Consider the following 55764-nt stretch of genomic DNA (forward strand, 5'->3'; position numbering starts at 1 on the left):
GATCGGCGAGAGTTTTGTACGGTGAATCTGCTGGAACCAGTAGCGCTTCCGGTTCTTCGACCAGTCTCGCAATCGGTGTCACGTCGGCAAGTGTGTGCTCGGACGGCAGTATCTCGAGCGAACCGAGAACTCCGAGCCCCATGACCATGAGTAGGTCGGGATTCCCGCTTTCGAGAGCCAACCGGTTGAGTCCGACGATGCCGCCCGATCCGGGCAGCACAACGACGTCGGCGTCGACGGTCCCTTCGTCGGCCAGTGCTTGCACCATGGTCCGGGCGGTCAGGTCGTAACCACCACCGGCCACCGAGGGCACCAGTACGCGCAGTTCTTCGGAACTCTCACCCGCTCGGCCACCGGCGAAGAAGGACTCGACCGGAGTGCATCCGGTCGAGAGCACGAGAGTCATCGCGCAGGCACCGAGCAGGGCGATATGCCTGCTCAGCCGCTTCGATGTGCTCATGGCTTCGTCCTTGTCTGCCGGTACCGATGTGTGAACAGGTTTCATACTGACGCACTTTGTGACTGGGGTCACCATTGGGAAAGCAAATTGATTTGTGCTCATTGTGCTCACGAACGGCCGCTTTCCCGGCATCGAACTGAAGGCTAGGGTCTGGCTGGTGTCCTCAGGAAACGAGCAGGCGGAGCGAGAGAGCAAGTCGTCTCTGTTTGCCCGGCTGTTTCGCCGCCGGCACACTCTGGCGACACAACTTCTCGAACTGCAACTTCTGATCGTCGTTGCAGTTCTCGTGTGCGTCACCGCCCTCTCCCTCGCGCAGTCGTCCGCGAGTTTCCAACGCGAGGAGGGACGTCGCGCACTCTCGGCAGCGGAATCGCTCGCAGCCAATCCGGCAGTACGCGAGCTACTCCCCCAGGCGCAGACCCGTCTCCGCTCCGGACTACAAGGTTCGGTCGACTCGGTACGCGCCATCTCGGGCGTCACCTACGTCTCGCTTGCCGACGCTGACGGCAGTGTCGTCATTTCGACGCGTCCCGGTGATGTCGGCATCGACGCACGTCAGACGGAGGATCGGTCGTGGACGGGTTTGGTCGACACGCCCTCCGGCAAGGCCGTGGAGGCGCACGTTCCGATTCTCGGCAGCGAAGGAGCGATTACCGGAACCGCGATCGTCGGCATCGAGTACCCCTCGATCTGGACACGCCTGCTGCAGTCTGCACCGAATCTCCTGGTATACCTCGCGGTGGCATCCCTTCTCGGCGGCGTCGGGTCGATCCTGTTGGCCCGCAGGGTAAAACGGCAAACCCTCGGCATGGAAGCCGGCGAGATCCTGGACCTGGTTCGCCAACGTGAAGCAATGCTGCGCGGTCTCAAGGAAGGCGTCATCGCATTCGACGCGCAGGGAAAGGTGGTGCTGATGAGCGACAGTGCCCACCAACTCCTCGACATCCCACGCGGCAGTGCCGGCAGATCGGTGCGGGACCTCGGTCTCGACGACCGCCTCCAGAGTGTACTGACCTCCGGCACAACCGAATCCGATCAGTTGGTTCTTGTCGGCGATCGCCTGCTCGTCCTCAACACCGTCTTGATCGAATCGAAAGGCCGCACCATCGGGTCGGTCACCACTTTCCGCGACCGCACCGAATTGCGCTCCGTGGAAGAAGAACTCGACGTGACCAAAACCAGCACCGACGCACTACGCGCCCACATCCACGAGTTCGACAATCAACTGCACACCATCTCCGGCCTCATCCAGCTCGGCGAATACGACGAGGTGGTCGGCTACGTCGAAGGTCTGACCATGGAGCGCGCGCAGGTCAGCGCGACCGTGACCGAGAAGATCGCCGACGTCGGCACCGCCGCACTCGTGATCGCCAAGATAGGTGCCGCTGCACAGGGGTTGGTCACGATCGAGCTGGCGGCGGACACGCATCTGGAGACGGTGGACCGCAGACTCGGACGAGATCTCGTGACAGTGGTCGGAAACCTCGTCGACAATGCCGTCGACGCCGTCGGCGAGATGCCGGAAGCCTCGCGCCGCAAGGTTCGGTTGTCGATTCGGGGCCGTGGCACCGCGGTCGAAGTTCGGGTCGAGGACGCCGGCCCCGGTATCGCGCCGGAGAATCGCGACAGGGTGTTCGGCCAGGGTTGGAGCACCAAGGGACAATCGAGCGACGGACACGGTTTCGGTTTGGCGCTGGTGCGCCTGACGTGTCGTCGGCGGGGCGGCGACGTCACCGTGAGCACTCGTTCGGCAGAGGACATCGAGTGGACTGTCTTCACCGCAGTCCTACACGACGGAGAGGGCGCATGATCCGGGTACTGGTGGTCGACGACGACTTCATGGTGGCGAAGGTGCACAGCGGATTCGTCTCACGGATAGACGGTTTCGAAGTGTGTGGCGTTGCCCATTCGGCCGAGACCGCACTGGACGCAGTCGGTGAGTTGCAACCCGACCTGGTGCTTCTCGACGTCCACCTGCCGGGCACCACCGGACTCGATCTGATCGCCCCGTTTCGCGAGCTGGCACCGGAGCTGGATGTTCTTGTCATCACTAGTGAGCGCGAGGCCGGCTCGGTCAAGAAAGCGCTGCGCAGCGGCGTCGTGCATTACCTGATGAAGCCATTCACGTTCGAGGTTCTCCGTGAGCGTCTCGAGCGTTACCGATCGACATACGCGAACCTCGACAGCTCCTACGAAGCAGAACAGACAGCAGTGGACGAGGCCTTCGGTGTGGCAGGTGGCGCGCCCGGGGCGTCGTCCCACAAAGGTTTGCCCAAAGGACTCAGTCCCGAGACTCTTCGGTTGGTCGAGACAGCTCTGCGAGACGACACCGAACCCGCCTCGGCCACAGACATTTCCGAGAGGGTCGGTATCTCACGCGCGAGCGCGAGGCGTTACCTCGAATACCTCTACGAGTCCGGGCGGTCCACCACTTCGCTGAAATACGGAGTGGTGGGCCGCCCGGAGCGTCGTTACGTCTGGAAACGCTGACCCTTCGCTACACGACGCTGGCGCCTAGACCGCGCGGGCGCTGGTCTCCCAGTACCGCGCGCGCAGCGCCTTCTTGTCCAGCTTGCCCAGCGGTGTCAGCGGGAGTGATTCCACGAAGTCGATGCTCTTGGGAGCGTGAACCGAACCCTTGGCTGCCTTCACCTTGTCGACCAGTTCCTCGGTGTCGACGGTCAGTCCGGCACGAAGTACGACACAGGCCTTGACGGCTTCGCCCCACTTGTCGTCGGGCACACCGACCACCGCCACCGACGCGACAGACGGATGCGCCGAGATCACGTCTTCGATTTCGCGGGGGAACACGTTGAAACCACCGGTCACGATCATGTCCTTCTTGCGATCGACGATGGACATGAACCCGTCCTTGTCCTTGCGCGCGATGTCGCCGGTGTGCAGCCAACCACCCCGGAACGCCTCGGCGGTTTCGGCCGGCTTCTTCCAGTAGCCCTTCATGATCAGCGGGCCACGGACGCAGATCTCACCGAGTTCTCCCTGCGGCACCTCGTTGAGGTCGTCGTCGAGCAACCGGACGTCGAGCCACGGCACCGGACGCCCACACGTGGCGAGGCGGGCCGGATCGTCGGCGAGGTGTTCTTCCTTGCGCAGCACCGAGATAGTCATGCCGCACTCGGTCTGACCGTAGAACTGGAAGAAGATCTGACCGAACTTCTTGATGCCCTCCTGCAGTCTGGCGGGAGACATCGCGGACGCTCCGTAAAACAGCGTCTGCAAACTCGAGACGTCCCGCTTGGGCAGATCGGGGTGGTCCATGAGCATGTAGATCATGGTGGGCACCAACATGGTTGCCGTGATCTTGTGCTTCTCGATCGCTTCGAGCACAGCACCTGGCTCGAAGGCAGGCAGGACGATCAACGCACCGCCGCGCAGCAAGGTCGGGATGAAGAACGCTGCACCTGCGTGTGAGAGTGGCGTGCAGATGAGGAAGCGGTTGTCCTCGGGCCACTGCCACTCCGACATCTGGATCTGATTGAGCGCAGCACCCGAACGGAAGGATCCGACAACACCTTTGGGCTTGCCGGTCGTTCCACCGGTGTAAACCATGCTGCTGGCGTCTTCGGCGTCGACGTGCGCTGCCTTCAGCGGCGCGGGCTCGAACGTGGCAGCCAGCGCGAGGATGTCGATTCCCACCTCGGACGGCCCCATCGAGAGCACGTTGGTCAACGAGGGTGACGACGCCTTCAACTCGGCGGCACGCTCTTCGAAGGCATTGGGATCGAAGATCAGCGTCTCGATCTCGGCGTCGTCGACGATGTACTTGTGGTCGTCGAGCGATCCCATCGGGTTCAAGGCGCTCGCCCGGCAGCCGGTGATCATGGTCGCGCCCATACTGATCAGAACCTCGGGGCGATTCTTCGACAGCATCGCGGTGCTGGTGCCCTGAGTGATTCCCAAAGACGCGAGCGCCTGGGCGAAGCAGCTGATCTGATCGCGCATCTGACCGCCGGTGAGGATCACGTCGCCGAGGTACAGCGCGGGCTTGTCGTGATTGCGTTCCAGAGCGGTGATGAGCAGGTCCGGACCGTATACCGGTCGGTGCAGGTCAGCGAACTCGTCTGTCATCTGGTCTTCCTTCTGCTCGGCGCGTGCAGTCATCGAGATGTGCTCCCGGTCACGGATACGATATCCAGAATTGCACAAAACTGGAACAGGTTCCACCTCTTCGATCGAATCCGAGAATGCTCCCGATCAGCGGGAAGCCCGTCGTCACCCGCGAGAGCGGTGGTTAGCGTCGATGTACCCACCGAGACGACAGCGTCTCGGTCGCGTCCAACGGAGAGTGTCATGACTACCAACCTCGGTACCGCCCACTTCACGGCAACTGCTCCGCGTACTGCCACCACGCTCCTCTCCGATTTCGACTCGTTGTACGGCACCGTGCGCTCGGCACCCGACGGGGCCGTCGTCGAGCAGGACGTCGTGTTCTTCGGACGCCCCGATCCCGGCGCACTGCTCACCGGATCCGTGAGGGCGCTGAGTTCGACACTCGAGCGGATCACCGAATACCACGACCAGACCGGGCATCTGGTGGCCGAGGTCTTCGTCCGGGAAGCCCCGACAGCGGGTACCGGAACCGATTCCGTTGCCGCCCTTGCTGATTTCGCTGCTCGTCGTTACGGCTCGGCGTCACTACGACGCTTCCGCGGACGTTGCACCGCGACTTCCACGGGAACAGATCTGCACTGCTCCGTGACAGTGCTCGCGACGTACGAGAAGGACCACGAGAGCGTGGCCGACGTAGCTCTGGTCGCCACCGATCCCGCTGGGGTCGTCACCGCCCGCGCTTGGGCGACTTACGCGATCGACGATGTGGCGACACTCGCGAGCTGAATCTCTGCAGGTCACCGAGTAGGCGTTCCATCCAGCGGGAACTGCCGTATCTCCAGCGGACGCTTCGTCGTTGTATGAGACGGATCACATCACTGGAGCGTCGCAAGACGCGGCTCGGAGGAAGACATGGCACTCGGAACCGGCCCACTCACCACTACGGACACCCCGACGCAGACGGGCGCCGGCGAGGAAATTCGAGAAATCGAAGCGGCAGCGCCTCCCGCACGGTTCGCACGTGGATGGCACTGCCTCGGACTGAGCAATACCTATCGCGACGGTCAGCCCCACCAGATCGAGGCATTCGGCACCAGCCTTGTCGTCTTCGCCGACAGCAAGGGCGACATCAAGATTCTCGACGCATACTGCCGCCACATGGGTGGCAACCTTGCTCACGGAACCGTCAAGGGCGATTCGATCGCCTGCCCGTTCCACGACTGGCGTTGGGGCGGTAATGGAAAATGTACGGCGATCCCCTACGCACGACGCGTTCCGCCGCTGGCCAAGACGCGGGCATGGATCACTCTCGAGAAGAACGGTCAGCTGTTCGTCTGGCACGATCCCCAGGGAAATCCCCCGCCCGCCGAGGTCACGATCCCCGACATCGAGGGCTTCGGAAGCGATGAGTGGAGTGACTGGAGCTGGAACACGCTCACCATCGAAGGCTCTCATTGCCGCGAGATCGTCGACAACGTCGTGGACATGGCCCACTTCTTCTACGTTCACTACTCGTTCCCCAAGTACTTCAAGAACATCTTCGAAGGTCATGTCGCGAGCCAGTACATGGAATCGGTGGGACGTGAGGACGTCATCAGCGGCACCAACTACGGCGATCCCAACGCTGTGCTCCGTTCGGATGCTTCGTATTTCGGACCGTCGTACATGATCGACTGGATCAAGAGCGAAGCCAACGGGCAGATCATCGAGACCGTCCTGATCAACTGCCACTACCCGATCTCGAACAATGCGTTCGTCCTGCAGTACGGCGCGATGGTCAAGAAGCTTCCCGGTATGGACGACGAGGCCACTGCCGCGATGGCCGCGCAGTTCACCGAGGGCGTCGAGATGGGATTCCTTCAGGACGTGGAGATCTGGAAGAACAAGGCCCCGATCGACAACCCGCTGCTCTCGGAGGAGGACGGCCCGGTTTACCAGTTGCGGCGCTGGTACAACCAGTTCTACACCGATGTCGAGAACGTCACGGAAGACATGACGAAGCGCTTCGAATTCGAGATCGACACTACCCGCGCAGTGGAGAGCTGGAAGCGGGAAGTCGCCGAAAACGTTGCCGCACGTGACGCCCAGGCGCTCGAGACAACCTCCTGATCCGCAGTCGAAAACACTGCTGAGACAACCAGACTGAACGCAAGGAACAACATGACGTACGAAGTGCTCGAACAGATCAACGCGATGGCCGACGACATCTTCGCCGAAGGCATCGAGGCCGAGCGGATCGGCCGGGTGGCCGACGATACCGCCAAGAAGATGAAGGCGATCGGTTCCATCCGCATGCTGCAGCCCAAGGAGCATGGCGGCATGGAGGCGCATCCGCGCGAATTCGCCGAAACCGTCATGCGCATGGCTTCACTGAACCCGTCGGCCGGCTGGGTCCACGGGATCGTCGGAGTTCACCCGTGGCAACTCGCGTTCGCGGATCCCAAGGTGCAGCAGGAGATCTGGGGATCCGATCCCGACACCTGGATGGCATCGCCGTACATGCCCGGCGGAATGTGCATCCCCACCGACGGCGGCTACAAGTTCTCCGGTCGCTGGCAGTTCTCCTCCGGTACCGACCATTGCGACTGGGCATTCCTCGGCGCGATGGCGTGCGACAAGGACGGCAACATGGAGATGCCGCCGCGCATGCTCCATGTGATCATTCCGCGCACCGACTACGAGATCATCGAAGACTCGTGGGATGTCATGGGACTTCGCGGCACCGGCTCCAAGGATCTCGTAGTCAAGGATGCGTATGTCCCCGATTACCGCGTCATGGACTGCGACGAGGTCATCGACGGCACGGCAGTGCGCAAGTACGGGCGCACCGAGACGCTGTACCTCATGCCGTGGTCGAACATTTTCCCCCTCGGAATCACCGCCGCCACGATCGGCATCTGCGAGGGAATGCTCTTCCACGCCAACGAGTACCAAGCCGATCGCATCAACGCGCAGGGCACGGCGATCAAGGACGACCCGTACACCTTGTTCGCCATCGGTCAGGCAACCGCCGACATCCGGGCTGCGCGCGACACCCTGCTTGCCAACGTCGACCGCATGTGGGATCGAGTGGACGCTGGCAAGGAAGTGACCTTCGAGCAGCGCGCGGAGGGACGTCAGACTCAGGTACAGGCCGCCTGGCGCGCCGTCAACGCAATCGATCAGGTCTACCCACGCTGCGGTGGCAACGCATTGCGGATGGACAAGCCGCTTCAGCGATTCTGGCGCGATGCTCATGCTGGACAGCATCACGCAATTCACGTGCCGAGCACCGTTTTCCACGCCGCATCACTGAGCCGTCTCGGCGCAGACCCGCAGGGTCCGCTGCGGGCGATGATCTGATCAGACTTCGACACAAGAAATCGACAGGAAAAAGACACGATGACACGCACTGACATCAAGGGACTTGGCTACGTCAAGATCTCGACCAACGACATGGCACGTTGGCGCACTTTCGCTTTCGACGTTCTCGGCTTCGCCAAGGGCAGTGGGCCGGACGAGAACGCGCTCTACCTACGACTCGACGAGCGTGCTGCTCGCATCGTCGTCGTCGAGGGTGAGCGCGACGAGATCGTCAACATCGGTTGGGAGGTCGCCGACCACGCCGCACTGCGCCGCGTTCAAGAAGCACTCGAGAAGAACGGCACCGAGGTCGAGCAGCTTTCGCTCGCCGAAGCAGATGCTCGACGGGTCGAAGAGGTCATCGCCTTCACCGATCCCGGCGGAGCAGCCATCGAGGTCTTCCACGGAGCGATCCTCGACCACAGCCCCGTGGTGACGCCCTTCGGCGCTCGATTCGTCACCGGCTCACAGGGTCTCGGCCACGTCGTACTCCCCGTCATGGACAGTGCTGCGAGCTTCGACTTCTACACCGAGGTGCTCGGCTTCTACCCGCGCGGCGCCTTCCGCCTGCCGGCTCCGCCCGAATTCGGGCCGCTGCGAATCCGTTTCATGGGCGTCAACGAGCGCCACCACAGCTTGGCCCTGTGCCCGGCACCGCATGGCGGTGCACCCGGCCTGATTCACATCATGGTCGAGGTGGACACCCTCGACGCCGTCGGCCAGGCACTCGACCGCGTGATGAAGGACGGATTCTCCGTGTCGTCGACCCTGGGTCGTCACACCAACGACAAGATGATCTCCTTCTACGTCCGCGCACCCGGCGGCTGGGACATCGAGTTCGGCACCGAGGGCGCGAGGGTGGATCAGGACTCGTACTCCTCCGAGGAGATCACCGCTGACAGCTACTGGGGCCACGACTGGTCCGGAAGCGAACCACTGGCAGCTATGTAGTACCTGTCGGCGACGATGTAGTACCTGCCGGTGGCGATGTAATACCTGCCAGTAGTTAAACGACGAGGGGGTTTGCGCGAGCATTCGCGCAAACCCCCTCGTCGTTTCCACCGCGACGCGCCCGAAAACAGACCGGTGATCCACTTCACAAATCCGTAACTCTATGACACTATTTCTAATTGAAATAGCCAGTTCACTGGTTGTGGAGCTCTAAGAGAAGTGAGGTACACGATGACACTGCAGGCTGTGGATGCTTTAGGCGCCGATTCGGCCCCGACAGCAATTCTCGATCGCGTCTCGCTGGTTCTCGACGCCTTCGACGGTCCCGGCAGGTTGACGCTCGCTCAAGTCGTTCGGAGCACAGGCCTTCCCCGCTCGTCTGCCCACCGCATGCTCGAACGTCTCGTCTCGATGCGTTGGCTGCGTCGCGACGGCCGTGACTACGAACTCGGTATGCGCCTCGTCGAACTGGGATCGCTCGCGGTTCATCAGGACCGCCTCCACGCTGCAGCCATGCCCCTTCTCCACGAGCTCTACCGAGTCACCGGATTCGTGGTTCACCTCGGCATCCTCGACGGGCCCGATGTGGTCTACATGGAGAAGATCGGCGGACGCCTCGCCGCCGCAGTGCCGACGCGTGTCGGTGGTCGACGCCGCGCCGAGACCACTGCGATCGGTCAGGCACTGCTCGCGTTCGGTTCGCCGAAGTCCTCGGGCTACGCACTGCCCCACCTCGCCAGAATCCGCGAGTCCGGGGTGGCCTTCGAATCCGGAAACGGCCTACCGGGATTCAGCTGTCTTGCGGCACCGATCGGCCCCATCGGCCGCGCCGTCGCCGCGGTATCCATCTGCGCGCCGTCGAAGGCCCTCCGCCTCGACCACGTCAGCGCAGCGCCGGTCCGTATGGCGGCCGCTGCAATTTGGCGAGGCATCGACGGCGGATCGCTGAGCGTCACTCCGACTTTGCAACGTCGTCATCTGCTGCGCAACATGCCGACCGCAGCCGGGGCCTGACTCAGATACTCGAACCGTTGCCGGTGAGCCCGGCTTGCTCGAGCGCCAACACGTACTCCTCGACGTTCTTCCATTTGCCAGGCGTCGAGGGCAACGGTGATCCCAGTCGGTCGTGCTCGGCCACGTTCGCGAACTCGGCGGTCGCACGGTCGATGTCGTCGAGTAGTTCGCGAGCAAGTTCGATCTCGGCTCGGAAGTATCGTTCCGACCATCGCAACGTCATGACCGGGAACGACCAGGCCGGCTCGTTCTCGGCATGATCTGCGTGGAGTTTCGCGCGTCGAATCTGCTCTTCGACATTGGCGATGTGGGCTTCCACCAGCGCCTTCAGTCGCTCGGGCTCGTTGAGGTGTCCCATCCACAGACGCAACATCACACCGTGCTTGAGCACCGGAACTTCCACCGGTGCCTCCCGTGACCACGTCCGGACGGCGTCGGTTCCTGACTGAGTAATGGAGTAAAGGCGCTTGCCTCGCACCCCCGGTTCGGAGACGACCCGGGACTCCACGAACCCGATGCTTTCGAGCTTCTTCAGTTCTGCGTACACCTGGCTGATGGACGGGCTCCAATAGAAGAAGCCGACACTCCAGTCAGCCCACTTCTTCAAATCGTTTCCGGTCAGCTCCTCCCCGAACGTCAGCATCCCGAGCACTGCCCAGCTGGTAGCGGGAAGTCCTCGGGACACGTCATCAGGTTCGGACATGCCCGAAGTCTAACAATCACTGGTCATTTGCTGGTTTCGTAGAATCCGAACGGACCGCTGAGCGGGATCAAATTTGCTCGAAACCCCTCCACCTGCCACTCGGTCGGTCCTGACCCGTGCCGAGAAGCCATTGCTGCCATTGAGTGGGACTGCCGCTGGATTACGGCCGCGGCGCCACACATCGTTGCTTCTGAAGCTGTTTGCAGAGTTTTGAACAAAAGATTTGAACAAGGAGACGACATGACCGTGGAAAACGCCGAGCCGCCAGTTCTGGACGGACGCACACTTCGCAACGTGATGAGCAATTTCTGCACCGGCGTCACCGTCATCACCGCTCACGACGGAAATTCACCCCTCGGTTTCACCTGCCAGTCCCTGGTCTCGGTATCGCTTGATCCCCCGTTGCTCTCGTTCTGCCCGGCGAAGACGTCGACAAGTTGGCCGAAGCTTCGCGAAACGGGAACTCTCTGCATCAATGTTCTCGCCCACGATCAGCAGGACATGTGTTCGGCGTTCGCTCGCGGCGGGACGGACAAGTTCCTCGGCGTCGAGTGGGATGCCGCCGGCAACGGTGCTCCGGCGCTGAGCGGCGCGCTCGCCCGCATCGAAGCAACGGTCGAGCAGGAGCACGACGCCGGTGATCACACCATCGTCGTCGCGCGCATCACCGATCTGAACGTGCTGCGCCACGACGGTCCGCTTCTGTTCTACCGCGGCGGGTTCGGACGCTTCGACGCCTGAGTGCTCAGGCTGTCCCGCTGCGTGGGAGATGCCGGCGCCGAATCGAGCCCGCACCGATAGCGTCCGAAGTAGTTGTCAGACCCTGAACTTCTCGACTGATCGGACTAACTCGATGACCACTCTCGAACCAGACACCACGGCCGCGATCACGGCGACGGTTACCACCTACCTCGACGCCGTGGCTCGCGGATCGTCAGCGGACATCGCCGCCCTCTACGCCGAGAACGCGACGCTCGAAGACCCGGTCGGCAGCGAACCCCGCGTCGGCAAGGCCGCGATCACCGAGTTCTACGGCGCTCTCGAGGGCGGTTCGCAAGAGACGGAACTGCTTACCTTGCGGGTGAGCGGATCCAGCGCGGCCTTCCACTTCCGCGTCGTCACACCGGTGGGCGATCAGGTCTACGAGGTCGAACCGATCGACGTCATGACTTTCGACGAGGACGCCAAGATCACGAGCATGCGCGCCTTCTGGTCACCGGCCGATCTGATTGCACGCTGATGCGTCAGGTCAGTTGCCGCAACTGCGGAAACCGTGTCCTCGTCGAGAAGTACAGCGAAGCGCACACCAGCGTCCAATGGCTCGAAGAGTCGCAGGAAGTGTGCCCGGAGTTGGGTCGCGCGAACAGCCGTGCCAACGCTCAGCGGACGTGTGGCGCTCTGCGCCAGACGATCAACGACCTTGCCGACGCCGGTGAGCTGGAGATGAGCCTGCGCAGCTACCCGGTGCCGGGCAAGCTGTCCTGAACGCTTCCGCGTAGCATTTCGGCGAACATGCGCGCCGATTCCAAGTCGTCGGCGTTCGGCCGCCCCTTCCGGATACCGCCGAAAGGCTTGAACGGGAGATAGGTATCCCACGCACGGGACGAGAAGGCTGCGACCACATCGAAGCCCTTCTGTTCGAGCAACTGAACCAGTGGACGCGAGAAGCGATGAATCCCCTTGTCAGGAAATCCACTGGTGGCGAAGACAAAAGCCTTGGATCGCCGTTCTTCGGGGAGTGCCTCGACGAACGAGCGTAAATCTGCGTGGTACGAGCGTAGGTAGATGCCGGAGCCGAACCCCACCAGGTCGTAGTCGGCGAGCTGCGCGGCGTCGATGTCACCGGGCTCGACCACGCGAGCATCGAGAACTTCTCCGATGACGTCGGCGATCAGCTTCGTATTGCCATGGGAGACAGAGGTACACACGATGATTGCTTTCATCGGCTGAGTTCTCTCATTTTGGACATACGCATCCCTCCGCCTGGTTTGTCACTGACAGTTCCAGGATAGAGGTCCGGGCGAAGCTACGGACAATGGTGGTGATGGGGAATGATGCCGGTATGTCAGCACGATTGAAGGGGCGAAGACGTGCGGTGAACGCGCTGCTCGTCGACGTCGAACGATGGGCCGCTGAGCACGATGACGTCAAAGCTGTAGCGCTGGTCGGATCCTACGCGCGCGGCGCGGAGCGTATGGCGAGTGATCTTGATCTGATGATCCTGGCCGACGACGCGAACGCGCTCGCAAATGAAGACTGGTTCGACCGGCTCCGCCCCGACGCGCGATTCATCAGAGCCGCCAACTGGGGGCCAGTCCGAGAACGACGCTTCCGCCTACGGTCCGGTCTTCTCGTCGAACTGAATTTCGCGAGCGAGAGCTGGGCCGACCTTCCGCTCGACGCGGGCACTCGACGCGTCCTCGAAGACGGCCACCGAATCCTGTACGACACCGGGCCTCTTCGCGTCGCTACGAGCGCGGGAAGAACTGCTCGATGAGCACCAAGACGGTCTTCGAGACCTTGGCCGCCGAAATAAACGCGCTGCGCGGCTCTCCCGTCGTCGCGATCGACGGCGTCGACGGGAGCGGCAAGACGACATTCACGAAAAGTCTTGCAGCACAGCTGAATGAACGCCCCGCCATTGTGATTCACGTCGACGACTTCCTCAATCCGCCGGAGATTCGCCATCGCAGAGGTCGGCTGTCACCGGAAGGCTTCTGGCTCGACAGCTACGACTACGACGCCCTCGAGCGTCATGTTCTCGCCCCTCTGAGACCGGGAGGTAACCGCGAGTACCGACCACGACGGGACAGCGACGCGTACTTGCATGCAGCCGACGGAGCCGTAGTCCTCGTCGAGGGACTCTTTCTGCATCGGGACGAATTTGCTTCCCGATGGGACTATTCGATCTTTCTCGACGTGCCCTTCGAGATCACCGCCGAGCGAATGAACCTTCGCGACGGAACGAACGCGGATCCGGAACACCCGTCGATGAACCGTTATGTCGGCGGCCAACGTCTGTACTTCGCGGCTGCAGAGCCCTGGACCCGCGCGGACAGTGTCATCGACAATTCAGACCCGAAACTGCCTCGAATCACGACACATGCCGCTCACTAGAGTTGGCAGTCCGCATCGCCGGCCCCGCGTTTCATCGGTGCGCTGTGGATGTGAATTGGAAGGTTGCGGCATCCACGATCTCAGCGGGCGTGATGTCGATTTCGCCGTTGAGCCAGGCCGTCACCAATTCGGCCAGGCCGCCCACGAACAGTAATCCGTTGATCTCACCCTGATGGGGAGGCCAAGCTCGATCGCCGTACAAGAGCGCAGCCTCGTCGGCCACCATCTGCGCGAACCCACGCAGCGCTCCCCGCCTGTGAGTGCGCAGCGGCTCGTAAGCCACCGACTCGACCATCGCGACACGCCCTTTTCGAGGATCGTCCGTCAGGATGTTGACGAACGAAGCAATGGCGCTCCGCACGCGCTCCTCCCGTGTCCCCTCGGTCGTTCGGAGTGCAGCCATTCCGGCCACGCGCACCTCGTCGACGATTCCGTCGAAAACCTGCTGGAGGAGTTCGTCCCTGCTGGTGAAACTCTCGTAGAAATATCGCTCTGTCAGCTTGGCATGCGCACAGATGGCGGTCATGGTGGCACCCTGCCTGCCCGCGGCCGCAAACACGTCCAGTCCTGCTGCAAGCAAGCTTTCACGCCGAAGCGCGGCCCGCTGCTCACCACTCAGACCGGCATATCGACGGGGTGTGGGAGAAGCCATGAGTCGATCTTGACAGACGACGCGACTGTGACGCAGACTACCCCCATCTGACAGGCGCCACTGTCAGATGCAAACGGAAGGCAGGTACGTGATGTCGAAAATCCTGGCCGCTCCACCCATCCGGTCGCAGTTGCGTCCCATCTCAGGCAATTCGGGATTACCCGGAATAGGGCAAACTTTCGAATACATCCGCGACCCTCTCGCTCTGATGCAAAAACGCTGGGATCGTTACGGCGAGGTCTCGTGGTTCTCGATGGCCGGTAGACGGTGGGTCGCAGCCCTCGGACCCGACGCATGCCAAGAAGTTCTCCAGAACAAGGACCGCGCTTTTGTCAACAGCGACGGGTGGTCAGTGCTCATCGGTCCCTTCTTTCACGGGGGTCTGATGCTTCTCGACTCCGAAGAGCACCTACGACAACGACGCATCATGCAACAAGCCTTCACGAGATCGCGTCTCGAAAAGACCGTGGACGTGCTGAATCCCGCGATCGCCTCCGCGCTCGACGCCTGGACTCCGTCCGATGGCTTCCGCGCCTACACCGCTCTCAAAGCTCTCACACTCAACCTCGCGACCGACATCTTCATGGGCGGCGCGGAAGGGACCACTGACAACGAAATCGACTCTGTGAAAAAAGCTTTCGTCGATTGCGTGCAAGCTGCAACCTCGGTGATCCGTTATCGAGTTCCCGGCACCAGATGGAAGCGCGGCCTCGACGGGCGCCGAACCCTCGAAAACTTCTTCCGCCGCTACCTACCTGCGCGCCGTTCACGCGAAACCGACGACCTGTTTTCCGTTCTCTGTCACATCGAATCAGACACCGGACAGCGCTTCAGCGACGGCGAGGTGATCGATCACATGATCTTCCTGCTGATGGCCGCACATGACACCTCCACCATCACCATCTCGACAATGATGCAATATCTCGGCCAGAATCCTCAGTGGCAGAACAGATGTCGGGCGGAATCACTCGCACTGAGTACGTCGACGCCGAGCTATGCCGAACTCGACCAACTCGCCGGCTTGGACCTGGTGATGAAAGAATGCCTCCGACTCGTCGCTCCCGTGCCGGTCATGGCTCGCCGAGCGGTGTGTGACACCCAGATACAGGACCACTTCGTACCCGCTGGGACCTACGTGTCAGTGGTGCCACATTTCACTCACCACATGCCGCAGTACTGGCCCGACCCCGAACATTTCGATCCCGAACGTTTCGCGGACCACCGACGTGAAGACAAGGTGCACCGGTATGCCTGGGAACCGTTCGGTGGAGGCGTGCACAAATGCCTCGGCATGCACTTCGCCGGCGTCGAAATCAAAACGATCATGCACCACCTGCTCACACGCTTCGATTGGCAGGTCGCGCCCGGCTACACCGCCCCTCTCAACTACATGTCCTTGCCGTTCCCCTCCGACGGACAGCCGATCGATCTGAAACCACTCACGACTTCTCATGACCGGTAGCGACCGAACCGACGTCAGGATCGACTCGCACATGACTACCGGCACAGACGCTTTCGAAATCCAGAGGAAAACATGAGCACTCGGCCTGCCCGAAACCGGCATGCACGCGCTGCTCCGAAACCAGAGGTCGTCGCAGCGGCGGAGTTCCTACTCGCAGAATCCGACGCCCATGTCTTCCGTCGCCGCTATCTCGAACTGCTCACCCACACCACAGCACCGGATGGCGCAACCGTCACGGACTACACGGTCGCCGAAAGGTATCTACTCAACTCTGCAGCAAAGAGACGTGCTGCGCGGCGCCCGGCCACTCCTTAGCCACGATCGCCGGTCGGGCAGCGCTCGCGGCGAACGTCGAGAACCTCGGCACCGGTTTCACGAATTCGTCGTGGGGTAACGACGAAGAATAGAGTGCGCTGCCTGGGTGACGGCGGTGCGATCGTAGGTTTGCACGAAGTCGAAGGTCCGCTCGAGATCTGGACCGTTGTCATGAAGATCTCGCGCCGACAGCATCGCCGCATGGTGCGGTCCCAGAGTGACGACCGTCCACTCGTTGACGAGATCATCACCCGGGTCAAGCGGCGCGTGTTGAACCTTACCGTCGAGCATCACGGACAGTCCGACACCGTAGACACCGGCAAACCCTACGGTATCGGCGAGGTGACGCCACCGTGCTGTTGTGGATGCGGTGAAATGCTCGGCTTGTTGAAAGGTGCCCAGAACAAGCATCGAGGAACCCGATGTGGCGGCTTGCGCTTCGAGGGACTTGCTCAGTTGGATCAACAGACGCTTGGTACCGCGCCGGATCCGGCTGTGAGCAGACACGATCGAGTAGGGAGTGCCCACCTCGGGGATGGGATCACTCCACACCGGACTGTCGGGCATCGCGACGACCGGTTCGGACAACAGTGAACTCGGATCGTCGACTGCGGGATACAACTCACCCGTTCCGTATGTGGCTCCGATGGTGATTGCGGCAAGACGGGAGGATTCCGAGTCGACACCCTCGGCAAGGATAATCGCGTTCGATCGCTCGACGTAGGCACCGAGCGCGTGCACCGTCGTTCCGACTTCGAAATATGCTGCCTTGGAAAGCAATTCATCGGAAGTGATAATGATGTCGGGTTCGACCAAAGACAGTAGTGTCGCCGAGTGCCTGTCGATGCCGACGCCGTCGAGTGCAATCAGACGCCCGCCCGCGCGGGCTTCTCTGATCACTGCCAGAGAGTTGTGGGGATCGGTAAGCACCGATGCGCTGTCAACCGTGATGACGATCCGTTGCAGATTTCTCGTCACTCCTTCGATACCAGGAGCGTTCAGAACTGCTCGGGAAGCCGAGTCGACGGCCACCAGTAACGGCAGGCGATCCGCGACGGTGCATGCGAGTGCAGTACGGGACATGGCCAGTTTGTGACTGTCGAATTCCGAGCGTTGCTGCATCAATTGCGAGGCGCGGCGAAGGGCATGCGCCGAACACAGAGAGGAATTGTCAGGCCCACGCAATTGCAACTCGGCGCCTGCAAGTGCGTGGTCGTCGAGGCGGCGTATCGGTGCGAACTGCATGCTTACTTCCAGACCAATCACATCGGAGAACTGGGTGATCGGAGAATTCGACGATGTCGAACCGTTGCTGGTGTCATACGCCATGGTGTGGCTCTTCACTACGAGTCTGGACCACTAAGCGTTCATGCGGCCGGACGCTTCGATGGCGGCGCCGACTGCTCGACACCGAACGAGACTACCGCAAATCTCGGCGCAACCCGGTGACGACAACCTGATCCCGCGCCGCAAAGTGCACGTCGACACGCAGATCAGACCAGAAACCAAGTCAACGCGTATCGAGCACTGCTCACTTCACATCGTTCGTGGGAGTTGTTTCCGGCTCAAGCACCGAGAGCATCAGCGGTCGACGTGGCATCGCCCGCAATGAGTTCGGAGGCGCCGAGAGCCTGAAAGATCATGGAGACCGCTCGCGTCGGGGCAAACAAGCGAATGCGGTTGTTGCCACGCCCCGCAGCATCGACAACGGCATTCGCCACTCCGGACGACATGAAGGTCACGCCGGAGAGATCGACGTGAATATCGGTGCCGACCAGGAGAAGTCGGTCGAGCGCATGCACCAATTCCACCCGCTGACCCATGTCCAATTCTCCGGCAAGTCTCAGTACCGCATACGAAGGGGTGTAGCTTTCCACGTCGATACTGTACCGATGCCCTTCTCGGCCGGCGCTGTCAAAGAGATCGAGAACATTTGCAGCTGAAGAACGTTCGTTGATCGTAGTCATGAAAGCCTCTTGTCTGGACTCGGCGTGCCCCACCGCCCGAATCAGCGATGAATCACTGTGCGTCGGATAACCAACCGTGTCGGTCACTGCGTTCCAGACGAACTCTGCCACCGGCAGGTTTCGCCGACACATCCACATCTATAACGCTAGGGTCTCGAAAAAGTCACAGCGCGATATCGCACTTTTGGCGCCACCCCTGACGCACTGAACGCATACCTCGCCTGGCCCCCGGCGCGCCTGCAGGGGGCGTTCTGCGGCGTCGACCACTGGCTTTCTCGCTCATCGGGAAGGTTCGTTCGCCGCACCACCATTCCGCAATACCTTCTGTGACATGGATAACATTGTCGACGTACTCGTCATCGGATCGGGCGCTGCCGGATCGGCCGCAGCGCTCCAAGCGCACGCCGACGGCGCATCGGTCGTGATTCTGGAAAAGAGCGGACCTGATTCCGCGGGCGGCAACACTCGACTGTCCGGCAGTGGATGGTTCGTCAACGAGGACCCCGCTGCCGCCCGAACCTTCCTGCGTTCGTTGAACGGGGAGTTCCCCGTTGCCGAGGACGTCATCGATGCCTGGGCCGAGAACACTCACGGACTGTCCGACTGGATCCGCAGTCTGGGTGCAACTGTAGCGATGACCGGCGATTTCCATTCCACGGCAGAGTTCGCCGAACTTGACGGAAGTTCCTGTTACGCAGGGATGGACACCGTCGAAGGGAAGATGGGCAATGAACTTCTCTACCGGTTCCTCGTCTCCGCTCTCGCTGAACGCGGCGTCACAACACTATTCGACACCGAAGCCACCGGACTGCTGACGGATGAATCCGGAGCGGTGACCGGAGTCGAGATCCGTTCGGGTGAAAAGACTTCGCAGATCCAGGCACGCCGGGGTGTCATCCTTGCCACCGGAGGATTCGAAGCAAATCCGACGATGGTGCGCGACTACTTGCGTCTGGAGAATCCGAAGATCTGGGGCTCACCATCGGCAACCGGCGACGGTCACCGCATGGCACAGGCCGTGGGCGCCGATCTGTGGCACATGAACAACATGATGACCATTACGGGAATTCCCGGCGACCTCGAAAATCCGACTGGATTCTTTCTCGCACTGTGGAACGCGCACAACTACGTGTTCCTCAGCCGGGAAGGTAGACGCTTCACCGACGAGTCAGCCGAAATGCGGCATGGTCATGTGTTCAGAGAGGGTTCCTACCAACACTTTCCGGTGCAACCGATGAACGTCGTCTTCGACGAGACGATGAGGTTGGCCGGACAGCTGAGCCCCGGCCGCGACGCACTGCCCGTCGGCCACAGGGTTCTCGACGAAGGGTACGAGTGGAGCTCGGACAATCACGCCGAGATCGACAAGGGATGGATCCTCGAGGCGGACACGCTTGCCGAACTCGCCGAGAAGCTCGGACTGGACCCAACAGTCGTGGAAACGAGCGTGCGACGCTACAACGAGGCGTGCGCGGACGGCATCGACCATTCGTTCGGCCGCAATCCCGAAACTTTGGCCCCGGTGGCCACCGCTCCGTTCTACGCCGTCTCCGGGTCGCCACTGCTGGGATGGAGTAGCGGGGGGCCGCGCCGCGACGGTCATTCCCGCGTACTCGATACTGCCGGCAATCCGATTCCTGGCCTCTACGCCGCGGGCGCGGTCAGTTCCACCTACAGCGCGGCGAAGGACGGAGGATTCCATATCGCCGACGCCTTAGCGTTCGGCCGGGTTGCCGGCGCTCATGCTGCTACGCGCCAAGCTTGATATCGCCGGACTTTCGACTGACTAGCTACGCACAATCACGTGGCTGGTCAGTTGTGGTCGGTCGTCGCGCAAATGAATTCTGCTGCCATAGCCCGATGATGATACAAAAGTCGGACATCAAGAGATTTCGAGACAACCACCTGCAGTTTTACCAATTTGAGACAAATGCAGGCTGCGCCCACTATCAGCTTTCTGAAGGTTGGAGCTGAGTGCCAGAACACTGTTTCCTGCCCTTACTGACGTCTCGGGGCCCGTGATCGCTACTCGTCTGAAAACATCCAATCCGAGCGCCTTGGCGAGGTAGGTGCATTCCCGGTGTCTTCGTGTGGGTCGGACTCCGAACATCGCTGCAACCTCGCCATCGCGCTTGGTTTGAATGCGACCGACTATTCGTCGACCTTGCGGTCGCTCCACATTTCGTGATTTGTCGTGGAGATCGCGTGCACCTGTTTCAGGGCGACGTCTTACTATTTTGCGTCAGGCGCGGCTAATGCTCGTCACTGCTCGATGACAATCGAATATTAAACTTCATTGAATTTCGCTGCTCGGTGTACCCAAATTTCTCAATGACAAACTGAATATTGCATTTTCTTTGCGTTGACTTGTCTAATCCTTTGGGTTTGAAATATTTCAACGGAAACAAATATTTCTGCTTGGCCAATCCGCAACCGTATCGGCGCCGAATGCCTTCCGACACTCATTGTAGATATGGAAGGTTGAATACTATGATCAACTACCGCAAATCACTCGTCGCGGTGGCTGCCGCAGCGTTGGTGCTCACTCCCTTGGCGGCGTGTTCATCGAACGACGACTCCGGGACATCGATGTCGTCGAGTTCTTCAGCTGCAACGACGACGCAACCGGCGCCGGCCGCCGAGGTCGACAACCTGACCGGTGTGAGCACGGCCGTCAAACTCGATGCAGGTTTCACCGGAGCTCTCACGACCCTCGGTTTGACTCCAGGTGTCGTGGGATCGGCCACCCTGGCAGATGGCTCGATCAGCTTCCCCATCACCGGCGGAAACGTGAAGTACTGGACGCCTGGCACCGTGGACCCCTACGTGCAGGGAAAGATTTTGCACGACGGTAGCGGTCTTTCGTTGACCGCTGGCGCCACCACAGTCGAATTGACCAACTTCGACATCGATCCGGGTACTTCGATCCTCAAGGGCGATGTGTTGGTCAACGGCGCTCCGGCCGCGAGTGGCGCTGTTCTGTTCGACCTCAACGGTCGGACATTGAAGCCGCTGCAAACAGGTCCGAACGATACCGCGATCCTGCAGGGTACCGAGGTGAAGATTTCCTCTGACGCTGCGGCATTGTTGAACAAGACCTTCAATACCGATGCGGTGACACCGGGGTTGCTGGTCGGTATCGCCACCATCACGATCGCAACGAAGTAATCCGATGAGTTTCGTAACTGCGAAGGTCAAGGGATTCTTCAATTCCTTCGCGCCTTTGCGGTTGCGGCCTCGGAGTTCCGTCCGAGGTCCGTGGCTGACCTCGGTATTCGGTGCCGTCTTGCTGATCGGTCTGCCGATCGTGATCATCACCGGGTTGTTGTCTTTCATCGCGTATGGTCCCCAATTCGGGCAGGCAATGCCCAGTGATGTCGGTTGGCTGCGCCTGCCGTATTTTCAGTGGCCGACGCGGCCGTCCTGGCTTTACCGACTCACGCAGGGCCTGCATGTGGGCCTCGGGTTGATTCTCGTACCTATTGTTTTGGCAAAGCTGTGGTCGGTGATACCGAAGCTGTTCGTATTCCCGCCAGTTCGTACGCCGGCTCAGGCGCTCGAACGGTTGTCGCTTATCGCGTTGGTCGGTGGAATTCTCTTCGAAATCATCACCGGTGTGTTGAACATCCAGTACGACTACATTTTCGGGTTCAGCTTCTACACCGCACATTATTGGGGTGCGTGGGTGTTCATCGCCGGCTTCCTCACCCACGTCGTCATCAAGATCCCGACGATGGTTCGGTCCCTGCGTCGGCGCTCGTTCCGCACGGAAATGCGTACCTCTCTGGCCGACACTCGGCCGGAAGACGACGACGAAACTGGTTTGGTGGCAGAGGAACCCGCTCCGGCGACCATCAGCCGCCGGGGAGTGCTCGCGTTGGTCGGCGGTGGCGCTCTGTTGGTGGGGGTGCTGTCGGTGGGACAAACGGTGGGCGGATTTCTGCGACCGGCAGCTCTGCTGCTACCGCGTGGACGCTCGTACGGGACGGGGCCGAACGATTTTCAGATCAACAGGACGGCATCCGCCGCGCAGATCACTGACGATCAGACCGGTGATCGTTGGAGATTGACGGTGAGCGGGAGCGGTCCGCCCGTGGAGTTCAGCCGCACCGCGTTGTTGGCGATGTCCCAGCACAGTGCTCAGCTTCCCATCGCGTGTGTGGAGGGATGGTCGACGACCGAGGACTGGAGTGGGGTGCGCCTGCGCGATCTCGCCGTGATTGCTGGTGTGCCGCAGCCCGACTCGGCTCTCGTGTCCTCGCTCGAACGCAATGGCCCGTTCAGCACGGCAACGCTGCAAGGGAATCAGGCCACCGATCCGGACGCGCTGCTCGCTCTTCGAGTCAACGGGGTCGATCTCTCGCTCGATCACGGCTATCCCGCCAGGATCATCGTTCCGGCTCTGCCCGGGGTGCACAACACCAAATGGGTGCAGTCCATCGCGTTCAGGGGGGCGTGAGATGAAAAGATTCATCCGATTCTACGGCGCGAACCCGCTTCATCTACTGGCAGTGCTGTTGTGCTTCGCACTCGTCGGGTACGCGGTCATGGTCACCGGTCCGGACGCGTTCTGGAACACCGAAGTGTGGTGGCAGTCGATCGCAGTGTGGTTCGTCGGCGCACTCATCGCTCATGACTTCATCTTGTTTCCACTCTATGCACTCGCAGACAGATCACTCTCGGCTGGGATCAACGCACTGCGAGGCCGCCGCGTTACGCGGCCGACGTCGGTGCCTGCGATCAACTACATCCGGGTCCCGTGCCTGGGGACGGCTTTGACGTTCGTCCTGTTCTTTCCCGGAATCATCAAGCAAGGCAGCGCAACTTACGTAGCCGCCACAGGATTGACGCAGGAGCCGTTTCTTGCGCGTTGGTTGCTTCTCTCAGCAGCGATGTTCGCAGCAAGTGCACTTGCGTATTCCGCCCGACTTGCCATTGAGAGCCTTCGAAGCACGAAAGCAGGTGCACCATGACACGGACAATCACATCAGCCGTAGACCCGGTGTCGACAGATGTCGTGTTTCAACGCGCAGGCAAAGGACTCCCGTGCTGGATGACAAGCGACTCCGGCATCCGCCGAGAGGCACCGCTCGAACGCTGGATGGGCGACACACGCACAACACCGGCTGACCGACACGCAGATGACATCATGCTGGCACACTGCACCGGCCCCACTCTCGATCTCGGCTGCGGCCCAGGAAGACTCACCGCAACTTTGACAGCGAGAGGGGTCAACGCTCTGGGCGTGGACACTTCCGAAACCGCAGTGGCGATGACCATCAGCCGCGGAGCACATGCGGTCAACCGAAACATCTTCGATCCGTTACCGCTCGTGGGGCATTGGGCGCACGTGCTGTTGGCTGACGGAAACATCGGCATCGACGGAGATCCACTACGGGTACTGCGCCGCGCGGCGACACTCCTCGCACAGGGCGGCGTCGTCATTGCCGAAGTGGAACCGCCGGCCGCCGCACATGGCATTCGGGTCGGAAAGATGAGGTGGGAAACCGACGTTCTACAAGGACATTGGTTCAGTTGGGCCACCGTCGGATTGGAAGCCGTCCCCGCGATCGCTGCCGACGCGGGACTGCGAGTTGCTCGCACGGTGGAGGTAGGCCATCGATGTTTTGTCTGGCTCACAGCATCGAGTCCGCAGTGATTCAGACGGGCGGCACACGCAACTTTCTCCTGCGCGATTTCATCGCTGCAGCACTGGCGCTGATGCTCGTCGTGGCAGCGTTTGTCGTGCCCCATCTCGGGTTGGGCTCGGTGACCCCGATCCTCGACAATACGACCGAGTCCTACAAGGATTTTTCCGACGCGAATCCGCTCTTCGGATTCGTCGACGCTCACCTCGGTTGGGGCACCCCGATCGCTCTCGTAGTGGCGGTAGCGGTCGTGATGTGGGGTCCGCGCGTCGCCGCAGCGCTCCCGTGGCGCCGTCTCGTCCTGAGCACCTGGGCAACCTCCGCGATCTGGGCGATGTCATTGGCGATGATCGACGGGTGGCAGCGCGGATTCGCCGGCCGGCTGACCTCACGCGATGAGTATCTGCACGAGGTGCCCGGGATCACGGATATTCCTTCCACCCTCGCCGGATTCAGCGATCGGATACTTGATTTCCAGCCCGACTCGTGGACGACACACGTCTCCGGCCACCCCCCGGCCGCGGTGCTGACTTTCGTGTGGCTCGACCGGATGGGGCTCGGAGGAGGGGTGTGGGCATCCGCGCTGTGTGTGGCGGTGGGCTCGAGTGCGGCGGCGGCGGTGATCGTCGCCGTGCGCGCGCTCGGGGACGAGACCATGGCACGCCGCGCGGCTCCTTTTCTGGCTTTGTCGCCCGCGGCGATCTGGTTGGCGGTCTCGGCAGATGCACTGTTCGCCGGAGTGGCCGCGTGGGGTATCGCTTTGTTGGCCGTCGCCGCACGCGGAAGCGGCCGGCGCTGGTTCCTGTCGTCGGTTGCGGCAGGCGTCCTGCTCGGGTGGGGTGTCTACCTGAACTACGGGCTCGCCCTGATGGCGGTTCCTGCCGTCGCCGTACTTGTGGTCAGTCGCACGGCCAGGCCTCTGATCGGCGCCTCGATGGGAGCCCTCGCTGTGGCGGGTGTGTTCACCGCTTACGGGTTCTGGTGGTTCGACGGCTACTTCCTCGTCCAAGAGCGCTACTACCAAGGCATCGCATCTTCGCGGCCGTTCGCCTACTGGGGATGGGCGAATTTCGCCTCACTGATCTGCGCGGTGGGCCTTGCCTCCGCCGCGGCGCTGCCACGGGTTCTGACGTGGTCGAAACTTCGTGCCCTCTCCCCGGTCAACGTGATGGCACTCGCCGGCCTACTTGCGGTGATCGTCGCCGACCTCAGCGCACTGAGCAAAGCCGAAACAGAACGCATTTGGCTGCCTTTCCAAATGTGGATCCTGACAGCGCCCGCGCTTTTGCCACGCCAGACACACCGATTCTGGTTGGCCGTACAAGCAAGCACCGCGTTGGCGATCAACCACCTCGTCCTCACCAACTGGTGACGCGAATAACCCCGCGAGACCCTGGACAACAACACACTTAAGGACACACGATGACGAAGATCAGCGATCACGACCTCCCCTTTGCAGACATCGCAGTGATCGGAGGCAGCGGCTTCTATTCCTTCTTCGACACAGACTCGATCGACGTCAAACCAGCCACGCCGTACGGAACCCCTAGCGCCCCAATCACGGTCGGAGACGTCGAAGGACGCAGAGTCGCCTTCCTACCGCGACACGGACGCAACCACGAATTCTCTCCGCACACCGTTCCGTACCGCGCGAACATGTGGGCGCTGCGAATGCTCGGAGTCAGAAAGATTTTCGCGCCGTGCGCCGTCGGCAGCTTGACCGCAGACCTCGGGCCCGGCGCAGTGGTGGTGCCCGACCAACTCGTGGATCGGACCAGCGGCCGCGCACAGACGTTCTTCGACAACGGTGGCGTGCACGTCCAATTCGCCGACCCTTACTGCCCTCAACTGCGTAGCGCAGCACTGCAACCCGACACAATCGACGGTGGCGTGATGGTGGTCGTCGAAGGCCCACGCTTTTCCACCCGCGCAGAAAGCCAATGGTATGCCCGCCAAGGATGGACGTTGGTGAACATGACCGGACACCCCGAAGCGGTACTGGCGCGTGAGCTCGAGCAGTGCTACGTCGCCATCGGACTCGTCACCGATCTCGACGCCGGCATCGACGCCGGTGACGGGGTGCGTGCCATCGATGTATTCGCCGAGTTCGAGCGCAACCTCGGGCCATTCAAAAAGCTGGTCAGAGCCTCGATCAGTGCCGCCCCCGACGGGGCGTGCGAGAGCTGCCGAGTTCACGACGGAGTCACACTCCCCATCGAACTGCCGACGCGATGAGGGTGCTGTTGACCGGCGCAGCCGGCTTCATCGGAGGACATATCCGCACCGCCCTCGCAGCGCGGGGGCACGAGGTGGTTGCCGTCGACGCGCTGCTGCCCTCCGCTCACGGCTCCGCACCCCGAACACCTCAGGGGATCAACGTCGTCGACGTACGATCCGCCGATGCCATGATTGACGTGCTCCGGGGGATTGATGTGGTCTGTCATCAGGCTGCGGTCGTGGGAGCCGGCATCGATGCCGACGACGCCCCGGCCTACGCCAGTCACAACGATTTCGGAACCGCCGTCCTCCTGGCCGCGATGCACCGAACAGACTGCACGCGATTGGTTCTCGGTTCCTCGATGGTTGTTTACGGTGACGGCCGCTACCGCAACGCCGCCGGTGTGACGGTGATTCCGCCAGCACGCACACGGCAGGATCTGGACGCGGGCATGTTCGACAATCGCGACCCGGTCACCGGACAACCATTGACCTGGGAAGCGGTCGACGAAGACGCTCCTCTCCGGCCCCGAAGCACCTATGCAGCAAGCAAACTCGCCCAGGAGAACTACGCTCTCGCCTGGGCATTGTCGACAGGCGGCTCGGTCACCGCCTTGCGCTATCACAATGTCTACGGAGAATTCATGCCGCGCAACACCCCGTACTCCGGAGTCGCCGCCATGTTTCGCTCGTCCCTCGAGTCCGGTCAGACACCGCAAGTATTCGAGGACGGCAAGCAAACGAGGGACTTCGTCGAGGTTCGTGACGTGGCGGGCGCCAATGTCGCTGCCATCGAGGCACAGCTGCCCGGCTTCGGTGCCTTCAACATCTGCTCCGGACAGCCGATCACCATCGGTGACGTCGCTAACGTGCTCTCCGAAGCCTGCGGAGGGCCGCCCCCTGCGATCACAGGTAACTACAGGGCCGGAGATGTCCGGCATGTTGTGGCCAGCCCTGTGCGCGCCGAGAGTGAGCTGGGTTTTCGGGCGAGCATCATGCCGGCCAACGGACTTCGCGATTTCGCGACGATGGCGTTACGAGACTGCGAGATTGCGGGGCCTCCACATGTCTGAGGCTGCCGCAATCGACCCGGCCGACGTCACCGTCGTCATTCCATGCCTGGACGAGGCCGGGTCGCTTCCCGGCGTGCTCGCCCTTATACCTCACGGCTACACGGTGATAGTGGTGGACAACAACTCCACCGACGGAAGCGCCGAGGTCGCACGTGCCCACGGTGCCAGTGTGATGCGCCAGCCGGAGCCCGGCTACGGCTCAGCTGTCCACACCGGAATCATGGCCACTACCACTCCCGTGGTGTGCGTACTCGACGGCGACGGTTCGATGGATCCACGGGAACTGCCTGCAATGATCGCAGACCTGACCGGATCCGACCTCGTCGTAGGACGACGTATCCCACAACGCGGGTGCCGGTGGCCGCTCCACGCGCGATGGGGAAACGCGCTCGTCGCCGCGCGACTGCGCACGAAATATCAATTACCCGTGCACGACATCGGAGCTGTCCGAGTGACTCGAACACGATCGCTGATCGATCTCGAAGTGACCGATCGCCGATCCGGCTACCCGCTCGAGCTTCTCGTCCTGGCGGCGAAGGCGGGCTGGACCGTCACCGAGCGCAACGTCGCCTACCGGAGCCGCACCGCCGGCCACTCGAAAGTGTCCGGATCACCGTTGGGCACGATCCGAGCGATTCGCGACTTCTGGAAGGTGATCGGATGATTACTACACCGAACCACGACGACTTCGCCGTTCTGGTGGTGGCGAAGGCACCGGTACCAGGGCTGGCGAAGACGCGCCTGGCGGCAGACGTCGGTGATCGCGCCGCTGCCGAAATCGCTGCCGCCGCTCTGCTCGACACATTGCGTGTCGTCGCGGCAGTCCCAGCACGAAACCGGATCGTCGCGATCACCGGCGACCTCGCCGACGCGGTGCGAGGCGACGACGTTCGAGATGCACTGAAGGACTTCATCGTCATCGAGCAACGCGGACACGATCTCGGTCACCGTCTCGCTCACGCGCACTCTGATACCGCTGCCATCGTCAGCGGACCGATAGTCCAGATCGGCATGGACACACCGCAATTGACACCGCAGCTGCTGCTGCACGCGGGAAGAGCGCTGCAATGCAGTTCTCCCACAGCAGTACTCGGAATGGCCGAGGATGGCGGCTGGTGGGTGCTCGGCGTACAGAACGCAGTCGTTGCCGCTGCCATTGCAACCGTCCCCACTTCGCGGCCGGACACCGGCGAGCGAACCAGAGCAGCGCTGAGAGACATCGGAGTACGGGTATTGCCTGTGGCGACGCTGCGCGATGTCGATTACCTGGCCGATCTTCGCGCTGTTGCGGCCCGCTGCTCACCGACAAGCCAATTCCGCAGGGCCGTACACTCGCTCAACCACGGAAGCTCTGCCTAACCCTCGACGACAAAGGTGAACGACATGGCACGTGAATACACGGTATCCGACAACATCGTGATCGAAGAAGCGCCCTCGACCCTGTACGACCTCATCAGTGATCCGACGCGCATGGGCACGTGGAGTCCGGAAAATCTGGGAGCATCCATGCATATACGCCGGGCCAAAGCGTACCCAGGAATGGGATTCGACGGCCACAACAAACGTGGGCGCGCGCGGTGGACCACGCAGTGCACAGTGACCGCGGCGGAAAGCGGACGACTGTTCGAATTTCGAGTACACAAGATCGGCATGTCCAGGCCCCGAATTCCCGCAGCCATCGCAACGTGGCGATACCGGTTCGAGCCGGTCGCCGGCGGGACGCGGGTCACGGAGACATGGATCGACGACCGGCGAGCATGGCCCGATTTCGCGGCAAACATGTTCGACAAGATCGCCACAGGAGGCAAGACTTTCGCCGACTTTCAACGTGCGAACATCAAGAAAACCCTCGAAAACATCAAACGCGACATCGAACGAGGACCACACACCCGCTGACCACTACTCGCGAGGGACATGCGCACCCGAAAATACTCGTCGTAGCCCGAGGAACCGCACGATCGTGGCAATCACGTTCGCGGCAATCAAAACTGACACCTCCAGCGTCCGAGAAGGTTCTGCTGTTCGGGAATGCAGCACCAACAGTGCGCCGCTGGTCACCACCAATCCCAGAGCGAAGACGACCAGTCCTTGCAGATACTGCCTGATGATTCCTGCGGTACCACGAATCCCGAATGTGAATCGCCGATTCACCGCTGTATTCGCTATCGCAGAGATCAAAAGCGCCAATACATTCGCGAGTTGCGATGCGCAGTAAACACGGAGGATCAGGAAGAGCAGCAGATACACGCCAGCACTTGCGCCACCAACCAGGTAGAAACTAAACAGCTGGCTACGGAAGAGGTTCCGTGCTCGCGTACGCCAGGTCTCGTGCATCCCGACAGAACTTGTCCCACGCTTTCGGCTATCGACCATCACGCCAACCATATGACGGCAACCGGCCGCTGTGTCGGCTGTTTCGACCCACCGGCAGGTTCTATGGTCACCATCAGAGCATCGACGCCCTCGATCCCCGTGATCACTCGTCGGTCGTCCAATCGGCCTGCATCAACGGTCGAGGGTTCCGCTGTCGAGACCAGCCACAACTGAAATTCCGACCCTCCACGCACCACATCTTCGAGTCCGTGTACCTCCACCGTCACTGATCGAAGTAGATCCGACACAGTCGCTGCGATGGTTCCGCCGCCGACGACGTCAGTGCTCATCAACCGTGCGTCCGGAGCTGCCACAATTTGTGCCGAACTCGGAATCTCGCCCTCGAGATCGAATGCGAACGCCCCGCCAACTCCGCCGAGGATGACGATCGCCACCGCCACCATCGCAGCCGCCTTTGTCGGGAAGTCCCTGCGTATCGGTTGTGCACATTCACCGCTGTACCGACTTGAATGCCGATGCCGCAACACCCGCGCAAGCAACCGTCGACGCAAACGTGGTGGAGGATCGACGGCAGTCGTTGCTGCGAGGAATTCCATCGTCGACCTCACCGCAGCGACCTCACGTAAGAAATCGTCTCTCCGAACGGAATCAGCCAGATCGAGCCACCGCTCGATCTGTAGTCTCTCGTCGTGCGAGACTGCGTCGAGCGCATAGAGACTGGCTAGAAGGTCTGTGGCGAAGAGGAATTCGGCGTCCTCATCCATTGCACGAATCCGAGTGCAGCGCAGTACACGACAGCGCGGGGAGTGACCAACTCGCCCCGTGTCGCCGATCAGGACGAGTTTTGAGCGAATCGCTGCATCGCCCGCACGGTCCTCGATCAAGTACCACCAGAGCACCTCCTAGTAACTCGAGATGGATGCAGATAATGCTGCTGAATGGCATTCGTTGCCGACGACGCTGTGGATGGCCAAGCACATAAGGCTTTTCGCAAAGAAACCGTCTCGAAGCGATCAATTCGTGGGCCCTCCCGACCAGGTTCACGCGGACCGACGCACCGTACGCCGACGCCGAGGACACCGGATGTGGTTCTACTTCCAGTATCGAAGTCGGCAGCTGTGAAGGCTCTGAGAATGGATCGCACGACCAAGGGCTCGGCTCCTCTCAGGGCGTTTTCAGCATCGTGTCTCTACGGTCGGATCTGTGAGTGAGACGACGAGATCTGAAGCCGCCCCGACCGGGCGAGCGATGCTGAGTAAGGTCCCCGAGATCACGGTCTGGTTCTGGATCATCAAGATCCTGTGCACGACTGTCGGCGAGAGTTTCGCCGACTGGATCAACATGACCTTGGGTCTAGGTCTGAACGCGACCGCCCTCATTTTCACGGTAGTACTTGCCGTTGTCCTGGTGTGGCAGTTGCGTCTGAACCGCTACGTACCGTTCGTCTACTGGCTGGCGGTTGTGGTGCTCAGCGTCGCCGGCACCCTCTACACCGACATCCTGACCGACGATCTGGGTGTGCCGCTCGCGGTGAGTACGAGCGTCTTCGCCGCGGCCCTGGCTGTGGTCTTCGGTGTCTGGTTCGCCCGTGAGGGAACCTTGTCGATTCACAGCATCGTCTCGCCGGCGCGCGAGTTGTTCTACTGGCTCGCCGTTCTGGTCACATTCGCCCTCGGCACCGCCGCGGGCGATTGGACACTCGAGATCACCGGATGGGGGCCAGGCATCTCGGTCCTGCTGCCTGCCGGGTTGATCGTCTTGATCGTGATCGGCTGGCGGCTGGGCGCGAACGCGGTGCTCTCCTTCTGGCTCGCGTACGTGCTGACTCGCCCGCTCGGCGCCAACCTCGGCGACTGGGTTGCGTCCTCGTCCACCGATCGTGGTCTCGGTGCAGGTACGGCTCTCACCAGCGCAATCTTCCTCCTCGCGATTGTGGCGACGGTCGTCTACCTCACGATGACCCGCCGCGACGTCGTCACCGAGCCCGAACTCCCACGCCCTCCGGCCGGCACACCGCATCAAGGTCGCGAGCGGATCATGCTCGGCTATTACGCCGCAGTCGCCGTCGCTGCCGCCGCACTGCTCGTCTGGGCCTCCGCACAGCCGCACGAGGCCCTGGCGGGCGAAGAGGAAACCGGCACGGCGGCGGCGAGCGCGACCCTCACGCCAGGGCAGGCCAGCGCCGTGTTCCCGTCCACAGACATCGCCAACTTTCGCACCATCACGCAGGACACGCTGACAAAGGTACAAGCCGGTGACCACACCGGCGCGGTTGCACGGATCAAAGATCTCGAAACCGCTTGGGACGACGACGAAACATCCCTGCGCCCCCTCGACGCAACCGTTTGGTTCGCACTCGACGGCCGGATCGACAGCGTCCTCAAAGCGGTCCGGGCCAGCACACCCGATCCGGCTAACGAAACCCGAACTCTCACCGCACTATCGACCGAACTCCAGTAGACAACCACGCGCGTAACCCACCGTGTCAGGATTGTTGTTTCGTAGGGCTTTCGCAGTCGAGAACTCGTCCCCACGGATCATGATGAAGTCATGGCCCGACTTCGAGATACCGGCAGCCAACTCGTCCGCGATCGTCGATTTTCCGGAAGCCTCGATTCCCGAGATCCCGACAAAAGTGCGTCCGGCCCGATCTTCGTGGCGGCGTACGACGTGCTCGACGAGAGAACCCGAATCACCCGCGCCGAAGGCCTTCTGGCGATTCACACCCGAGCAGCCTTGACCTCGTCGAAGAACGCGATGACGGCTGCCTCGTTCTCCGGCGGAACGGTCAGCGATGCCCGTGGACCCGCTACCGCGATGGAGTCGTCGGCGAGCCTGTTCCCGATGGTGAGTTTCAGTCCCGACTTCGACGGTTTCGCCTTCACCGCAATGTGTTCGACATGCCAACGAGCCACTTCGCTCGTGCTCGCGGCGGTGCGGTCGAAGACCTCCACCGTGCGGTGGTCGAGGACCATGACGATGTTGGTCCCGACGGGGACTTCCAGATAGCGCCGTTCCGCCACGGTGTACGCCTTTCGGTTAGGTGAAACCGACGCTACACACCGTGGCGGAACTCAGCGTGTCAAAACCTCAGCTGTTCAAAACTTCAGCGGGACGAACTTCCTGCATCCACTGGCAGGGCGACCGACGTGATGTAGCGAGCCTCGTCGGAAGACAGGAACAGAGCAGCGTTCGCTACGTCCACCGGTTCGATCCACGGAATGGCGAGCATGTTCATCGTCATCGCTGCGGCAGCAAATTCCTCGCGCGTCGGGTTCTCGAGATCGGGGCGGAACTTGCCGCGCACCAACGGGTTTTGAATCATGAGGGTGTCGACGTTGGTGGGATGAACCGTATTGACGCGTACGTTGTGCGGAGCCAGTTCCTTTGCCAACGAACGCATCAGACCAACGACTCCATGCTTGGCTGCGGTGTAGTGCGCAACTCCGACCAGCCCCCGAAGTCCGGCGATGGAGCTTGTGAGTGTCATCGATCCCCCGCCCCGCTCGATCAAGTGCGGAGCCGCGACGGTCGTGGTGTGCCACACGCCGGTCAGGTTCACGTCCAGCATGGTCTGCCAAATCGTTTCCGACATGGTCAGGGCCCCGTCAGAGGACGTGATACCAGCTGTAGCGCAGACGATGTCGAGACCACCGAGCGTTTCGACGGCCGAGTCCACCGCACTGCGTAGTGCCTCGAGATCCCGAACGTCCACTACCGCAGATTCGACCTTTCGCCCCAGCGCCCGGATCTGCGCCACGGTCTCATCGAGATCGGCCTCCGTCGCGGGCGGCGTGACTGTGGTTTCCACCGAGGTGCACACGTCGACCGCGATGATGTCCGCGCCCTCTTCGGCAAAACGCACGGCCTGAGCCCGCCCGATTCCTCGTGCCGCACCCGTGATCAGCGCGATCTTGCCTTCCAATCGAGAAGTCATCAATTCACACTTTCTGGGTCAGGCCGGCGTCGACAACCAACTGACAGCCGGTCATGTAGCGGGACTCCGCGGATGCGAGAAACAGGACCGCATTGCTGACGTCCACCGGATCCACCCAGGGAACGGGAAGCAAGTTGCGAGCGCTGAGCACTGCAGCAGCGTCTGCTTCGGTGGGATTCTCGATGTCCGGGCACAGGTTCGCGAACACTCGCTCGTTGATGATCATCGGGGTACGTACCGAACCCGGATGCACGGAGTTGACGCGGATACTCTGCGCCCCCAACTCGTTGGCCAGCGTTCTGGCCAGGCCCACCACGGCGTGCTTGGCTGCGCTGTAATGACCTGCTCCGGCAATGCCTTTGATTCCCGCTGTCGAGCTCACCAGAACGACGGATCCACCGTCGCCGAAGTGCGGAACACAGGCCTTGACGGTGTGCCACGCCCCGGTCAGATTGACGTCCAGCGAGCGGTTCCACACTGCAGGATCGATGGTCCACGACGGCCCCGGCGTGTCGTACACACCTGCATTCGCGACCACGACGTCCAACCCGCCGAGTTCGGTAACGCACTCGGCCACGACGTCGGCCAGGCCGTCGAAGTCCCGAATATCCGCCACACCGGTGACCGCGATACCGCCTCGATCACGCACTGCCTGAGCGGTTTCCGCCAACCCCGATTGTGCCTGTTCGACATCCAACGCGATCACGGACGCGCCTTCTTCGGCGAGCCGCTCACAGTGTGAGCGTCCCATTCCTCCGGCAGCACCCGTTACGAGCACCCGCTTGCCCTCCAGCCGGCTCATGCGTGCACCGCGCTGTTCAGCTCGAAGCCTCGGTATCCCGCTGCTGCCACGTCTGCACAGATGTCCGAGTAGACACCGAAGCCTCCGATGAAGGGCATGAATATCCTCGGCTTTCCCGGGATGTTGGCTCCCATGTACCAGGAGTTGGCGGATGGGAACAATGTTGCCGACGCCCAGCGTGAGCACTCCTCGAGCCAGTTGTCCACGGCTTCGGCACTCGGCTCGATGGTGTCGATGCCCGCCGAATCGAGGTGGTTGATCGCGTCGGCGATCCAGTCGACGTGCTGTTCGGCAGCGAGAATCATGTTGGACAGCACACTCGGGCTACCCGGCCCGGTGACGATGAACAGATTCGGGAAGCCGTGCACTCCCAAACCAAGATAGGTTCTCGGACCCGCATGCCAGTTCTCTCGCAAGGTCTCGCCGTTGCGGCCGCGGATCTCGATGCGATCGAGTGCCCCGGTCATCGCATCGAAACCGGTGGCGAACACCAATGCGTCGAGTTCGTAGTGCGAGTTGGTCGTCTTGATCCCGGCCTCGTCGATTGCCTCGATCGGTGCGCTCTTGAGATCGACCAGGCTCACGTTGTCACGGTTGTAGCTCTGGTAGTAGTCGGTGTCCGTGACGATCCGCTTGGTCCCGATGGGGTGGTCGTTCGGGATCAGTAGGTCGGCGATGGCCTGATCTTCGACCACCGATCTGATCTTGGCCTCGGCAAATGCGGCCGCCGTCGCGTTGGCGGCGATGTTGCTGGTCTGGTCTGCGAAGGTCTTGGCGAACAGAACACCGCCGAGCTTCCACCGCTCCTCGTAGGCCGCGTTCCTCTCGGCCTCGGACACCTCGAGCGCGCTGCGAGGATCCGAAACGAACGGAGATCCACCGCCACTGCGCTTGGACAGCGCTCGACGCTCGGCGTAGTCGGCCTTGATCTCTGCGCGTCGCTTGTCATCGAGAGGCGTGTTTCCCGCCGGCACACTGTAATTCGCGGACCGCTGGAACACGAAGAGGTGATCGGCCTGCTCGGCGATCAACGGAACGGACTGGATGCCCGACGATCCGGTACCGATCACTCCCACTCGCTTGCCGGTGAAATCGACGCCGTCGTGCGGCCAGAAGCCGGTGTGGAAGACCTCACCGCCGAAAGTCTCGCGACCTGCAATGTTCGGAACGTTCGCGGTCGAGAGGCTGCCAGTGGCGCACACCACGAACCGCGAGGTGACGTCATGACCACCGTCGGTGTGGACTCGCCACGTCGACGAGTCCTCGTCGAACTGTGCGCTCAGGACACGGGTATCGAAAGTAAACCCACTGCGTAGGTCGAAGCGATCGGCAACGTGATCGAGGTAGGACAGGATCTCCGGTTGCGCGGCATACTTCTCGCTCCAGTCCCAATCCTGTTGCAACTCTTCGGAGAACGAGTAGGAGTAGTCGAAACTCTCGACATCGCAGCGTGCGCCCGGGTAGCGGTTGAAGTACCACGTGCCGCCCACTCCGGAGCCCGCCTCGAAGCCGTGGACACGCAGCCCCTGCTCGCGAAGTCGGTGCATGGCGTACATGCCGGCGACGCCGGCGCCGATGACTACGACGTCGAGTGGTGCGGTGGAGAAGTCAGGATCGGTCATGGTGGCCACGCTACGAGTGGGTTGGTTGGTAGAGGAACGGGTTCTCCCGCTGGGTGGGCTACGGCAGTGGAGAGCGTTGGTGTCCACCGATCGGGGGACAGCGATGTCGTCCAGCACTCGGACCCGTAGGTGGACAGACCCGAAGGGATTTCGGGGCCATAGTTGTCTCATCACAGAAACACACGGTCACCGAGACCGACAAATCGAGGAGAACATGATGAGCACCAACACAATTCGACCCGAAGCATTTTCCTTCTCCGGCCTCAGCATGGCAGCTCTGGTTGCCCGCGCCGCCGGTGCGAACACGGTGAAGTCGATGACCGACACATCCGTCACGACGGCGATGATCAGCAATTCGGGTCGCGGGGCCCTGTATCTGGTCGACGCGTCCAACCCGAACGGCGACTGGATCGTCCCGCCGGCCGACTACATCCTCCCGAACATGAACGTGAACGTTGTGGCCACGAGCAAGAACCAGAACGATTTCCCCGTCGTGCTCACGTACCGCTCCGACGACGGTGGAGTTTTTGTCTTCAGCGCCACCAACTCGAAGACCAGGGCGGATGCCGGCGGTACGTACGCCCCCGACAGCCACGACGTCACGGTGACGATGACCTCGGGCTACCCGGCCATGAACGTCACGTACGTGCTCCGGTGACGCTTGCTCACTCCAACAATCCCTGCCGCATCGCAGCGGCGACGGCGGCGCCTCGATCGTTGACTCCGAGTTTCTCGTAGAGGCGCTGCACGTGGGTTTTGACGGTGGAGGGCGCAAGAAAGAGTTGTGAGGCGATGGCCGGGATGCTGGCGCCCTGCGCGATCAATCCGAGAACCTCACGTTCGCGGGCGCTGAGCGTCGGACCGGACGGTTCACTACGACGCCGAACCTCTCCTACCAATCCGGCGGCGATACTGGGCGGCAACACATCTCGTCCTGCAGCACAGTCGAGCACGGCGCTCACGATCTCGGCGCGAGTGGATTCCTTCGGCAGGAATCCGGCAGCACCGGCTTGCAAAGCCTGGTACACGACAGACGATTCGTCGTGAGCACTGAGCAGTAGCACCCGCGTCGGAAGCTCGTCTCGAACCACTGCGGCGGCGACCTGAGTTCCATCCAGGTGCGGCATCCGGAAGTCGAGCAGCGCGACCTGCGGGCGTAGTTCGCGGATCATTGCGAGCGCTGCTGCGCCGTCGTCGGCCTCGCCCAGGACGTCGATGCCGTCACTGCCGGTCAGAGCCCGAACCACGCCCTCACGGAACAGTGGGTGGTCGTCGCCGACCACCACGGAAACCTTGCCGGCCAGCGGCTTCGTGCCTTCGCGCATTGCTCACTTTCTCACGCCCGTACCAGCAATGCGAGCACTTACGCCTCCCCCGATCGGGGGACAAGAGATTCAACCCCGCCACGGCCCCGTCGGCGGACATACAGCAGCACTCCTTCGCGACAAGATTGATTCATCGCCGAGAACGGCAACCACACACCATCCCAGGAGCAGACATCATGCGTACCAACACCACTCGCTTCGTAGCAGTCACCGCAATCGCCCTCGCTGTCGGCGGAACCGCACTGGGAACCGCAGCGATCGCCAACGCCGGCACCATGCCCACCGACGGCCCGACGGTTGCCATGACCATCACCAACAACACCGACAACCCGATGCTGCTGGACAGCGCGTCCAACCCCTACGGACAGTGGATCAACGGCCCCCGCTCCTACCTGGCCCCGCACACCACCGAGATCGTCACCGCCTACAGCAGCGATCCCCGCGGTATCGGTGTCGACGTCACCTACAACGTCGCCGACGGCGTCCAGACGGTCATGGCTGCCAACAACTACGTCGGCAACCCCACCCTCGACGGGACTCGCATCATCGGCGACCCGACGCACGTCATCCTCACCGACTACATGGCCACCGGCTACCCCACGATGAACGCCTCCTACGACGTCTTCACGCAGAACTGAACCAAGCGTTGATGCAACCACGAACTTGATCCGCTACGGCCCACGACCCGGTATCCGCATGGATGTCGGGACGTGGTGTGCGCTGACCAGCTCAGACGCGTTCGACCAACACGCAGCGGGCGCCACTGAAGATCGTGGGCATGCACTTGTTGCAGTGGATGCACAGTGAATGGGTATCGGATTCGGCCGCGATCCGATTGATCAGATCCGGTTCTCTGAGCAGCGCCCGTGCCATGGCGACGAACTCGAACCCTTCCGCCATTGCGGTATCCATGCCCGCTTTGTCCGTGACACCCCCGAGCAGCACGAGCGGCAACTTCACCGCAGCACGAATCTGCCGAGCCTCTTCCAGCATGAACAACGGCTTGTACGGATAGGTATGCAACATGCTCTTCCCCACCAACTGCACACCGAGTCGAACAGGTTGCGGCATCGCGGCGGCGAACTCGCGGATCGGCGCATCGCCCTTGAACAGGTACATCGGGTTGAGCAGTGAACTGCCCATCGTCAACTCGAGCGCGTCGACGCTTCCGGATGCTTCGAGCCACTGCGCCACCTGGATTGCTTCGTCCACCCAGAATCCGCCTGGCACACCGTCGTCCATGTTCAGCTTGGCCAAGATCGCGATCTTGTCACCGACGGCATCGCGCACACTGCGTGCAGTTTCGAGTACGACGCGAGCCCGGTTCTCCAGCGATCCGCCGTAGGAGTCCTTACGACGGTTGAGTTTCGGGCTCAGGAACGAGCTCGCGAAATAGTTGTGACCGAAGTGGATCTCGACGGCGTCGAATCCTGCCTCGACGGCAAGTCGCGCAGCGCTCCCGTGCGCCGCCGCAATTCTGGTGATGTCCGCTGTCGTGGCAGTGCGAATCATCCTCATGCTCAACGGATTGAACGAACTCGACGGTGCCAGCGCGGGCAGTCCGGTCGACTTCTGATTCGCCACGGGACCGGCATGGCCGAGCTGCGCCGACGCAGCAGCACCTTCGGCGTGAATGGCATCGGTGAGCCGCCGAAGCCCGGGGAGGGCATCGGGCCGCATCCAGAGCTGGCCGTATTCGGTGCGCCCTTCCGGTGCGACGGCGCAATACGCGACGGTGGACATCCCGACTCCGCCGGCGGCTGGGCGACGATGGAACTCGATCAGCTCGTCGGTGACCAGGGCGTCGGGAGTTTTGCCTTCGAATGTCGCGGACTTGATGATTCGATTTCGAAGGGTCACCGGGCCGAGCTTCGCCGGGGCGAGCACGTCGGGAGCAGTGGTCATCGAGTTTGCCTCTCGCGGGAGTTGTTTGCAGGACGGTAGATCGATGGCCCCGAGCCGGCTAGGGCCCGTGCCACGGAGCGGGAAACGGCTTCAGCCCGGCCGAGGTGGCCGGGCTGAAGCCGTCATTGCCGTTCAGACGCGTCCGAAATACGCATCCTTGAGCACTGCCAGGTCGTCGATGTCCTTGGCATCGGCGTCGAGAACCACCTTGCCGATGTCCAGGACCGTCACATGATCGGCGACGCTCATCGCGGCCTCGACTGCCTGCTCGACCAGCAGAACAGCCAGGCCGGTTTCCTTGAGTTGTTGGACGCGGTCCATCACCTCACCGACGATCACGGGAGCGAGACCGCCCGAAGGTTCGTCGAGAAGGAGCAACCTCGGCTGCGCCATCAGCGCTGCGCCGATCGCGAGCATCTGCTGCTGACCGCCCGACATGGAACCGGCGGGAAGCGAACGCTTCTCCCCCAGGATCGGGAACATCTCGTACATCGATTCGACGGATTCCATAAGCTCGCCGCGCTTTGCCTTGCGGGTGTACCCGCCCAGCAGGAGGTTCTGCTCGACGGTCTGCTTGTGGAAGACCCGCTTGCCCTCCTGCACGTACGCCATCCCCTGTCGTACCCGTTTGTGCGCGGGGACTCCGGTGATGTCGGCGCCGTCCATCTCGACGGTTCCGGAGGCCACCTTGTTGAGGCCGGACAGGGCACGGAGCGTGCTCGTCTTGCCTGCGCCGTTGCGTCCGAGCAGGGCGGTCACCTGACCGGGATAGACGTCGAACGAGACATCCCAGACGACGCGCAGATCGCCGTACCCGGTCTGCAAGTTTCGGACCTTCAGAATCGGTTCCATCACTTCACCTCACTGGTCTGATGGTCTACCGCGCCGATTTCTTCGAGAAGTGCTTCTTCGTCACCGGACTTGACTCCGAGGTACTCGCTCAAGACGCGTGGGTGATGTTCGATGGTTGCCGCATCGCCGGTCGCGATCACCTGCCCTTGCGCCAGCACGACTATCTCGTCGGCCAGCGAGAGGACGAGGCGGAAGTTGTGCTCCACCAACACCACTGTCGCCCCGGCATCTCGCAGTACCCGGATCAGATCTGCCAGGCGTTCGAGTTCGTCCTCGTCGAGTCCGGATGCCACCTCGTCGAAGAGGACGACCCTCGGTTCGGCGATGACGGCGCGAGCAACCTCGAGCATGCGACGCATCCCCAGGGGCAGCGACGTCGCGATCTCGTTGCGCAAGTGCGACATCCCCACGAGTTCGAGGACACGCTCGGCCTCGACGATGTCGGCCTTCGCGATCCTGCGGAAGCTGGGCAGGCGAAGCACAGCCGACGCCATCGACGCTCGGTGCACCGAATAACGTCCGGATGCAACAGCTTCCAGAACCGTGATGTTTTCCGGAATCGTCGGAGTTTGGAACGTGCGCGCCACACCCACGCGCGCCACCTTGTGCGGCGACGACTGCGAGACCACCGTGTCACCGATCGTGATCACGCCCGCATCTGCGGTGTAGAAGCCGCAGATCATGTTGAGCATGGTCGTCTTACCCGAACCGTTGGGCCCGATCAACGCGGTGACCTTACCGGCCTCTGCGGTCAGGGTTGCCGCATTGAGCGCCTGGTTGCCACCGAACGCTTTGGACACTCCGTCGACCGCCAACCGTGCTCCGTTGATCGGCGCCAGTTCCGGTGTCCCACCGCTGTTTTCCTTTGCAGTGACTACGCCCAGGCCGGCCTTGCGATCGAGTTTCGAGACGATCGCTCGCCCGACCTTGGTCAAACCCCCGGAGAGAAGCACACCGCCGACGATCAGGAAGCCGCCGTAGAAGATCAGCGAATACTCCTGGAACGCCGTCGACTGGTTGGGACCGAGCTGCATGATCGCGGCACCGACCACGGCGCCGTACACACTTGCCGCACCGCCGAGGATCGACGCCGCCAGAACTGCTGTGGCAAAGGTGAACCCGAAGGCTTCCGGCGAGATGAACAGGTCGGTGTTGGCGAACAGCGCACCCGCCAGACCGGCGGGGAACGCACCGATGGCATAACCGAGCAGCTTCATCCGGAACACCGATACACCCTGCGACGACGCCAGAACCGGCGACTGCTTGAGCGTGCGGAACGCGATGCCGTGCCGCGAGACCACCAGGTTACGCATCACCGCGAACCAGAGCACGGTCACGACGACGACCACCATGTAGTACTGCTGGGTGTCGAGTTCGGAACCGAAGAACGTCGGCGGCTCCATACCGGTGAGGCCGTTTCGGCCGCCGGTCTTGCCACCGAAGATCGCCAGTACGTCCGGTACCAGCAGAACCAGGAAGAACGACGTCATCGCCAGGGACCAGTTGCCCAGGCGCAGACCGGGAACACCGGTCAGGATTCCGACCGCCAGTGCCACTGCTCCGGAGGCAGCAAGCTGAAGCAGAATGTCGGTGTGACCTGCCTGGGACATCAGACCCGCGGTGTAGGCACCGGCCGCGTACATCGCTGCCTGGCCGAGTGCCAGTTCACCGGCAAAGCCGAGGCTCAAGTTCAGGCCACTGACCACAAGTGCCAGGATGCAGGCCAATTGAATCTGACGTGATGTCGACAGGTCGAGTCCCATCACGGGCAGCAGCAGGATCACCACGGCCAGGACGAGTGGGATGATCCAGCTCGGTAGGGAACGGAAAGTCCGCCACGCACTTACCATCTCACACCACCCGTTCTCGGACATTGCCGAACAGTCCAGCCGGTTTGACCATCAAGATGACGATCAGCACCGTGAAGACGGCGATATTGCTGTACTGACTTCCCGCCCATAGGGCGGTGAACGATTCCACCAGGCCGACGGTCAGACCGCCGATCAAAGCGCCAGGCAGAGAGCCGAACCCGCCGATCGCCAACGCCACGAATCCCTTGAGGGCCAACGCTGCACCCAACGTCGCAACTGCAAACGTCTTGGGGCCGACGAAGAGTCCGAGGACACCGGCCAAGGCACCCGAGAAGGCAAACGCTCCCAGTGCCAACCGTCGTACGTTGACTCCTCGCAGCATCGCCGCTTCACGATCCTCGGAGATGCCGATCAGAGCCAGACCCGTCATCGTTTTCTTCGAGACGTAACTCAACCCGACGACCAGTGCGATCGCCGCAACCAGCAGAGCGATCTCGACCGGGTAGGTACGGCCGCCGAGCAGGGTGATCGGTTCGTTCGATCCGAAGAACGGAACCGTGAGAGGTTCACTACCCCAGATCAATTGAGTGGCGCCGTTGAGCAGAGTTGCGACACCCAACGTCGTGACCAACTGGTTCTGGTGATCGGCCACCGGTCTGATCGCGACGATCTCCTCGACCGAGGCGAGGAGCATCACGGTCACGGTAGCCATGACGGCCACCACGAGAACGGGGAGTTTCAGGGTCACCAGACCCGTGTAGGCGACAAAGGTGCCCACCATCATCAGCTGAGCTTGAGCGAAGTTGAATGTGTTGGAGGAAACGAAAACGATGTTGTACCCGATGGCAACCAGCACGTAGACCGCGCCGAGCGCCAATCCGGACCACAGAATGGTCATGACGCAGCCGGGTTTCCGAACTGACCGTTGAGGATCTTCGTCGGGCTGATGAACTTCAGCTCACTGGTATCAGGGTTCGGGCCGTGGTTGTCAGAGCTGAAGTTGTAGCGCGAGAGGAATGCGGTCTTGGCATTCTCCTGAACCTCTGCGGTTTCCAGTGCTTCGGCGAGCTTCTTCGGATCGGTCGAACTGCCGACCTTCTCCGCTGCCGCCGCGACGAGGGGGAATGCGTCGTAGTTGTCCGCGAGGATCAGCGTCGACGGGATGGAGCCCAGCGACGCCATCGTGTCCACCATCGTGTTGACGAGCGCGTTGTTCGGATCGAACACCGTGCTGGTGAACACCTGCGTCACCAGGTTCTTCACCTGCGGGGTGCCGAGCACACCGGCCGGCGGATCATTCGCGATCAGGTTGGTGGCAGACACCGAGGTGTTTCCGACCAGCGGCACGTCCCAGCCGAGTCGCTCGAGGCTTTGCAACACGTATCCGAGAGGAGCGCCGTACGCATCCAAGGCGATTGCCGCGGCACCCGAATTCTTGAGCGACTGCAACTGCGCCGTCATGTCCAAGGCGGCGGCGTCGTACTCCTCGTTACCGGCGGCCTTCAGACCTGCGGATTGCAAAGCACTGGTCATTTCTTCGCCGAACAGCTCACCGTAAGCGGTGCTGCCGTGCAGGACTCCGACGCTGCTGTACCCCTTGGACTTCGCGTACTCGGAAATTCCGCGAGCGGTATCGGTCGCACCTGGAGCCAGATCGAAGTTGAGCGGGAACTTCGAGGGGTCCGTCGAATCGGGCGAGGGAGCCATGCTCATCGAGAGAATGTTGTTCTGCTTGAGGATCGGCAGAACCGCAGCCGCGATCGACGAAGGACCCGAGTTCAGGTAGAGGTCAGGCTTGTTACCCGAATTGATGGCTTCGCGCAGCTTGGTGACGGCGATGGTTGCATCACCCGCGTCGTCCACCGTAGTGAGCTCGATCTGACGGCCTCCGATCCCCCCGGCTTCGTTCTGGACCTGAACGCCGGCCTTGGTGGCGAGCAGCGAGGTCTGCGAGTTAGCCGCGAGAACTCCCTGCGCACTGATCCCGCCGGTCAGCAGCACACGGTAGGGCGAGTCCGCGCCACCTTCGGACTCCGAAGAACCACTACACCCCGCGAGAGCCAGAGCCGTCACGGCAACTGCCGCAACAAGAATGGGCCGACGATTCATGTCTGCACTCCTAGAACACATGTATGCACCGAACGTCAGGCGAATACCTGACGAAAGAAGGATCGGCCGGTGGGAACGCCTGATTTCGAACACCAGCCAACCAAGCATCCGCTTGATGATCTAGCAAGCAGTTGCTTGGGTTGGAGCATAGAATGTGATCTGGATAACGTCAAACGCACTCAAGAGGAATCATGGAAGCGGACGCTATGCATACTCCGGCGGCCTCGACAGTCCGATTCCCGCTGGGTGGAAACGCCAAAACGGCCCCACGCCCTGCGGGATTCGATGAGGTGAATCCGAGCAGGGCGTGGAGCCGTTTGCGTGAAGGTCTGAACTATCTCTGGTTTCGTGGCTTCCAAACCACCAACGCGTTGTTGCGTGGAATCGGCACGAGGTCCCGGCGATAGCCCGCATGGACTTTCGCGATTTCCTCGGCCAGTTCGCGGACGCGATGCTGCAGAGCCTCGACCTGGTTGGTCAGTTCGATGATCCGTTTGATTCCGGCAAGGTTGACTCCCTCGTCCTGTGAAAGCCGTTGCACTTCACGCAGAAGCGCAACATCACGCGGGGAGTAGCGTCGTCCGCCGCCGGTGGTTCGGTGAGGGGTGACCAAACCGAGTCGATCGTAGTTACGCAAGGTCTGCGCATGCATTCCGGCCAACTCGGCTGCCACCGAGATCACGAAGATCTGGGCGTCAGGATCGACCGTCGCATCCCATTGATTCTGCGGTCGTTCGGTCATCATGCACCGGCCCACCCGGCCCGTGGATCGAACCCGCTCGCCTTCTCGGCTTCGAGATAGGTTTTCAGCGCTTCGATCGCCGGGTCATCCAACTTCTGCGGGACGGATACCTTGACGGTCACCAGGAGGTCGCCTGCCCCGTCGGGACGCTTGGGGATGCCGCGTCCGCGAACTCGCAGAATGCGTCCGTCCACCGTTCCAGCCGGAACCTTCACTCCGACACGGCCGTCCAAGGTCGGCACGGACAGTGTCGTGCCCAGCACCAGCTCGCCGTAGCTCACCGGAACCGTCAGTGTCAGGTCGTCGCCGTTGCGTCCGAAGACACTGTCCGGCTTGACGCGAATGTTGACGAACAGGTCGCCGGCCGGAGCGCCGCGGAGTCCCGCTTCGCCCTTGCCCTTGAGTCTGATCTTCTGACCGTCGCTCACACCGGCAGGCACGCGAACCGTGATGGTCCGTGTGCGATTGGTGACGCCGCTACCGTGGCAGTCTTCACACGGCGAGTCGATGATCGAGCCGGTTCCCCGGCAGTCGTCACACGGCTCACTGAATCCGAAGGCGCCCTGGTTGCGGCTGACCACGCCGGTTCCGTTGCAATGCGGGCACACTCGCGGGCTGGTGCCCGGCTTTGCGCCGCTGCCGTGACACGTGGTGCACGACGTAGGGCTGGTCAGACGAAGAGGGACAGTGACACCGAGCGCTGCTTCACGGAAGGCGAGCGTCGTCTCGGTCTCGAGATCCTTGCCTCGACGCGGGCGGTTGGGCGCAGCTGTTCGCTGGCCCGCTCCCCCGCGGTTGAACAATCCGCCGAAGATGTCTCCGAGACCCGAGTCCTGCCCACCGGCCCCGCCGCCGAACAGGTCGTTGATGTCGAAACCACCAGCGCCGGGGTTGAATCCGCCACCGCCCTGAGCGCGGGGGCCGAAGCCGCCGCTGGCAAAGAGGCGCCGAGCCTCGTCGTACTCCTTGCGCTTGTCCGGATCAGACAGAACGGCATGAGCTTCACTGACGGACTTGAAACGCTCTTCGGCCTTCGCATCGTCAGGGTTGGCGTCGGGATGAAGATCCCGAGCCAGCTTGCGATACGCCTTCTTGATTTCGTCGGCCGTCGCGGTGGACGAGACGCCCAGCTCCTTGTAGAAGTCCTTCTCGATCCACTCCCGTTGACTCACTGGGCGTCTCCTCCTCTCACTCTTACTTCGCTTCTTGTTCTGAACCGTCTGCAGGCTTGTCGCCTACCCGGTCCGTCACGGCCACCATTGCGGTCCGAAGGACCCGGTCGCCGAGCTTGTATCCCTTGCGCATGACCGTCCCGAGTACCGGGTCGTGGCCTTCGCCTTCATGTTGCACCGCTTCGTGGAGTGCGGGATCGAAATCGTCACCCTCGCTGCCGAAGTCGGTCAAACCCAGACCCGTCAGGGTCGTGTTGAGTTTGTCTGCGAGTGCACGCAGTGGACCCGATTCGAGGTCACCGTGTGCCCGAGCGCGATCCAGGTCGTCGAGAATTCCGATGAGCTCGGTGATGACCGAAGCCCGCGCGGTTTCCTTGATGACCTGCTTGTCACGCTCGACGCGACGACGGTAGTTGGTGAACTCCGCCTGAAGTCGCTGCAGATCCGCAGTCCGTTCGGCGAGCTGATCGGTGGCGGATGCTTCCTCCACGATCGACTCTGCTTCCTGAACTACCCCTGTGTCTTCCGAGTCGAGCGGCGGCAGGGATTCCCCCGCCGCCTCTCCCTGTGCACCGGTCTCGGGGTCGACCGGGTTGTTCTCGGGGTTGTCCGAGGTCACTTCTTGTCCGAGTCGGTGGGCTCGTCGACAACCTCGGCGTCGACGACGTCGTCGTCATTGCCTGCGCCGTCGGTGTTTCCGGCCTCGTTTGCAGCGGAAGCCTCGTAGATGGCCTGGCCCAGAGCCTGCGACTCGGTGCCCAGCTTCTCCACTGCGGTCTTCACTGCAGCGATGTCGGTGCCTGCCAGGGCGTCGTTGACGTCCTTGACCGCTGCCTCGACCTTGGTCAGGATCTCCTCGGAGACCTTGCCCGCGTTCTCACCTTCACGCTGCTCCTTGACGAACTTCTCCGTCTGGTGGACCAGCGACTCGGCCTGGTTGCGGACCTCTGCCTCTTCGCGACGGGCCTTGTCTTCCTCGGCGTGAGCCTCGGCGTCCTTGACCATGCGCTCGATCTCTTCCTTGGACAGACCGGAGCCGTCCTGGATCTTGATCGTGTTTTCCTTGCCGGTGCCCTTGTCCTTCGCCGTCACGTGCACGATGCCGTTGGCGTCGATGTCGAACGTGACCTCGATCTGCGGAACGCCACGCGGGGCGGGCGGCAGATCGGTGAGCTCGAAGGAGCCGAGCAGCTTGTTGTGCGAAGCGATTTCGCGCTCACCCTGGAAGACCTGGATCTGCACCGAGGGCTGATTGTCGTCAGCCGTGGTGAAGGTCTCGGAACGCTTCGTGGGGATGGTGGTGTTGCGCTCGATGAGCTTGGTCATCACGCCACCCTTGGTTTCGATACCGAGGGAAAGCGGCGTGACGTCGAGGAGCAGAACGTCCTTGACCTCGCCCTTGAGCACGCCGGCCTGGAGTGCGGCGCCGACGGCGACGACCTCGTCCGGGTTGACACCCTTGTTGGGCTCACGGCCACCGGTCAGTTCACGAACCAGATCGGAGACGGCCGGCATACGGGTGGAGCCACCGACGAGCACGACATGGTCGATGTCCTTGACGGCGATTCCGCTGTCCTTGATCACTGCCTGGAACGGCGCACGGGTGCGATCGAGCAGGTCGGAGGTGATCTTCTGGAACTCGCTGCGGGAGAGCTGCTCGTCCAGGAAGAGCGGGTTCTTGTCCGCGTCGACCGTGATGTACGGGAGGTTGATGGAGGTGCTCTGCGAGCTGGAGAGCTCGATCTTCGCCTTCTCCGCAGCCTCACGCAGACGCTGCAGGGCCATCTTGTCCTTGGTCAGATCGATGCCGTTCTGAGCCTTGAACTTGTCGACCAGCCAAGCGACGACGCGCTCGTCCCAGTCGTCGCCACCGAGGTGGTTGTCACCGGAGGTTGCACGAACCTCGACGACGCCGTCGCCGATTTCGAGCAGGGAGACGTCGAAGGTGCCGCCACCGAGGTCGAAGACCAGGATGGTCTGCTCGGTGTCGCCCTTGTCCAGTCCGTATGCCAGTGCAGCCGCGGTGGGCTCGTTGACGATACGAAGGACGTTGAGGCCGGCGATCTGGCCGGCTTCCTTGGTTGCCTGACGCTGCGCGTCCTCGAAGTACGCGGGGACGGTGATGACGGCGTCGGTGATGTCTTCGCCGAGGTAAGCCTCCGCGTCACGCTTGAGCTTCATGAGCGTGCGGGCGCTGATTTCCTGCGGCGTGTACTTCTTGCCGTCGATTTCCACGTTCCAGTCAGTGCCGATGTGGCGCTTGACGGAGCGGAGGGTGCGGTCGACGTTCGTGACTGCCTGGTTCTTCGCGGGCTGACCGACGAGAACCTCGCCGTTCTTGGCAAATGCGACCACCGAGGGGGTGGTACGTGAGCCTTCGGCGTTGGCGACCACTACGGGCTCGCCGCCCTCCAGCACTGCAACTACCGAGTTGGTCGTACCGAGATCGATACCGACTGCACGAGCCATAGTGTTCCTACCTTTCGTTCTGCGGTTCTCTGCCCGAGTGGTTGATCTCGAACATGACCGCGAGTTTTTCGCTTGGTGAGCGTCCTCCGCTCAAGTTTGCCTCCGACCGTGGCCGAGAGTCAACTTGAAGTTGAGCCGAGGGCGCTCAAGCTTGTCGAAATGGTCAACTACAGCCCACGTAGATTTGTTCCCGCCTTCCCCGAAAAGCCGAAAAAGTGCGCCACATCACTTCCGCATCTCTCCGAATGGCTACGATCGGCCGGTGACCGATCCCGACAATTCTCCCGCTCGACCTCCTCGCCCGGCACCTCCACGCCCGGCACCCGAGCGACCCGAGGTCTCGGTTCGGCCGCTCCGACCTGCAGCGAGCGACGAGACACCCAAAGCCGTGACATTGTCTACCTCTGCCTGGATCGGCTCGTTCGTCGTCCTGGCCGGAATCGCCGGAGTGGTAGTCACCAGCCTCGACGACGTCCGGTCAGCCCTCGAAGAATCGACTGCGCGCGACAATCCCGGATACTCGTCCACCGACATCTCCGATGCCGTGACGGTCGTCCTGGCCGGCAGTGGCGGCGGCGCTCTCGTCCTGGTCCTGCTCGCACTTTTGAGCCTTCAACTCCTCCGTGCCCGCAAGAACGCCGGGCGGGTGATGACGGCGATCATCGGAGCCCTCAGCATCGCGGCCGGGCTCGGCTTCATGTCTCTGGTCGACGGCGCTGGGGATATCGGCGCCGGAGTTCTGAGATGGGGTCCGATTCTCTACTGCGTCCTTGTTGCAGTGGCGGCGATCGCGCCGTTTGCTCCCGGTGTCAGCACCTGGCTGCGGGGACGCCGATGAAGGTTCACGTACAACTCGACTCCGCGCCGGGCGCGGGCGCTGCTCGCAGCCGTGACCTCGCGGAGACCGGCGCCGGTGGCCTGTTCACCTTCGAGGGACCACACGACGTGTTCTTCCCGCTCGTCGAAGCAGCATCGGCCGTCGACCTCGACCTGATGACCAACGTCGCCATCGCATTCCCCCGCAGCCCCATGCATCTGGCGCATTCGGCCAACGACCTACAGTTACTCAGTCGCGGCCACTTTCGCCTCGGTCTCGGATCGCAGATCAAACCGCACATCGAAAAACGCTACAGCGCAACGTGGTCGCGCCCAGCGGCCCGCATGAAGGAGACGATCGCAGCGGTCAAGGCGATCTTCACGGCGTGGGAGAACACCTCGACGCTGAACTTCCGCGGCGAGTTCTTCACCCACACTCTGATGCCCCCGACGTTCGATCCAGGCCCCAATCCCTATGGACCGCCGCCCATCCTGATGGGTGCGCTCGGACCGGTGATGACCCGGACGGCGGCAGAGGTGGCCGACGGACTACTGGTCATGCCGTTCCACACGCAACGTCATTTCCTCGAACGCACACTTCCGGCCGTCGATGCCGGTCTTCGCGAATCCGGCCGTACCCGAGACGAATTCACGATCATCCCGCAAGTCATCGTCGGCGTCGGTCGCGGCGACGATCAACTTGCCGCGGCCGCCAGAGGCGTCCGAGCCCTGCTCTCGTTCTACGGTTCGACGCCCGCATACCGTGCGGTGCTCGACGTCGAAGGGTGGGGCGAGGTCCAACCGGAACTCAATGCCCTGTCTAAGCGAGGTGGCTACACCGAGATGGCGTCGCTGATCACCGATCCGATGCTGACCACACTCGCCGTCGTCGGCACTCCCGAAGAGTGCGCCACCGAGATTCGGCGGCGGTTCGGCGAACATGCCGACGAAGTGTGCTGCTATTTCCCCGGTTACGACGTAGAACCGTCAGACGTGGCGTCGATGATCTCGTCTCTCACCTGAACCCGGTCGAACTTCTTGATCAGGCCCCAAGGTACGGGCCAGCTCGGTCAACGATTCCCGGGCAGCACGCAGGCTCGCGTCACCCTGCTCGATCAGAGGTGCCATTGCCGGAATACGTTGCGCCAAAGTCAGTTCCGCGGTGATGACGGAGACATCCATTCCCATCGACACCCCGAGCACCTGAACGAGTGGCGGGACGGTGTGATCGTTGGCCTCGTTTCCCGAGCCCGGCGCATAGGTGTTTCCGCGGCTGGAGACGATCACCACCGGCTTAGCTGCCAGAGGCTGAGTACGCGTGTCGAAAGGCACCGTAGTCCCCAGGACGTGTACGTAGTCGATCCACGCCTTCAACGTGGACGGGATCGACCAGTTGTACATCGGCGCACCGATCACGACGACGTCTGCAGCGGTGAGTTGCTCGATGACCCGAGCCTGGAGTGCTTCCGCGGCGGGATCCGGAATCTCGCCCTCGACTCGCAAGCGTGGTGCATAGTGCAGGGCCGCGTCCGCGAGGTGCGGCAAGGGATCCCGGTGCAGGTCCAACGTCACCGTCGTGTGATCCGGACTGTTCTTCGACCACTGCTGAGCGAACAGTGCGGTCAGATCACGTGAGGTCGAGTGGTGGAGTTCGGCGGACGAATCGATGTGAAGTAGCTGTGGCATCCCTCATCACTACCAGAGCGCGCTCAACTCTTCTCCGCGGCTAGATCGGATTCCGCCGCGTACTGCGCCAGCAGGACTCGTTCGCGCTCGCGACGCGGATAGAAGAACGTCACCACCGCGGCACCGGCACACACGATGATGATCGCCGCGATGTAGGCGTTTGTATCCCCGTCCAGGAAGGCGTTTTTGGCGGCGGTCATGATTTGCTCCGCGTATTGCGGGTAGCGTTCCGCCAGAACTTCGGCGCTGGAGAAGGATTTGGTGAGCGCGGCCTGAGTTTCGGGAGTCACTTCGGATGCGTTCGGCGAGGACGAGATCGCATTTCCCAACGATTTTGCGTACCCGGCCGTGAGTATTCCGCCGAGAATCGACTGCATGATGGCGCCGCCCAGGTCGCGTTGCAGGTCCGAGGTTCCCGACGCCATACCAGCGCGGTGCACGGGAACGGATCCGGTCAGCGAACGCGATGCCGGTGTGCCGGCCAGACCGACGCCGATGCCGACAAGCGCATAGGCCAACGCGACCTGCCAATACTGTGTGCTTTCGTTCCACAGGAACAGCGCGACGAACAACCCGAGAACCACGAACAGGTAGCCGGCGAGCAGCGTGACGCGGGCGCCGTACTTTTCGATCATGGTCGCCGAGCGCGGCGCAACGATCACCATCGCCAGCGCAGCCGGAATGATCGCCGCACCGGCTGCCAGCGTCGAGTACCCGAGGACGTTCTGCAGGAACTGCTGGCCGATGAACATCGCGCCCATGAGCGAACCGAACACGACCAACCCACCCACCGCCGCGACCCAGAAGGTCGGGCGCGCAGCTACGTGAAGATCGAACAGCGGATTGACCGCGCGTCGCTGTTGCAGGAAGAACCCGATACTCGCGACAACTGCTATCGCCCCGAGCACCAGAGCCAACGTGCCCGAACCCTTCACCGGCGCAAAGTTGATGGACAATACCAGCGCCCCGATGAAGACGATCGACACTATGCCGCCGAGGTGATCGACTCGCTCGGTCGTCTCGTTGACGTGAGCGGGAACCAACACCAGGGAACAGATCAGTGCCACAAGGGCCAAGGGAAGGGTGACGAAGAAGACCGAACCCCAGTGAAACTGCTCGAGCAGCGCCCCCGAGACGATCGGACCGAGTGCTGAAATCGCGCCACCGATTGCCGACCACATGGCAATCGCCTTGGTTCGTGCCGGTCCGGCCCACAACGCCGTGATGATTGCCAGCGTGGTCGGGAACGCCAGACCTGCCGAGACGCCTCCGACTATCCGAGCGAGGAACAGCACTTCGAAGTTCCCGGCGAATCCCGCCACGATCGACGCCGGAATGGACAGCGCCATGCCGGTGACCAGCAACATCTTGCGGCCGTATCGGTCTCCCAAGGCCCCCAGGTAGAGCACCGTTCCGGCCAGGCCCAGCGAGTAGCCGACCGCGATCAGGTTCAGTTGCGTCTGACTGGCGTCGAAAGCCCGCCCGATATCGGGCAAAGCGACATTCGCGACCGAGAGATTGAGGTTCGCGACCGCAGCGACCAGGATGAGCGTCCCCAGGACGAGGGTGGCTCGATCCGGTGAAGCGGACTTGATGTCACTCGCCATGCGCGTGCTCCCATCGAGGTGGGACCCGAACCTGGGAGTTATGTCCGGATCATCCCGAACTCAAGATAGAACCCTCGTCCGGCGCTCGCATAGTGAACGGGTCCCTATTCGGGCACAATTTCAGCCAGGACGCCCTCGGCGCTGCGGGCGGCGACCAGGCAGGCGCGCGAGGTGAACCTGTCGAAGAGCGGATGTCTGGACAACTCGCGCCATCTGCGGACGGCCGCCGTCGCCCGCGCACGCTGCACCTCCGGCGATTCTTCCGGTTCGCAGCCCAACCGGTCACTTGCCCGGATTCCGTAGCCGCCGATCAGTCTTTGCAGTTGTGCCAGGTCGTCGGGTGGCAGATCCGTGTGTACCGAACGAAGACGCCCGAGCAGGCGAAGTTCGTGAAAGCCGTGAACATCGGCAAGCAACCGTTGCGCCTCCGCCGCGATCTGATCGCCTTCCTCGCTCGGATCGGCTTCGAGGATTCTTCCCAGCGTCACCAGCGCCGTGTGCGATTTGAGCTGATCTGCCCGCTGCCCGAATTGAACGTCGATCACCTGACGCAGTTCGTCCAGGCCGCTGCGCTCCAACAATTCGGCCGCCAGGGACGGTGAATCAGTGGCCCCCAACTTGATCGACGTCACGGCGAGGCGAATTCCGAAGAGCCCGAACCGATCGGCCAATTGCGCCCGCATGGCCGCATCGACCGGCAGCGGACTGTCCTGCCTGGCAAAGCGATCCGCGGAGAGGAGCGCAAGGCTCAGATCCTCGGCCGGAACCTGCGCGAGCGCCGAGAAGGCCGCGAACTCGCTCTGCCTCATCGTCCGAGCAGCGAGCGCGAGCAGACCTGCCACCGGAACCACCGACTGGCACAGGCCGGTTCGCTCCAACTCCTCGGCAAATCGCGCCGCGACGTCCTTCGCCGAAGACAACGCGTCGAGCCTGCCTGCGCCGACCTCATCGGCACGCGAGAGAACTCCGATCACTCCGAGTGGCCCGGATTCTCCGCCCACGTGATCCGCGATCTTCCCGAGGAACTGCATGTCACTGGCGTTGAGAGCCCGCAGGAGGTAGACCACTGCATCCGCGCCCGGTGCCTCACCGTCGGGAACGAGCATGTCCCAGGTGCGGGCCGAGACCTCGGTCGAGAGCGACGAGGTGCCCGGTGTGTCGATGATCGTCGTACGAGCCAATGCCGAAGACGGCCAGTCGACGTCGATGCGGTCCACCGAGTCTGCGGTGTACTCGCCCAGATCGAACGTGAGCCTGCCGTCGCGGCGCGTCACCGGCACGTTGAACTCGGCACCGTTCTCGGCCGTCGCGGTCACCTGCGGCGTCGTCCCGTTCCGATACCAGGTGACGACGCGTGTGCATTCCGTCGCGTCGGTAGGCGCTATGTCCTGTCCGACAAGCGAATTGAGCAGCGTCGACTTACCCGCTTTGAGGGAGCCGGCGAGCGCCACCCGGAGTGGCTCGTCGAGCCTGGCCGCACATTCTTCCAACTGGGCGCGCGTCTGCGGCTGATCGGCGTAGGCACGTCTGGCGTGGTCGATCAGGGCGTGTGCCGACTCCACTGCGGTCACGGTGGTCGTGGCATTCATGCGTTGGTCACCTTTGCCGAGGCAGGAGCGGGAGTTTCGCCGATCAGCGTTCCGGCAACGGCGTCGAGCTCCGCGACGACGCGCATGTCGGTCTCCAGACGCTTGATCCGAGCGGCATGTTCACTCGACTCCAACTGCGCGGCTTCCTGAGTGGCGCGGAGGGATTCGTTGATCGAGCGCAACGCCTGCTCGGCGATGTCGGTGAAGTGATCACGCAACAGCCGCTGCACCAGGCGTAGGCGATCCTTAGACTCCTTGCCCACCTGGAAGCTGACGTCGTCGGCAAACCGTCGGATGGCCACTTTCGCCTCAGCGCGACGCTTGAGCACCTGAGCCTGCTTGTCTTCACGATAAGCCTTGGTGCCCAGCAGAACCCCGGCGCCGATGGAGATCGGGTTGACCAGAGCCATGCCCATCATCGTGGTGATCAAGCCGAACATGAGCACGCCGCCGTACGAGCCGCGCATGCCGACCAGGACCTTCTGAGTAATGCCGATACGGCCGGATTCGAGGTCCGCCAATGCACCGACCGGTTCCAGGAAACCGTCGGTATCGGCGACGTCGAGATGCGGGAGCGCGACGTCGCCGGTCTCCGCAAAGTGCTGCGCCACAACTTCTGCCAACCATTGAGCTCGATCGTGAGCCCACACGAAATTGTCACCGATAGCGGTGGCGATCTCCTGTTCGAGCCACTCCCCCACTACGTCCCAGTCCTTACCGGGATCGCCTTCGTCGACCGTCTCCTCGGCCTGGCGGGTGACCCGGCGCAACCGGTCCCGGAGGTCGTGATCGATGTCGGCGGCAAGGTCTGCAATGCCGTCGCCGAGGCTCTGTTGCCAGAGCGAGGTCTTCTTGTGCAGTTCCTCGGCCGCTGCCCGGGCACGCTGCAAGCCGGCGACCGCCGCTTGAGCAGTGGACGGATCCTTCAGCGCCGCAAGCTCACTGCCCATCTCCAACGTCAGATGTGCTGCCGCAGAACGCACATCCATCGCAACTGCGCGTCGAGTATTCGATTCGGCACGCGCAACGACGTTGTCCCGCAAGAACTGATAGAGGTCCAAGAATCCGGATTCCGCTTCGAGTTCCTTGTCCCCCAGCCTCAGCGCGTGCGAGCGCAGTACCGAGGAGATCGGAATGAGCGGCAGATCCAACCCGGCACGCTGGAGATGTCCGCGATCGGCGTCGAGGATCTGCCGCCAGTGCGGGTACAGATCGGTCTTGCTGATCAGCCCGGCTACCGCAGGACACAGATTGACGACCTGGCGGATGAATCCCAACTCCGGTTCGGTGAACTCCTGGCTGGAGTCCGACAGAACCAACACTGCATCGGCCGCAGTGACCAATCCCAATGTTCCTGCAGCATGAGGATTTCCATGACCGCCGACACCAGGGGTGTCGATCAGAACCAAACCGTCGGCCAACAGCGGACTGGGAACACCCACTTCCACACGCAGAACCTCACGCCCTTCGGCGCGAGGCGTGGCCGGGGTGATCCCCATGAGTTCCTCGAGCGGGAGGGGCACCCGAATGGGCGCCGCACCCGGATCGGCGAGAATCAGTTCGGCGACCGCGGTCTCCGCGTACTGAACTACCGTCGCCACGGCCGTGGTCTCGTCGTCACCGACCGAGCACACGTCGATGCCTAGCAGAGAATTGACGAACTGGCTCTTGCCCTGCTTGAGGGGTCCGACCACCACGATGCGAATACGCGGGTCGTTGACTCTCACCTGAGCGTTCTCGAGTCGGCGCACCAGATCCGTGCGCCCGAAATCCTTCGCCACGACGGCTGTTCGTTCGAGCAACGACGCCGTCGACGACGCGACGCGCGCCTTCCGGCTGCTTACCTGACTCGCTGAATCACTCATGAGCTACGTTGACCCGCAATTCTTCCCGACTCGAATATCCGGCCCTGCGAACGCATAGCGCACGCAGGGCCGGATTTGTTACATCAGGTCATTTTGACCGATTTCAGTTCCTGCGTCAGCAGATCAGGG

Annotated in this window: 58 protein-coding genes and 1 pseudogene (1 of these 59 cut by a window edge); 30 read left to right on the top strand and 29 right to left on the bottom strand. The window is 62.2% G+C overall.

The annotated features are described in order from the left end of the window. Positions 1-460: pseudogene (locus tag ACYP01_RS20170) on the bottom strand (tripartite tricarboxylate transporter substrate binding protein); the annotation flags it as partial. A gap of 157 nt (positions 461-617) precedes the next feature. On the opposite strand from ACYP01_RS20170, the gene ACYP01_RS20175 reads away from it, so the two are divergent. Beyond that, entirely contained in the window at positions 618-2270 is a 1653-nt protein-coding gene (locus tag ACYP01_RS20175; protein WP_459681971.1) for a sensor histidine kinase, read from the top strand. Then, positions 2267-2950 (top strand): response regulator, encoded by a 684-nt coding sequence (locus ACYP01_RS20180; RefSeq protein WP_459681973.1) that lies wholly within the window; start codon positions 2267-2269, stop codon positions 2948-2950. The genes ACYP01_RS20175 and ACYP01_RS20180 overlap by 4 nt, the downstream gene beginning before the upstream one ends. Positions 2951-2974: 24 nt before the next feature. On the opposite strand, the gene ACYP01_RS20185 is transcribed toward ACYP01_RS20180, so the two are convergent. After that, the gene (locus ACYP01_RS20185; protein ID WP_039972740.1) at positions 2975-4549 is read right to left on the bottom strand and encodes an AMP-binding protein; all 1575 of its coding nucleotides are present in this window, start codon (positions 4547-4549) and stop codon (positions 2975-2977) included. A gap of 222 nt (positions 4550-4771) precedes the next feature. On the opposite strand from ACYP01_RS20185, the gene ACYP01_RS20190 reads away from it, so the two are divergent. The 5 genes from ACYP01_RS20190 to ACYP01_RS20210 all read left to right on the top strand — a co-directional run bounded on the left by ACYP01_RS20190 (position 4772) and on the right by ACYP01_RS20210 (position 9838). Further along, positions 4772-5317 (top strand): hypothetical protein, encoded by a 546-nt coding sequence (locus ACYP01_RS20190; RefSeq protein WP_003944299.1) that lies wholly within the window; start codon positions 4772-4774, stop codon positions 5315-5317. 126 nt (positions 5318-5443) lie between these two features. Beyond that, positions 5444-6640: a Rieske 2Fe-2S domain-containing protein gene (locus ACYP01_RS20195; protein WP_322000164.1), complete on the top strand. Its 1197-nt coding sequence runs from the start codon at positions 5444-5446 to the stop codon at positions 6638-6640. 51 nt (positions 6641-6691) lie between these two features. After that, complete coding sequence (locus ACYP01_RS20200) at positions 6692-7873, top strand: acyl-CoA dehydrogenase family protein (protein WP_003944352.1); 1182 nt, start codon at positions 6692-6694, stop codon at positions 7871-7873. 39 nt (positions 7874-7912) lie between these two features. After that, complete coding sequence (gene bphC / locus ACYP01_RS20205) at positions 7913-8824, top strand: biphenyl-2,3-diol 1,2-dioxygenase (protein ID WP_007726736.1); 912 nt, start codon at positions 7913-7915, stop codon at positions 8822-8824. A gap of 231 nt (positions 8825-9055) precedes the next feature. Continuing rightward, on the top strand, positions 9056-9838 hold the full coding sequence (locus tag ACYP01_RS20210) for an IclR family transcriptional regulator (RefSeq protein ID WP_007726735.1): 783 nt from the start codon (positions 9056-9058) through the stop codon (positions 9836-9838). Between the two features lies 1 nt (position 9839). Here the strand turns inward: ACYP01_RS20210 and ACYP01_RS20215 are convergent, their stop codons facing one another. Beyond that, complete coding sequence (locus tag ACYP01_RS20215; protein ID WP_003944324.1) at positions 9840-10541, bottom strand: PadR family transcriptional regulator; 702 nt, start codon at positions 10539-10541, stop codon at positions 9840-9842. A 240-nt stretch (positions 10542-10781) separates the two neighbouring features. On the opposite strand from ACYP01_RS20215, the gene ACYP01_RS20220 reads away from it, so the two are divergent. The 3 genes from ACYP01_RS20220 to ACYP01_RS20230 all read left to right on the top strand — a co-directional run bounded on the left by ACYP01_RS20220 (position 10782) and on the right by ACYP01_RS20230 (position 12026). Further along, positions 10782-11282, top strand: a complete 501-nt coding sequence (locus ACYP01_RS20220; protein ID WP_007726733.1) for a flavin reductase family protein — start codon at positions 10782-10784, stop codon at positions 11280-11282. A 112-nt stretch (positions 11283-11394) separates the two neighbouring features. Beyond that, a complete protein-coding gene (locus ACYP01_RS20225; protein ID WP_003944423.1) occupies positions 11395-11781 on the top strand; it encodes a nuclear transport factor 2 family protein in 387 nt (128 codons plus the stop codon). After that, positions 11781-12026, top strand: coding sequence for a hypothetical protein (locus ACYP01_RS20230; RefSeq protein ID WP_007726731.1), 246 nt, complete (start codon positions 11781-11783; stop codon positions 12024-12026). Before ACYP01_RS20225 ends, ACYP01_RS20230 begins: the two co-directional genes overlap by 1 nt. On the opposite strand, the gene ACYP01_RS20235 is transcribed toward ACYP01_RS20230, so the two are convergent. Beyond that, positions 11999-12484 (bottom strand): flavodoxin family protein, encoded by a 486-nt coding sequence (locus tag ACYP01_RS20235; protein ID WP_003944338.1) that lies wholly within the window; start codon positions 12482-12484, stop codon positions 11999-12001. The two genes, ACYP01_RS20230 and ACYP01_RS20235, sit on opposite strands and share 28 nt — an antisense overlap. Before the next feature lie 119 nt (positions 12485-12603). On the opposite strand from ACYP01_RS20235, the gene ACYP01_RS20240 reads away from it, so the two are divergent. Further along, positions 12604-13038, top strand: coding sequence for a nucleotidyltransferase domain-containing protein (locus ACYP01_RS20240; protein WP_037131485.1), 435 nt, complete (start codon positions 12604-12606; stop codon positions 13036-13038). Further along, on the top strand, positions 13035-13658 hold the full coding sequence (locus ACYP01_RS20245; protein WP_042924159.1) for a nucleoside/nucleotide kinase family protein: 624 nt from the start codon (positions 13035-13037) through the stop codon (positions 13656-13658). The genes ACYP01_RS20240 and ACYP01_RS20245 overlap by 4 nt, the downstream gene beginning before the upstream one ends. 31 nt (positions 13659-13689) lie before the next feature. Here ACYP01_RS20245 and ACYP01_RS20250 read toward each other — a convergent pair whose 3' ends face one another. After that, positions 13690-14310, bottom strand: a complete 621-nt coding sequence (locus ACYP01_RS20250) for a TetR/AcrR family transcriptional regulator (RefSeq protein ID WP_042452208.1) — start codon at positions 14308-14310, stop codon at positions 13690-13692. A 91-nt stretch (positions 14311-14401) separates the two neighbouring features. Between ACYP01_RS20250 and ACYP01_RS20255 the strand changes: the two genes are divergently transcribed. After that, entirely contained in the window at positions 14402-15772 is a 1371-nt protein-coding gene (locus tag ACYP01_RS20255) for a cytochrome P450 (RefSeq protein WP_082931374.1), read from the top strand. Between the two features lie 72 nt (positions 15773-15844). Continuing rightward, positions 15845-16087, top strand: coding sequence for a hypothetical protein (locus ACYP01_RS20260; RefSeq protein WP_042452212.1), 243 nt, complete (start codon positions 15845-15847; stop codon positions 16085-16087). Between the two features lie 57 nt (positions 16088-16144). Here the strand turns inward: ACYP01_RS20260 and ACYP01_RS20265 are convergent, their stop codons facing one another. Together ACYP01_RS20265 and ACYP01_RS20270 are read right to left on the bottom strand one after the other, a co-directional pair. Then, positions 16145-17416: a DICT sensory domain-containing protein gene (locus ACYP01_RS20265; protein WP_459681981.1), complete on the bottom strand. Its 1272-nt coding sequence runs from the start codon at positions 17414-17416 to the stop codon at positions 16145-16147. Positions 17417-17652: 236 nt separating this feature from the next. Next, on the bottom strand, positions 17653-17964 hold the full coding sequence (locus tag ACYP01_RS20270) for an STAS domain-containing protein (RefSeq protein ID WP_228232503.1): 312 nt from the start codon (positions 17962-17964) through the stop codon (positions 17653-17655). A gap of 421 nt (positions 17965-18385) precedes the next feature. On the opposite strand from ACYP01_RS20270, the gene ACYP01_RS20275 reads away from it, so the two are divergent. The 11 genes from ACYP01_RS20275 (at position 18386) to ACYP01_RS20325 (ending at position 28888) form a co-directional block, all read left to right on the top strand. Then, positions 18386-19819, top strand: coding sequence for an FAD-dependent oxidoreductase (locus ACYP01_RS20275; protein ID WP_459681984.1), 1434 nt, complete (start codon positions 18386-18388; stop codon positions 19817-19819). Between the two features lie 725 nt (positions 19820-20544). Beyond that, positions 20545-21222, top strand: a complete 678-nt coding sequence (locus ACYP01_RS20280) for a hypothetical protein (protein ID WP_459681986.1) — start codon at positions 20545-20547, stop codon at positions 21220-21222. A 4-nt stretch (positions 21223-21226) separates the two neighbouring features. Then, on the top strand, positions 21227-22513 hold the full coding sequence (locus ACYP01_RS20285; protein WP_459681988.1) for a molybdopterin-dependent oxidoreductase: 1287 nt from the start codon (positions 21227-21229) through the stop codon (positions 22511-22513). A 1-nt stretch (position 22514) separates the two neighbouring features. Then, complete coding sequence (locus ACYP01_RS20290; RefSeq protein WP_459681990.1) at positions 22515-23027, top strand: hypothetical protein; 513 nt, start codon at positions 22515-22517, stop codon at positions 23025-23027. Between the two features lie 80 nt (positions 23028-23107). After that, positions 23108-23713 (top strand): methyltransferase domain-containing protein, encoded by a 606-nt coding sequence (locus ACYP01_RS20295; RefSeq protein ID WP_397525076.1) that lies wholly within the window; start codon positions 23108-23110, stop codon positions 23711-23713. Next, positions 23677-25074, top strand: coding sequence for a hypothetical protein (locus ACYP01_RS20300; RefSeq protein WP_459681992.1), 1398 nt, complete (start codon positions 23677-23679; stop codon positions 25072-25074). The genes ACYP01_RS20295 and ACYP01_RS20300 overlap by 37 nt, the downstream gene beginning before the upstream one ends. Positions 25075-25124: 50 nt before the next feature. Beyond that, entirely contained in the window at positions 25125-25937 is an 813-nt protein-coding gene (locus ACYP01_RS20305) for an S-methyl-5'-thioadenosine phosphorylase (RefSeq protein ID WP_459681995.1), read from the top strand. Further along, positions 25934-26992, top strand: a complete 1059-nt coding sequence (locus ACYP01_RS20310) for an NAD-dependent epimerase/dehydratase family protein (RefSeq protein ID WP_459681997.1) — start codon at positions 25934-25936, stop codon at positions 26990-26992. The genes ACYP01_RS20305 and ACYP01_RS20310 overlap by 4 nt, the downstream gene beginning before the upstream one ends. Next, entirely contained in the window at positions 26985-27656 is a 672-nt protein-coding gene (locus ACYP01_RS20315; protein ID WP_397525072.1) for a glycosyltransferase family 2 protein, read from the top strand. The genes ACYP01_RS20310 and ACYP01_RS20315 overlap by 8 nt, the downstream gene beginning before the upstream one ends. Continuing rightward, positions 27653-28351 (top strand): TIGR04282 family arsenosugar biosynthesis glycosyltransferase, encoded by a 699-nt coding sequence (locus tag ACYP01_RS20320; RefSeq protein WP_459682000.1) that lies wholly within the window; start codon positions 27653-27655, stop codon positions 28349-28351. Before ACYP01_RS20315 ends, ACYP01_RS20320 begins: the two co-directional genes overlap by 4 nt. A gap of 24 nt (positions 28352-28375) precedes the next feature. Further along, complete coding sequence (locus tag ACYP01_RS20325) at positions 28376-28888, top strand: SRPBCC family protein (RefSeq protein ID WP_459682003.1); 513 nt, start codon at positions 28376-28378, stop codon at positions 28886-28888. 3 nt (positions 28889-28891) lie between these two features. Here the strand turns inward: ACYP01_RS20325 and ACYP01_RS20330 are convergent, their stop codons facing one another. Both ACYP01_RS20330 and ACYP01_RS20335 read right to left on the bottom strand, forming a co-directional pair. Beyond that, entirely contained in the window at positions 28892-29377 is a 486-nt protein-coding gene (locus ACYP01_RS20330) for a GtrA family protein (protein ID WP_459682005.1), read from the bottom strand. Continuing rightward, entirely contained in the window at positions 29365-30090 is a 726-nt protein-coding gene (locus ACYP01_RS20335) for an anti-sigma factor (protein WP_459682007.1), read from the bottom strand. The genes ACYP01_RS20330 and ACYP01_RS20335 overlap by 13 nt, the downstream gene beginning before the upstream one ends. 439 nt (positions 30091-30529) lie before the next feature. Here ACYP01_RS20335 and ACYP01_RS20340 point away from each other — a divergent pair, with 439 nt between their 5' ends. Next, positions 30530-31786, top strand: a complete 1257-nt coding sequence (locus ACYP01_RS20340; RefSeq protein WP_459682009.1) for a COG4705 family protein — start codon at positions 30530-30532, stop codon at positions 31784-31786. On the opposite strand, the gene ACYP01_RS20345 is transcribed toward ACYP01_RS20340, so the two are convergent. The 5 genes from ACYP01_RS20345 to ACYP01_RS20365 form a co-directional block, all read right to left on the bottom strand. Further along, complete coding sequence (locus ACYP01_RS20345; RefSeq protein ID WP_459682011.1) at positions 31766-32050, bottom strand: hypothetical protein; 285 nt, start codon at positions 32048-32050, stop codon at positions 31766-31768. The two genes, ACYP01_RS20340 and ACYP01_RS20345, sit on opposite strands and share 21 nt — an antisense overlap. Next, entirely contained in the window at positions 32047-32349 is a 303-nt protein-coding gene (locus ACYP01_RS20350; RefSeq protein WP_003944394.1) for a hypothetical protein, read from the bottom strand. Before ACYP01_RS20350 ends, ACYP01_RS20345 begins: the two co-directional genes overlap by 4 nt. Positions 32350-32432: 83 nt before the next feature. Next, positions 32433-33263, bottom strand: a complete 831-nt coding sequence (locus ACYP01_RS20355) for a mycofactocin-coupled SDR family oxidoreductase (protein ID WP_459682014.1) — start codon at positions 33261-33263, stop codon at positions 32433-32435. 4 nt (positions 33264-33267) lie between these two features. Beyond that, on the bottom strand, positions 33268-34065 hold the full coding sequence (locus ACYP01_RS20360; protein WP_459682016.1) for a mycofactocin-coupled SDR family oxidoreductase: 798 nt from the start codon (positions 34063-34065) through the stop codon (positions 33268-33270). Continuing rightward, a complete protein-coding gene (locus ACYP01_RS20365; RefSeq protein WP_459682018.1) occupies positions 34062-35687 on the bottom strand; it encodes a flavin-containing monooxygenase in 1626 nt (541 codons plus the stop codon). Before ACYP01_RS20365 ends, ACYP01_RS20360 begins: the two co-directional genes overlap by 4 nt. Before the next feature lie 217 nt (positions 35688-35904). Here ACYP01_RS20365 and ACYP01_RS20370 point away from each other — a divergent pair, with 217 nt between their 5' ends. Continuing rightward, complete coding sequence (locus tag ACYP01_RS20370; RefSeq protein WP_459682020.1) at positions 35905-36345, top strand: hypothetical protein; 441 nt, start codon at positions 35905-35907, stop codon at positions 36343-36345. Positions 36346-36352: 7 nt separating this feature from the next. Here the strand turns inward: ACYP01_RS20370 and ACYP01_RS20375 are convergent, their stop codons facing one another. Beyond that, the gene (locus ACYP01_RS20375) at positions 36353-37012 is read right to left on the bottom strand and encodes a response regulator (RefSeq protein ID WP_058038556.1); all 660 of its coding nucleotides are present in this window, start codon (positions 37010-37012) and stop codon (positions 36353-36355) included. Between the two features lie 176 nt (positions 37013-37188). Between ACYP01_RS20375 and ACYP01_RS20380 the strand changes: the two genes are divergently transcribed. Then, positions 37189-37650, top strand: a complete 462-nt coding sequence (locus tag ACYP01_RS20380) for a hypothetical protein (RefSeq protein WP_007726708.1) — start codon at positions 37189-37191, stop codon at positions 37648-37650. Between the two features lie 91 nt (positions 37651-37741). On the opposite strand, the gene ACYP01_RS20385 is transcribed toward ACYP01_RS20380, so the two are convergent. The 9 genes from ACYP01_RS20385 to dnaK form a co-directional block, all read right to left on the bottom strand. Next, positions 37742-38917, bottom strand: a complete 1176-nt coding sequence (locus ACYP01_RS20385) for an NADH:flavin oxidoreductase (protein WP_387389593.1) — start codon at positions 38915-38917, stop codon at positions 37742-37744. A gap of 132 nt (positions 38918-39049) precedes the next feature. Further along, a complete protein-coding gene (locus ACYP01_RS20390) occupies positions 39050-39769 on the bottom strand; it encodes an ABC transporter ATP-binding protein (protein WP_003944438.1) in 720 nt (239 codons plus the stop codon). Continuing rightward, positions 39769-41619: a branched-chain amino acid ABC transporter ATP-binding protein/permease gene (locus ACYP01_RS20395; protein WP_459682233.1), complete on the bottom strand. Its 1851-nt coding sequence runs from the start codon at positions 41617-41619 to the stop codon at positions 39769-39771. The genes ACYP01_RS20390 and ACYP01_RS20395 overlap by 1 nt, the downstream gene beginning before the upstream one ends. Before the next feature lies 1 nt (position 41620). Then, positions 41621-42478 carry a branched-chain amino acid ABC transporter permease gene (locus tag ACYP01_RS20400; RefSeq protein WP_007726703.1) on the bottom strand — a complete coding sequence of 286 codons (858 nt, stop codon included), beginning with the start codon at positions 42476-42478 and terminating at the stop codon, positions 41621-41623. Then, positions 42475-43689 carry an ABC transporter substrate-binding protein gene (locus ACYP01_RS20405; RefSeq protein ID WP_459682025.1) on the bottom strand — a complete coding sequence of 405 codons (1215 nt, stop codon included), beginning with the start codon at positions 43687-43689 and terminating at the stop codon, positions 42475-42477. Before ACYP01_RS20405 ends, ACYP01_RS20400 begins: the two co-directional genes overlap by 4 nt. A 334-nt stretch (positions 43690-44023) precedes the next feature. Then, positions 44024-44434 carry a heat shock protein transcriptional repressor HspR gene (locus tag ACYP01_RS20410; RefSeq protein WP_003944355.1) on the bottom strand — a complete coding sequence of 137 codons (411 nt, stop codon included), beginning with the start codon at positions 44432-44434 and terminating at the stop codon, positions 44024-44026. After that, complete coding sequence (dnaJ, locus tag ACYP01_RS20415) at positions 44431-45603, bottom strand: molecular chaperone DnaJ (RefSeq protein WP_260646956.1); 1173 nt, start codon at positions 45601-45603, stop codon at positions 44431-44433. Before dnaJ ends, ACYP01_RS20410 begins: the two co-directional genes overlap by 4 nt. Positions 45604-45625: 22 nt before the next feature. Then, a complete protein-coding gene (gene grpE, locus ACYP01_RS20420) occupies positions 45626-46222 on the bottom strand; it encodes a nucleotide exchange factor GrpE (RefSeq protein ID WP_003944430.1) in 597 nt (198 codons plus the stop codon). Then, positions 46219-48072: a molecular chaperone DnaK gene (gene dnaK, locus ACYP01_RS20425; RefSeq protein ID WP_019749384.1), complete on the bottom strand. Its 1854-nt coding sequence runs from the start codon at positions 48070-48072 to the stop codon at positions 46219-46221. The genes grpE and dnaK overlap by 4 nt, the downstream gene beginning before the upstream one ends. A 262-nt stretch (positions 48073-48334) precedes the next feature. Here dnaK and ACYP01_RS20430 point away from each other — a divergent pair, with 262 nt between their 5' ends. After that, entirely contained in the window at positions 48335-48910 is a 576-nt protein-coding gene (locus ACYP01_RS20430) for a hypothetical protein (RefSeq protein WP_459682030.1), read from the top strand. Then, positions 48907-49911, top strand: coding sequence for a TIGR03617 family F420-dependent LLM class oxidoreductase (locus ACYP01_RS20435; RefSeq protein WP_459682032.1), 1005 nt, complete (start codon positions 48907-48909; stop codon positions 49909-49911). The genes ACYP01_RS20430 and ACYP01_RS20435 overlap by 4 nt, the downstream gene beginning before the upstream one ends. Here the strand turns inward: ACYP01_RS20435 and ACYP01_RS20440 are convergent. The 5 genes from ACYP01_RS20440 to ACYP01_RS20460 form a co-directional block, all read right to left on the bottom strand. Further along, a complete protein-coding gene (locus ACYP01_RS20440) occupies positions 49876-50574 on the bottom strand; it encodes an FMN-dependent NADH-azoreductase (RefSeq protein ID WP_459682034.1) in 699 nt (232 codons plus the stop codon). The two genes, ACYP01_RS20435 and ACYP01_RS20440, sit on opposite strands and share 36 nt — an antisense overlap. A 23-nt stretch (positions 50575-50597) precedes the next feature. Next, positions 50598-52181: an MFS transporter gene (locus ACYP01_RS20445; RefSeq protein WP_459682037.1), complete on the bottom strand. Its 1584-nt coding sequence runs from the start codon at positions 52179-52181 to the stop codon at positions 50598-50600. 104 nt (positions 52182-52285) lie between these two features. Beyond that, positions 52286-53770 (bottom strand): dynamin family protein, encoded by a 1485-nt coding sequence (locus ACYP01_RS20450; protein WP_042452229.1) that lies wholly within the window; start codon positions 53768-53770, stop codon positions 52286-52288. Then, on the bottom strand, positions 53767-55635 hold the full coding sequence (locus ACYP01_RS20455; protein ID WP_459682040.1) for a dynamin family protein: 1869 nt from the start codon (positions 55633-55635) through the stop codon (positions 53767-53769). Before ACYP01_RS20455 ends, ACYP01_RS20450 begins: the two co-directional genes overlap by 4 nt. 123 nt (positions 55636-55758) lie before the next feature. Then, a protein-coding gene (locus ACYP01_RS20460) for an IniB N-terminal domain-containing protein (RefSeq protein WP_459682042.1) crosses the window boundary here: on the bottom strand, positions 55759-55764 show its 3' portion. 2292 nt of this gene lie beyond the right edge of the window; 6 of the gene's 2298 nt are visible here — the last part of the coding sequence; its start codon lies beyond the right edge, outside the window; it ends in the stop codon at positions 55759-55761.

It is taken from the genome of Rhodococcus sp. no. 34, assembly GCF_054589475.1.

Bases quoted from the DNA above. Each gene is read 5' to 3' on its own strand.
- ACYP01_RS20180 (WP_459681973.1), top strand. From the start codon at position 2,267: ATGATCCGGGTACTGGTGGTCGACGACGACTTCATGGTGGCGAAGGTG.
- ACYP01_RS20185 (WP_039972740.1), bottom strand. From the start codon at position 4,549: ATGACAGACGAGTTCGCTGACCTGCACCGACCGGTATACGGTCCGGAC.
- ACYP01_RS20190 (WP_003944299.1), top strand. From the start codon at position 4,772: ATGACTACCAACCTCGGTACCGCCCACTTCACGGCAACTGCTCCGCGT.
- ACYP01_RS20195 (WP_322000164.1), top strand. From the start codon at position 5,444: ATGGCACTCGGAACCGGCCCACTCACCACTACGGACACCCCGACGCAG.
- ACYP01_RS20200 (WP_003944352.1), top strand. From the start codon at position 6,692: ATGACGTACGAAGTGCTCGAACAGATCAACGCGATGGCCGACGACATC.
- bphC (WP_007726736.1), top strand. From the start codon at position 7,913: ATGACACGCACTGACATCAAGGGACTTGGCTACGTCAAGATCTCGACC.
- ACYP01_RS20210 (WP_007726735.1), top strand. From the start codon at position 9,056: ATGACACTGCAGGCTGTGGATGCTTTAGGCGCCGATTCGGCCCCGACA.
- ACYP01_RS20215 (WP_003944324.1), bottom strand. From the start codon at position 10,541: ATGTCCGAACCTGATGACGTGTCCCGAGGACTTCCCGCTACCAGCTGG.
- ACYP01_RS20220 (WP_007726733.1), top strand. From the start codon at position 10,782: ATGACCGTGGAAAACGCCGAGCCGCCAGTTCTGGACGGACGCACACTT.
- ACYP01_RS20225 (WP_003944423.1), top strand. From the start codon at position 11,395: ATGACCACTCTCGAACCAGACACCACGGCCGCGATCACGGCGACGGTT.
- ACYP01_RS20230 (WP_007726731.1), top strand. From the start codon at position 11,781: ATGCGTCAGGTCAGTTGCCGCAACTGCGGAAACCGTGTCCTCGTCGAG.
- ACYP01_RS20235 (WP_003944338.1), bottom strand. From the start codon at position 12,484: ATGAAAGCAATCATCGTGTGTACCTCTGTCTCCCATGGCAATACGAAG.
- ACYP01_RS20240 (WP_037131485.1), top strand. From the start codon at position 12,604: ATGTCAGCACGATTGAAGGGGCGAAGACGTGCGGTGAACGCGCTGCTC.
- ACYP01_RS20245 (WP_042924159.1), top strand. From the start codon at position 13,035: ATGAGCACCAAGACGGTCTTCGAGACCTTGGCCGCCGAAATAAACGCG.
- ACYP01_RS20250 (WP_042452208.1), bottom strand. From the start codon at position 14,310: ATGGCTTCTCCCACACCCCGTCGATATGCCGGTCTGAGTGGTGAGCAG.
- ACYP01_RS20255 (WP_082931374.1), top strand. From the start codon at position 14,402: ATGTCGAAAATCCTGGCCGCTCCACCCATCCGGTCGCAGTTGCGTCCC.
- ACYP01_RS20260 (WP_042452212.1), top strand. From the start codon at position 15,845: ATGAGCACTCGGCCTGCCCGAAACCGGCATGCACGCGCTGCTCCGAAA.
- ACYP01_RS20265 (WP_459681981.1), bottom strand. From the start codon at position 17,416: ATGGCGTATGACACCAGCAACGGTTCGACATCGTCGAATTCTCCGATC.
- ACYP01_RS20275 (WP_459681984.1), top strand. From the start codon at position 18,386: ATGGATAACATTGTCGACGTACTCGTCATCGGATCGGGCGCTGCCGGA.
- ACYP01_RS20280 (WP_459681986.1), top strand. From the start codon at position 20,545: ATGATCAACTACCGCAAATCACTCGTCGCGGTGGCTGCCGCAGCGTTG.
- ACYP01_RS20285 (WP_459681988.1), top strand. From the start codon at position 21,227: ATGAGTTTCGTAACTGCGAAGGTCAAGGGATTCTTCAATTCCTTCGCG.
- ACYP01_RS20290 (WP_459681990.1), top strand. From the start codon at position 22,515: ATGAAAAGATTCATCCGATTCTACGGCGCGAACCCGCTTCATCTACTG.
- ACYP01_RS20295 (WP_397525076.1), top strand. From the start codon at position 23,108: ATGACAAGCGACTCCGGCATCCGCCGAGAGGCACCGCTCGAACGCTGG.
- ACYP01_RS20300 (WP_459681992.1), top strand. From the start codon at position 23,677: ATGTTTTGTCTGGCTCACAGCATCGAGTCCGCAGTGATTCAGACGGGC.
- ACYP01_RS20305 (WP_459681995.1), top strand. From the start codon at position 25,125: ATGACGAAGATCAGCGATCACGACCTCCCCTTTGCAGACATCGCAGTG.
- ACYP01_RS20310 (WP_459681997.1), top strand. From the start codon at position 25,934: ATGAGGGTGCTGTTGACCGGCGCAGCCGGCTTCATCGGAGGACATATC.
- ACYP01_RS20315 (WP_397525072.1), top strand. From the start codon at position 26,985: ATGTCTGAGGCTGCCGCAATCGACCCGGCCGACGTCACCGTCGTCATT.
- ACYP01_RS20320 (WP_459682000.1), top strand. From the start codon at position 27,653: ATGATTACTACACCGAACCACGACGACTTCGCCGTTCTGGTGGTGGCG.
- ACYP01_RS20325 (WP_459682003.1), top strand. From the start codon at position 28,376: ATGGCACGTGAATACACGGTATCCGACAACATCGTGATCGAAGAAGCG.
- ACYP01_RS20330 (WP_459682005.1), bottom strand. From the start codon at position 29,377: ATGGTTGGCGTGATGGTCGATAGCCGAAAGCGTGGGACAAGTTCTGTC.
- ACYP01_RS20335 (WP_459682007.1), bottom strand. From the start codon at position 30,090: ATGGATGAGGACGCCGAATTCCTCTTCGCCACAGACCTTCTAGCCAGT.
- ACYP01_RS20355 (WP_459682014.1), bottom strand. From the start codon at position 33,263: ATGACTTCTCGATTGGAAGGCAAGATCGCGCTGATCACGGGTGCGGCA.
- ACYP01_RS20360 (WP_459682016.1), bottom strand. From the start codon at position 34,065: ATGAGCCGGCTGGAGGGCAAGCGGGTGCTCGTAACGGGTGCTGCCGGA.
- ACYP01_RS20365 (WP_459682018.1), bottom strand. From the start codon at position 35,687: ATGACCGATCCTGACTTCTCCACCGCACCACTCGACGTCGTAGTCATC.
- ACYP01_RS20370 (WP_459682020.1), top strand. From the start codon at position 35,905: ATGAGCACCAACACAATTCGACCCGAAGCATTTTCCTTCTCCGGCCTC.
- ACYP01_RS20375 (WP_058038556.1), bottom strand. From the start codon at position 37,012: ATGCGCGAAGGCACGAAGCCGCTGGCCGGCAAGGTTTCCGTGGTGGTC.
- ACYP01_RS20380 (WP_007726708.1), top strand. From the start codon at position 37,189: ATGCGTACCAACACCACTCGCTTCGTAGCAGTCACCGCAATCGCCCTC.
- ACYP01_RS20385 (WP_387389593.1), bottom strand. From the start codon at position 38,917: ATGACCACTGCTCCCGACGTGCTCGCCCCGGCGAAGCTCGGCCCGGTG.
- ACYP01_RS20390 (WP_003944438.1), bottom strand. From the start codon at position 39,769: ATGGAACCGATTCTGAAGGTCCGAAACTTGCAGACCGGGTACGGCGAT.
- ACYP01_RS20395 (WP_459682233.1), bottom strand. From the start codon at position 41,619: ATGGTAAGTGCGTGGCGGACTTTCCGTTCCCTACCGAGCTGGATCATC.
- ACYP01_RS20400 (WP_007726703.1), bottom strand. From the start codon at position 42,478: ATGACCATTCTGTGGTCCGGATTGGCGCTCGGCGCGGTCTACGTGCTG.
- ACYP01_RS20405 (WP_459682025.1), bottom strand. From the start codon at position 43,689: ATGAATCGTCGGCCCATTCTTGTTGCGGCAGTTGCCGTGACGGCTCTG.
- ACYP01_RS20410 (WP_003944355.1), bottom strand. From the start codon at position 44,434: ATGATGACCGAACGACCGCAGAATCAATGGGATGCGACGGTCGATCCT.
- dnaK (WP_019749384.1), bottom strand. From the start codon at position 48,072: ATGGCTCGTGCAGTCGGTATCGATCTCGGTACGACCAACTCGGTAGTT.
- ACYP01_RS20435 (WP_459682032.1), top strand. From the start codon at position 48,907: ATGAAGGTTCACGTACAACTCGACTCCGCGCCGGGCGCGGGCGCTGCT.
- ACYP01_RS20440 (WP_459682034.1), bottom strand. From the start codon at position 50,574: ATGCCACAGCTACTTCACATCGATTCGTCCGCCGAACTCCACCACTCG.
- ACYP01_RS20445 (WP_459682037.1), bottom strand. From the start codon at position 52,181: ATGGCGAGTGACATCAAGTCCGCTTCACCGGATCGAGCCACCCTCGTC.
- ACYP01_RS20450 (WP_042452229.1), bottom strand. From the start codon at position 53,770: ATGAATGCCACGACCACCGTGACCGCAGTGGAGTCGGCACACGCCCTG.
- ACYP01_RS20455 (WP_459682040.1), bottom strand. From the start codon at position 55,635: ATGAGTGATTCAGCGAGTCAGGTAAGCAGCCGGAAGGCGCGCGTCGCG.